We start from the raw sequence: 57,068 nt of genomic DNA on the forward strand, positions 1-57,068 counted from the left end.
CGGCTTTCGTCGGTGATGATACAAAAACGCGTCATCTCGCTGGCCGTGCCAGCGGTGGTATTGATGGCTACCAGCGGCAGTTGCGGCTTGCTCGATCGGTCCACGCCTTCATAGTCGCCGATACGCCCACCGTTGGTGGCGCACAGGGCAATGCCCTTGGCGCAGTCATGGGGCGAACCGCCGCCCAGGGACACGACGAAATCGCAGGCGCTCTGTTGCAGTAACGCCAGGCCTTTTTCGACGTTTTCCACGCTGGGGTTGGGCTTGGCGCCGTCGTAGATCACTGAGTCGATATCCTGCATCGCCAGCTTCTCGGCGATCATGCCGGCCACACCGGCTTTGGCCAGGCCGACGTCGGTGACGATCAACGCCTTGCCAAAGCCGTAGTTGCGGATGGCGGTCATCGCTTCGTCGAGGCAATCGATGCCCATGATGTTGACGGCGGGGATAAAGAACGTGCTGCTCATGATCAATCCTCAAAGGCTTTATGCCGACAGAATCAACCTGTACCGCGTGGCGCATCTTGATCAGGATCAATGCCGGCTCGTGATAAAGTCACCCCCCAGCCGATTTCGAGTAGACCCGCCGCAATGAAGGATTTCCAGGATATTGACGCCCACCTTGAAGACTGGAGCTCCCTGCGCGCTGCCGTCGACTTCAGCGGGATTCTGATCGGCAACGGCGCCAGCCGCACGATCTGGGAAGACTTTGCCTACGACTCGCTGTTCGAAAACGCCCGTACCGTCGAAGAAAAACCCCTGAGCGCCTCCGAGCTCAGCGTGTTCGACGCCTTGCAAACCCGCAGTTTCGAGCAAGCCTTGGGCGCCTTGAAAACCACCAGCCGGGTCAACAAGGCCCTGGCGGTCAGCTCGGCGGCGCCGCGTAACCGTTACTACGCGATCAAGGAAGCACTGATCAACACCATCCATGCCGTGCACATTCCCTGGCGCCTGGTGCAACCGTCGACGCTGGCGACGATCAACGCGGAGCTGGCCACCTACGCCACCGTCTTCACCAGTAACTACGATTTGCTCAACTACTGGGCGACCCTGCACGCACCGGGTATCGACGACCTGTTTCGCAGCGCCGACTCAAGCTTCGACCTGCGCAATACGCGCACCGACATCACCCGCATCCTGTACCTGCACGGAGGCCTGCACCTGGTGCGCAACCTCGACGGCACGGCGCGCAAATTGCCGTCCACCGACAGCACCCTGCTCAGCAGTTTTGCCATCAACAACACGATCAAGACCCTCGACGATGTGCCGCTGTTTGTCAGTGAAGGCAAGGTGCAGGAGAAACTCAAAAGTATCCGCAGTTCGGATTATCTGTCGTTCTGTTATGAACAGCTGTTGAGCCATGAAGGCGCGCTGTGCATCTTCGGCCATGACTTGGGGCCGCAGGATAAACACCTGGTGGATGCTATCGGCCAGGCCAGCATCAGCACCCTGGCGATCTCGGTGTCGGGGCGCAGTGATGGGTTTGTTCGTCAGCAGAAGCGGCGGTATATGGAGCTGTTCGAGGGCTCTAATGTGGAACTGAGGTTCTTTACCGCGCGTACGCACCCACTGGGCAATCCGGCATTGTCCGTCCCTGTAGAACGCTGAGCAAAATGTGGGAGCTGGCTTGCCTGCGATGGCGGTGGGTCAGCGACAGATTGGGCACCGATAAACCGCTATCGCAGGCAAGCCAGCTCCCACATTGAATGCATTTCAAGTCGGGATCAGTCTCACTCCTCAGCGCTGTGCACCACCACCAGCAACTGCGCCTGCACCTCTCCCACCGAGCGAATCCGGTGGGGTTTCTGCGCGTTGAAATGCAGCGCATCACCGCGCGCCAACAGCACGCGCTCGTTCATGAAATCCACCTCAACCTGGCCTTCATGCACGAATAAAAACTCCTCCCCCAGGTGCTCCTTGAAGGTCTTGTCGGTGAACTCCGCCGGCGGATAAATGATGAACGGCAGCAGGCTGCGCTCGCTGACTTGGTGGGCCAGCACCGCATAACCCGGCGATGTGTCGGGCCGCTCATGGCTACGCACCAGGCTGTAGCTGTCGAGGCTGACGTTGTCTTCGCTGAACAGTTCTTCGACCTTCACGTTCAACGCCTTGGCAAGTTTCAACGCCGCAGCGATGGATGGCGTATTAAGCCCGCGTTCGACTTTCGACAGGTAACTCTTGGTCATCCCGGATTTTTCGGCCAAGGCCTCCAGGGTCACGCCAAGTTTTTTTCTTAATATTTTCAAGCGGATAGACATGTGCTGCGGTTAATCCCTGCAGAAAGCGATGAGACAGGTTTGCCAATGACACAAAGTGTCATATAGCATCTTTAGTGTCATTTGCATTCACCCAACGACCTTGCGAGCAGCGGGCGACCAGCAAATCCGACGTCCATTGAACCACCCAAAGGACACCGATATGGCCAAGACATTAGCACTCCCAAAAGACCAACTGGTCAAGCAAGCACTGAGCCAGATGCAAAACAGCCTGGCAGATAATACGTGGACCGACCGGCAAAAGCTGGCGCTGACCTGCCGAATCCTGTTCGAGTACGGCCACGACTCCGGCTTGGCCGGGCAGATCACCGCACGTGGGCCGACGCCCGGCACCTACTACACCCAGCAACTGGGCCTGGGTTTTGACGAAATCACGGCCAGCAATCTGTTGCTGGTCAACGAAGACCTCGAAGTACTGGAAGGCCATGGCATTCCCAACCCCGCCAACCGTTTTCACACCTGGGTGTACCGCGGCCGCCCGGATGTAAACTGCATCATCCACACACACCCCACGCACATTGCCGCGCTGTCGATGCTGGAAGTGCCGTTGCAGGTGTCGCACATGGACCTTTGCCCGCTGTACGAAGATTGCGCGTTCCTGGAGGCCTGGCCCGGCGTGCCGGTGGGCAATGAAGAAGGGGAAATCATCACCGCGGCCCTGGGCGACAAGCGCGCCATTCTGCTCTCGCACCACGGCCAGTTGTCCACCGGGGCCAGCATCGAAGAAGCCTGCGTGATTGCGCAGTTGATCGAACGGGCTGCCAAGTTGCAGTTGCTGGCGATGTCTGCTGGTACCGTCAAACCGATCCTGCCGGAGCTGGGGCGCGAGGCCCACGACTGGATCTCCAAACCCAAACGCCACGGCGCCGCGTTCAACTATTACGCCCGGCAAAACCTGCGCAAGCACGCCGATTGCCTGAACTGATTGCCCCCCTTTTCGACCGGAGTTTCCCCCATGTCCAACCCAACCATTCACGGCATCATCGGCTACACCATCACGCCCTTCAGCGCCGACGGCCAGCGCGTTGACCTCGACGCCCTCGGGCGCTCCATCGACCGCTTGATCAACAGCGGCGTCCACGCCATTGCGCCCTTGGGCAGCACGGGCGAAGGCGCTTACCTGAGCGATGCCGAGTGGGATGAAGTCAGCGCCTACAGCATCAAGAAAGTCGCCAAGCGCGTGCCGACCATTGTCAGCGTGTCCGACCTGACCACCGCCAAGGCCGTGCGCCGCGCCCGCTACGCCGAAGAGCACGGCGCCGATGTGGTCATGGTGCTGCCGGCCTCGTACTGGAAACTCAGTGACGCGGAAATCCTCGCTCACTACGCCGCCATCGGCGACAGCATCGGCGTGCCGATCATGCTTTACAACAACCCGGCCACCAGCGGCACCGACATGTCGGTGGAGCTGATCCTGCGTATCTTCAAGCAGGTCGAGAACGTGACCATGGTCAAGGAGAGCACTGGCGACATCCAGCGCATGCACCAGTTGAAACTGCAGAGTGACGTGCCGTTCTACAACGGTTGCAACCCGCTGGCGCTGGAAGCCTTCGCGGCTGGCGCCAAAGGCTGGTGCACCGCGGCGCCGAACCTGATCCCGCAACTGAACCTGAGCTTGTATCAGGCCGTACTGGCCGATGATTTGAACAAGGCGCGGGAGCTGTTCTACCGACAGTTGCCCTTGCTGCAATTCATCCTCAAAGGCGGGCTGCCGGCGACGATCAAGGCCGGGTTGCGCTTGACCGGGTTGGAGGTGGGTAATCCGCGCTTGCCGGTGTTCCCGTTGGGTGAGGCAGGGATCGGACAGCTCAAAGCGTTGCTGTCATCGGTATAAAAACGCCCGGCTCTCGCGAGCCGGGTGCAGGTCTTCTTGCACAACTGTCAGGTCTTGTCCTTGATAGTGACACTGGGACCATTGGTCTTGACGCTGGCAATGCCATTGTCTCGTGCGGCTGTAGAGGTGTACTGCTCACTGCTGCCGATCACTTGATGATTGGCCGCCTTGAGGTTGAAGAACGGTTGGCCGTTGCTGGCCACTTTTTTCTCATAACGTTCATCATGTGGGCTGTTTGTCTGCACTGAAGCAATGCCGGCTTCAGTAGCACCGCGGGTGGTGTAAAGCTCGCTGGTCAATATGGTTTCTGCGTTCGCCGCCTTAAGCACGAAACGAAACTGCCCGTTACTGCTTTTACTCAACTCATACCATCCAGCCATGACTTTCTCCTTTGAGTGGGATATCGCTCCCAAACTTGTAGGATTAAAGGCCATGCCCCAATTTTTTCCAGCCAAACACGGGAGATCTATTTAGCTGGAGACAAATGACAATAATTCTCGATATCATTCGCGACTTTTCCACGTCGTACTTCGTCAAGAAGGGTATCCATGTCTCGTCCCCAGCCCGACCCGTCGGCGGCCGATGCCTGTCGCGGGTTTTATGCAGACATTCTGTATTTCCTGCGTAAACGCACGGACAACGCCAGCGACGCGGCGGACATGGCCCAGGATGTGTTTACCCAATGGCTGGTCTACCGCGACCGTGCCAAGGTCGAGCAGCCACGGGCGTTTCTGTTCCAGATGGCGCGCAACCTGCTGCGCGATCACTGGCGCAAACAGAAGGTACGGCAAACCGTCCACCCTGATCACGCCGAAATGGATGCCGAGCCGGTCACCGACGAGCACAACGACCCCATGGCCGCCGCCCTTCGCCTGCAACGCCTGGAACAGTTGAAAGAAGTCCTTGCCGAACTCTCGCCGCGCCGACGAGAAGCCCTTATGCTGCACCGCTTCGAAGGCTTGAGCCAGGCGCAGATAGCAACGCGCATGGGCATCTCCACCAGCATGGTGGAAAAGCACATCGCCTTTGCCCTGCTGCACTGCAAGCGCCGCCTTCAACCCGCCCCCGGCACGGAGCAGCCAGAATGAACCGCCCGAGCGACACAGACGCGCTGGACAGCCAAGCGAGCGATTGCATCGACGCCCAAGCCGCCAGTTGGTTTGCACGCAACCGCAACGAAGCAAGCCGCGCCGACCGTAAAGCCTTTGCCGACTGGCAGGCGGTGCCCGCGCATGCGCGCGCCTATGCCGAATTCGAACAGCTGTGGGCCGACCTCGCCCAGTTGCAACAATTGAACAAACCGTTGGCACTGCCCAAGCGCAAGCCCAGCCTTTGGCGCCCTGCCCTGGCGATGGCGGCTGCTCTGCTCTGCGCCGTGCTGGCGACCTCTATCGGCGCACCGCGCGAGCTGTATCACAACCAGGTTGCCACCCATGCCAAGGGCATGCGCACTTTGAATCTGCCAGATGGCAGTACCTTGTATGTGAATGCCAACACCCATATCCGCGTGGACTTCAGCGCCCATCAACGGGTGCTGCATCTGGACAAAGGCCAGCTGTACATCGAAGTGGCCGCCGACAAGGAACGCCCCCTCTACGTGCAGGCCGGCGAGTCGAGCGTACGGGTGGTGGGCACGGCTTTCGATGTGCGCCGTGGGCAGCAGCAATTGGTGGTCAGCGTTGCCCATGGCCAGGTCGCTTTCGCGCCAAATGGCGAAAGCCCCGTCACCCTGCTCGACGCCCAGCAACGGGCCTCATACAACTACGCCAAAGGCACCGTGCAATCGCAAAGCCTCAGCGCCGAAGAGATCGCCGATTGGCGCAGCGGGCATTTGTCGTTTCGCAATCGAGAGCTGGCCAGCCTGATCGACGAACTTAGCCTCTACCGTCCACAAACGCCGTTGCAGGTCAGCAAGGCCGTCGCGCAGCTCAAGGTGTCGGGCAACCTTGATGTGAGCGACCCGGACGCCCTGCTCAACGCCTTGCCCGCGCTGTTGCCAGTGAAAACCGTGCTCTCGGCGGATGGCATCATGAGAATCGAGCCGAGCAAATAAACGGCAGAAACCACACATGAGAATATTTTGCATTCGCATGTGTGGTTTTTTTTGCCTGCCCCGTCTTCCTCCTGTCTGTGTTTGATACGCACACCTTTTTGGCTATTTAGCCGCTCCGGGGGATTTCATGTTTCGCGCGCCTTGCCACGCTTCGCACCTGTTTCTTCGACCGACACTCATGGCTACGTGCCTGGCCTTGAGCCTCAGCGCCGAAGCCGAGTCGCTCAAGCTGCACCTGCCGGCCCAGTCGCTGGCCACGTCCCTGAGCCAGGTGGCCCAGCAAGCGAAAATCCAGCTGCTGTTCGATGAAACCCTGCTCAAGAACGTGCAGGCCCCAGCGCTTGACGGTAACTACACCCCGGAAGTGGCCATCCGTTCCCTGCTCAAAAACGGTGAGCTCAACCTGATCAAGGTCGGCAGTACCTATGTGGTGCGCCCCGACGAGGGCAAAACCACCACCGGTGGCGCGATCCAGTTGGACACCCTGAGCGTGATCGGTACTGGCAATGAGGTAAACGCCAGCACCGTCAACCGCTCCACCCTGACCCAGGCCGACATCGACCGTTACCAGTCCAATAACATTCCCAGCCTGTTGCAGACCTTGCCCGGTGTCAGCCAGGGCGGCTCGCTGAAGCCCGGCGGCCAGACCATCAACATCCGTGGTTTCGGCGATGCCGAAGACGTGCCGCTGACCGTTGACGGTGCCACCAAGACAGGCTTTGAGCGTTACCAGCAAGGCACGGTGTTTATCGAGCCCGAGCTGATCAAGCGCATTGAAGTGGAAAAAGGCCCCAACTCGCCGTTCACCGGTAATGGCGGCTTCGGCGGCACGGTCAACATGGTCACCAAGGACGCTCCGGACCTGCTCAAGGACGGCCGCAACAGCGGTGCGATGCTCAAATATGGCTACTCCAGCAACGACCATGAACAGGTCTACAGCAGTGCCGTCTATGGCCGTACCGACGACGGCCGTTTCGATGCGCTGGCCTACCTGACCCAACGCGACGGCGGCGATATGAAGGTGGCCGCCAAATTGCCCAACGACAACAATGAGTACCCGATCAACCCCCAGCGCCTGCCCAACAGCGCCCAGGATGTGGACGGCAAGCTGTTCAAGGTCAACGCGCACTTTACCGATGAGCACAGTGTCGGGCTGTCGTACTCGCGCTCCCACAGCAACCGCTGGACCCCGTTTTCCGCCGCCAGCTACCCCACGCCGCCAACCCAGTTCAACATCGACCGCTACGGCTACGAAGGCGCGTTGAAGCGCTTCCTCGCCCACCGTGACACGGTCGACACCACCTGGTCGGGCAAGTATGAATACCAGCCGCTGGACAACCCGCTGGTGGACTTGACCATCAAGTATTCCCAGTCCAACACCGAACAGACCGATGAGCGTGACGCCACGGCGTTTTTCCAGTTGGCCACCGGCGGGCGCAAGATGGACACCGCCTACACCGACAAGCTCCTGGATATCCGTAACGTCAGCCTGTTTGACACCGGCCCCTTGCAGCATGCCGTGACGGTCGGCGGGCAAATCCGCAAGCACACCCGCGAAACCGAGATGTGGATGCCCGGCGCCACCTACAACACGCCGCGCTACAACTACGGGCACTTCCAGCCGGGCTTCATGCCCCACGGCAAAGTCGATACCAACAGCTTCTTTATCCAGGACGCGGTGACGTTGGGCGACGTGACGATCACGCCGTCGCTGCGCTACGACCATGTGCGCAACCGCGGCGAAGGCAACGATGCGCCCTACTACAACAACCCGGCAGTGGGTCACGACTACAGCGACCGCACCTACACTGGCTGGTCGCCACGCCTGGCGCTATTCTGGACCGTGACGCCGAGTGTGGGGCTGTTCGCCAACTGGAGCCAGACCTGGCGCGCCCCGGTGATCGACGAACAATACGAAGTGCAGGGCGTGGGCAGTCGCACCGCCACCAGCGTCGACCTGGACCCGGAGCGCATCACCTCGATCACCCTGGGCAACATCACCAGCTTCGATAACCTGCTCGCCCAGGACGACAACTTGCAACTGCGCACCACCCTGTTTCACAACAAAGTCGAAGACGAGATCTTCAAGGCCACCGGCGTGGGTTGCCAGAACCAGGCTGTCAATGGCGGCAGCATCGCTTCAGCTTGCCCGCCTGGGCCGATGTCCAACTACCGCAATATCGGCAGCCTGACCATCAAGGGCGTTGAGCTCGAATCGATCTACAACTCCACCTACCTGTTTGGCTCGGTGTCGTTCGCCTATGCCAAGGGCCAGCACCAAGGCGCCTACACCAATCCCTGGGGCCCGGACGTGGCCGCGCGGGATATTCCGCCGACCAAATGGGTACTGGTACTGGGCACTCACATCCCGGCCTGGGATGCCCAGGTGGGCTGGATGAGCCAATTCATCGGCGCCACCGACCGCCTGCCCAGCGACAAATACTCTGGCGGCCCGGGCTCCAGCATCGGCGATGTGTTCTACGACCAGTACGGCAACAAGCGCTACAACACCCAGGGCCTGTTCGCCAAATGGACACCGCAGCAGGCATATCTCAAAGGCACCGAGGTGAACTTCACGGTGGACAACCTGTTCAACAAAAACTTCCGCCCGGCCTTGAGCGGCGACCGGGCGTACACCAAGGGGCGTGATGCGAAGATCAGCGTGACGCGGTTCTTCTAAGCACACACGCATTCCAAATGTGTGTGTGGCTTGCCTGCGATAGCCATAGGTATCTACACAACTGTGCAGTTCGCCGCAGCCACCGGTAACCACGATGCGAAGCGAGCCGCTCTTGATCTTGATCTGCTTGTGATCTTGATCTCAGGCGCCCCGTTAAACCACGCTGGCCGGAATTCGCCAGTGATTTGGGGGGTAAACCGGCAGGGATGCCGGTTTAGCCGCCCCGCGCCATGGATGGCGCGTGGCGGCGGCCCCCAAAATCACTGGCGGATTACGGGCACACCGAGCCTAGGCGAGGTGCCGAGTGGTGGGGCAAGAGCGTTTTGCTTACTTTGCCGCTTTTGCAAAGTGAGCCGCCGTCAGGGCGGAACCCTAAGTGGCCGTTACCTAAATAACGGATATGTACTCAGTCTGATCCCACATCCCGGTCGGCTGTCAGGCCGTCTTCGCAGGCAAGCCAGCTCCCACATTTGGATCGCGGGGCGTCAGGTAGATATGCGCTGGCCGCCGGGGCCGTCACGGGAGCAAGCTCCCACAGGGAACCGCGCCCATTTCAGGCCAGGTAGCCATCCCCGCGCAACAGGGTTTCCAGGCAGTGCTCGGTGATGTGATAAAACGCCTTGAGCTCCTGGATTTTTGCCAATAGCTGCGCGTTGTCCACAGGCTCGGCACGTTTGACCGCCAGGATCATCTTGTTCTTGTTGGTGTGTTCCAGCGAGATGAACTCGAACACCTTGGTCTCATAGCCACAGGCTTCAAGGAACAATGCGCGCAGGCTGTCGGTGACCATTTCCGCCTGCTGGCCCAGGTGCAGGCCGTATTGCAGCATCGGCTTGAGCAACGCCGGGCTCTGGATCTGCAGGCGGATCTGTTTGTGGCAGCACGGCGAGCACATGATGATCGACGCACCGGAACGGATGCCGGTGTGGATCGCGTAGTCGGTGGCGATGTCGCAGGCATGCAAGGCAATCATCACGTCCAGCTCACTGGGCGCCACGCTGCGTACATCGCCACATTTGAACACCAGCCCCGGGTGCTCCAGGCGTGCGGCGGCGCTGTTGCAGAGGGTGACCATGTCTTCACGCAACTCGACACCGGTGACCTCGCCCTCGGCCTTGAGGGTATTGCGCAGGTAATCGTGAATGGCGAAGGTCAGGTAACCCTTGCCCGAGCCGAAATCGGCGACACGCACCGGGCGATCGAGCTGCAACGGCGACGACGTCAGTGCATGGCTGAACACTTCGATGAACTTGTTGATCTGCTTCCACTTGCGCGACATCGAGGGGATCAGCGCCTGCTTGGCGTCGGTCACGCCCAGGTCGGCGAGGAACGGCCGGCTCAGGTCGAGGAAGCGATTTTTTTCGCGGTTATGCTCAGCCGAAGGCGCCTCGCGCAGTTGCTGCGGTTTGCTTTTGAACAGCGAGCTTTTGTTCTTCTTGCTGTATTCCAACTGGGCTTCGTCGGTCAGCGCCAGCAAGTGCGCGTTCTTGAACGAGCTGGGCAACAGCTCGGCGATCGCCGCCACGCCGTCGGCCAAGGGGAAGTTCTTGGTGATGTCGCGGGTCTTGTAGCGATAGACGAACGACAGGCAAGGCTGCTCCTTGACCACCACCGGCTTGATGATCAGCCGCTGCAACTCGGCTTCCTCACCGACGTACTTGGCCAGCACCAGCTTGATAAAAGCGTTCTGGGCCAAGCTTGCGCTCAACAGTTCGATGAACTGGGCATGATGATCCGGCGCAGGGCGGGCAGGTTGAGCGGTGACGGACATGAACAAAAACGCCTCGGGTAAAGAATGCCGGGCATTTTAGGCGGGATGGGGGTTCAGGGCACGGGGTTATTTGATCAACGGTCAATCAACCCGAATAAGGATGCTGCCTTGTGTAGGAGCGAGCTTGCTCGCGAAAAACGTCAACGATAACGCGGGTGTCCTGAATGAACGCGGCGTCGATGAGTTTTTCGCGAGCAAGCTCGCTCCTACAAAAAAGCAGTTATTCGAGTACGACCAGGCGATTGGGCAGTTCGTTGCGGGTTTGGGTAACGGGCACATGCACCTTGAGCAACTCGCCACAGGCTTCAACGCAGGCGATGAACCCGGCCAGCGTCTGCCCCTGTTTAACTTGCTGGGTAAACGCCTGGACAATAGCGTCCCAATTGCTGTCATCCAGGCGCTTGGAAATCCCGTCATCCACCAGGATCTCCACATAACGCTCGGCCTCGCTGACAAAAATCAGCACCCCGGTGCTGCCCACCGTGTGGTGCAGGTTCTGCTCCAGAAACTGCCGCCGCGCCAGGTTGGACGCACGCCAGTGGCGTACCGAACGCGGGATCAGCCGAGTAGTGACCTTGGGCAAGCGGAACACCAGGCACAGCACAATGAACGTCGCCCACTGCGCCACCAGCAAGGTGTACATGGTCAGGTAGCCCGACAGGTAATGCACCACACCCGGCACCACCAACGCGATCAAGCTCGCCCACAGCAACGGAATGTAGGCGTAGTCGTCGGCGCGCGCCGCCAGCACGGTGACCAACTCCGCGTCGGTGGTTTTCTCGACCCGGGCGATCGCTTCGGCGACTTGGCGCTGCTCGTGTTCAGTCAGTAATGCCATGGTTGTAGATGCTCTATTCTCGTTATTGTCATTACCAGCTGCCCGAAGCCCCGCCACCGCCAAAACCACCGCCGCCGCCGCGGAAACCACCGCCACCGCCGCCGCCGCGCCCGCTGCTGTTGAGAATCGCCAGCAGGATAGCGCCCACTGGCAAGCCCATGCGATTGCACAGCCACAGCACGCCGATCAGCAGAATAAACAGGCCGATGGAAAAACCGGGATTATCCATGGCGAAGTTCGCATCCGCCACATGGGCCGGCACCGCCAAGGGCTCACCGCCCACCACCTGGATCATCGCGGCCACACCGTCGCTGATGCCCTGGCTGAAATTGCCGGCCTTGAACTTGGGCAGGATCACCTGGTTGATGATCACCCAGGATTGCGCATCCGTCAGCACGCCTTCCAGGCCATACCCGACTTCGATGCGCAATTGGCGGTCATCACGGGAGACGATCAACAGCGCGCCGTTGTCCTTGCCCTTTTGGCCAATGCCCCACTGGCGGCCCAATTGATAACCGTAGTCCTCAATAGGCACGCCTTGCAGGTCGGGCACGGTGACCACCACCAACTGGTCGCCCGAGGTCTGCTCCAGCGCCTGCAGTTGCTGGGTCAGTTGCTCGCGCACCGCCGGGTCGATCATCTGCGCGCTGTCCACCACCCGCCCGGTCAGCGCCGGGAAGCTCAGTGCCGCCTGGGCCACGCCCACGCAGGCCAACAGCCACAGCGCCAGGCCTATCCGTAATAAACGCATCGACACCTCAGTGCAGCCTTATTTGAACTTCACTTGCGGCGCTTTATCGGCATCGGCGCTGGTGGCTTCAAACGTGGCGCGGATCGGCAAGTCGCTGTACATCACGCTGTGCCACAGGCGGCCCGGGAAGGTGCGGATCTCGGTGTTGTAAGCCTGTACGGCCTGGATAAAGTCACGGCGAGACACAGCGATACGGTTCTCGGTGCCTTCAAGTTGCGATTGCAAGGCCAGGAAGTTCTGGTTGGCCTTCAGGTCCGGGTAACGCTCGGACACCACCATCAAACGGCTGAGTGCGCCGCTCAGGCCATCCTGGGCTTGCTGGAACTGCTTGAGTTTTTCGGGGTTGTCCAGGGTGCTGGCATCCACCTGGATCGAGGTGGCCTTGGCCCGCGCTTCAATCACCGCGGTAAGGGTTTCCTGCTCGTGGGCGGCATACGCCTTCACCGTTTCTACCAGGTTGGGGATCAGGTCAGCACGGCGCTGGTACTGGTTCTGCACCTGGCCCCAGGCGGCCTTGGCCTGTTCGTCCAGCGTCGGGATGTTGTTGATGCCGCAACCGCTCAGCACGCTGCTGATCAGTAACAGCGCCGCAGCCTTGAAGCCCCAGCGATAAGTGTGTGCTGCTTGCATAGTGTTTCTCCTGCCCGATCTGATGGAATGTGACGACTAACCCTATAAACCACGCGCTTGGGGCATAATCCGCCACCACTGGAATGCTTTGAGCCAATCAGCTACAAAGATGCCCAGCGCGAAAAAGAGTTCAGAGTGTGCTGCATTTATCTGAACAACACCCGAACAACAATAGACGTTCCCCACATTTTGGCCGACAGCATCTCTCTGAATGCTGCGCAGTCGCCGAAAAAGGATATTCATGAAAAAGCTGTGTTTGCTCGGCCTTGTTGCCACTCTGGCCAGCCACCCCGTATGGGCAGAAACAAAGCCTGCTGCGCTTAACGACAAGGACGCCTTCGTCAGCGACCTGCTCAAGCAAATGACCCTGGATGAGAAGATCGGCCAATTGCGCCTGATCAGCATCGGCCCGGAAATGCCCCGTGAGCTGATCCGCAAGGAAATCGCCGCCGGCCGCATCGGTGGCACGTTCAACTCCATCACCCGCCCGGAAAACCGTCCGATGCAGGACGCGGCCATGCGCAGCCGCTTGAAGATCCCCATGTTCTTCGCCTACGACGTGATCCACGGCCACCGCACCATTTTCCCGATCAGCCTGGCCCTGGCCTCCAGCTGGGACATGGACGCCATTGGCCGCTCCGGGCGCATCGCCGCCCAGGAAGCCGCCGCCGACAGCCTCGATATCACGTTTGCACCAATGGTCGATATCTCCCGCGACCCGCGCTGGGGCCGCACTTCCGAAGGTTTCGGTGAAGACACCTACCTGGTGTCACGCATTGCCGAAGTGATGGTCAAGGCGTTCCAGGGCACCAGCCCCGCGAATGCCGACAGCCTCATGGCCAGCGTCAAGCACTTCGCCCTCTACGGCGCGGTGGAAGGCGGGCGCGACTACAACGTGGTCGACATGAGCCCGGTCAAGATGTACCAGGACTACCTGCCGCCCTACCACGCGGCGATCAAGGCCGGCTCCGGCGGCGTGATGGTCGCGCTCAACTCGATCAACGGCGTGCCTGCCACCGCCAACACCTGGCTGATGAACGACCTGCTGCGCAAAGACTGGGGCTTCAAGGGCCTGACCGTCAGCGACCACGGTGCGATCGTCGAGCTGATCAAGCACGGCGTGGCCAAGGACGGACGTGAAGCCGCCAAGCTGGCGATCAAGGCTGGCATCGACATGAGCATGAATGACTCGCTGTACGGCAAGGAATTGCCGGGGCTGCTCAAGTCCGGCGAGATCCAGCAGAGCGACATCGACAACGCCGTGCGCGAAGTGCTCGGTGCCAAGTACGACATGGGCCTGTTCAAGGACCCGTACCTGCGCATCGGCAAGGCCGAGGATGACCCGGCCGACACCTACGCCGACAGCCGCCTGCACCGTGCCGAGGCCCGCGACATTGCGCGCCGCAGCCTGGTGTTGCTGAAAAACCACAACGACACCCTGCCGCTGAAAAAATCCGCGACCATTGCCCTTGTCGGCCCGCTGGCCAAGGCACCCATCGACATGATGGGCAGTTGGGCTGCTGCTGGCCGGCCTGCGCAATCGGTGACCCTGCTCGACGGCATGAACGCCGTGATCGGTGAAAAAGGCAAAGTCATCTATGCCCGTGGCGCCAACATCACCGGCGACAAAGCGGTGCTCGACTACCTCAACTTCCTCAACTTCGATGCCCCGGAAGTGGTGGATGACCCGCGCCCTGCCCAGGTGCTGATTGATGAAGCGGTGAAGGCGGCGAACAACGCCGACGTTATCGTCGCGGCGGTGGGCGAGTCCCGTGGCATGTCCCACGAATCGTCGAGCCGTACCGATCTGAACATCCCGCAAAGCCAGCGCGACTTGATCAAGGCCCTCAAAGCCACCGGCAAACCGCTGGTGCTGGTGTTGATGAACGGCCGTCCGCTGTCGATTCTCGAAGAGAACCAACAGGCCGACGCGATCCTGGAAACCTGGTTCGCAGGTACCGAAGGCGGCAACGCCATCGCCGACGTGCTGTTCGGTGACTACAACCCATCGGGCAAGCTGCCGATCACCTTCCCTCGTTCGGTGGGGCAGATTCCGACCTACTACAACCACCTGACCATCGGCCGGCCATTCACCCCAGGCAAGCCGGGCAACTACACCTCGCAGTACTTCGATGACACCACCGGCCCCCTGTTTCCGTTTGGCTATGGCCTGAGCTACACCACGTTCAGCCTGTCGGACATGGCACTGTCGTCCACCACGCTGAACAAGACCGGCAAGCTCGATGCGAGCGTCACCGTGAAGAACACTGGCAAGGTCGATGGCGAAACGGTTGTGCAGTTGTATATCCAGGACGTGGCCGGTTCGATGATCCGCCCGATCAAGGAGCTGAAGAACTTCCAGAAGGTCATGCTCAAGGCTGGCGAAGCGCGCACGCTGCACTTCACCATCACCGAGGACGACTTGAAGTTCTACAACGCCCAACTCAAGTTCGCGGCGGAACCGGGTGAGTTCAATGTGCAGATCGGCTTGGATTCCCAGGATGTGCAGCAGCAAACCTTCGAACTGCTCTGATCTGAAGCTGTAAACACGGTCGCTGTGGGAGCTGGCTTTTGTGGGAGCTGGCTTGCCTGCGATACAGGCACCTCGGTTTGTCAGGTGTACCGAGGTGATGCTATCGCAGGCAAGCCAGCTCCCACAGTTGATTGAGGTGGCCCGACTAACCGCGCCGATCCAGCAGGTTCACCACCAACCGATCAATCCAGCCCCACACCCGCTGCTTCACCCGCCGCCACAATGGCCGCGCCTTCCATGCCTCCAGGCTCACCGCCTGGCTTTGGGCAAAGTCCGCTTCGAAACTGCCCACCACCGCTGCCGTCAACTGCGGGTCCAGCGCTTCCAGGTTGGCTTCCAGGTTGAAGCGCAAATTCCAGTGGTCGAAATTGCACGAGCCAATGCTCACCCAATCATCCACCAGTACCATCTTCAGGTGCAGGAAACACGGCTGGTATTCGAAGATCTGCACGCCTGAGCGCAGCAGGCGCGGGTAATAACGGTGCCCGGCGTAACGCACCGACGGGTGATCGGTGCGCGGGCCGGTGAGCAGCAAACGTACGTCCACACCGCGCCCTGCCGCCCGGCGCAAGGCTCGGCGCACGCTCCAGGTTGGCAGGAAGTACGGGGTCGCCAGCCAGATACGCCCCTTGCTGCTGTTCAAAGCACGAATCAACGATTGCAGGATGTCACGGTGCTGACGCGCATCGGCATACGCCACGCGGCCCAGCCCCGGCCCGGTGGCGGGCACCTTGGGCAAGCGAGGCAAACCAAAGTGGGTAGCCGGTTTCCACTCACGGCGCGCGGCGTTAGCGTGCCATTGCCGGTCGAACAGGGCCTGCCAGTCCAGCACCAACGGGCCGCTGATCTGCACCATCACTTCATGCCAGTCGGCGGTGTCTTGCCCCGGCGTCCAGAACTCGTCGGTGACACCGGTGCCGCCGACCACCGCAATGCGCTGGTCGATCAGCAGTAGCTTTCGATGGTCGCGGTACAGGTTGCGCATCCAGCGCCGCCAATTCAGGCGGTTGTAAAAGCGCAGCGCCACGCCGGCATCGGTCAAGCGCTTGCGCAGCCCCAGGGTAAACGCCAGGCTGCCGTAATCGTCAAACAGGCAACGCACCTGCACGCCGCGTTCGGCGGCCAGTACCAGCGCCTGCACCATGGCCTCGGCGCAGGCCCCGGCTTCGACCAGGTACAGCTCAAGGTCAACCTGCTGCTCGGCCCGGGCGATGCCCACCAGCATCTGCGGGAAGAAATTCGGCCCGTCGATCAGCAATTCGAACTGATTGGCGCTGCGCCACGGGAACACCGCGCCGCTCATGTCAGCGCGCCGTGAAAATCAGCACCGCACCCACCGGCACCGACAAACTGATCGACTTGAGCCCTGCCGCCTTACGCAAGGTAGCCACACCGGGCGCCAGGTCGAAATCTTCGGCATGCAGCACCACGGGCTCCAGAGTTACCACCTGGAAACGCCGCTCATCCAGGCGCGTGGCCAGCAGTTCGGCGCTGTAGGTCTGGGTCTTGCCGTGCAGCGTGACGCTCAAGGGCAGGCGCAATTCCAACTGCGCGCCGGACGCCAGGTCATTGATGGGCTGCAGATTGATCTGTGCGCTGATCTGCGCTTCGGGGAAGGTCTTGATCTCGAACAGCTCTTTACGCATGCGCTCGTCGCGCAACGGAATACCGCTGTTGATTGAGTCCAGCTCCACTTCCAGCCGAGCCGCGCCTTTGGCGTCGACTTTGCCGTGCAGCACCAGGAAGCGCTGGACTTCGGCAATCTCGGTGTTTTTGGTGGTGACGAAAGACAGGCGCGAGGATTCGTTATCCAGGTACCAATCGGCGTGGGCAGGCACAGCAGCAAAGGCCAGCAGCGCGAAGACCAGAGGTTTGACATTGAACATAAAGACTCATGGGGCAAAAAACCTGGGCGAACCTTAAGCGCAATCTCACAACCTGCGCAAATCCAATGTGGGAGCTGGCTTGCTGTGGCGAGGGAGCTTGCTCCCGTTCGACAGCGCAGCTGGAGCCGGCTTTTTGGGGGCGCTACGCACCCCAGCGGGAGCAAGCTCCCTCGCCACAAAAGCCAGCTGCCGCAGGGTTTTTGCTGTGTTTTCAAACCAGCGTTCGTTGCACTTCGCAGATCGTTTCTTCAAGGCTGCCCATGTGCAAATTCAACACCCGCTCCACCGGCGCCTGATGCATCGGCCAATGCAGCGCCATGCTCCCCACCAATCGGCCGTTGGCGCGCACCGGCAAGGCCACCGCCCGGATCAGGAACGGCAAACGCACCGGGTATTCCCAATAGCCCTCGGTACGCTGTCCGAAGCCCTGGTGCTGGGTTTGCTCGCATGCGCGATAGTGCTCGTCTGCCGCCACATGATTGCGGCCTGCCAGGCGCTGTACTTCGTCAGCCGGCAATTGCGTCAGGCAAGCCTTGCCCATCGCCGAGTGGAACAGGCTGGCGTACTGGCCGACGATCTGGCAGTTGTTCGGGTACAGCTTGCGCAACACGCTGGGGATCGCGCTTTCCATGACCTCCAGGCGCTCGCCATCGAAGCACGACAAGTCCACCACCAGCCCAGTGCGCTCGCTGAGCTCCAGCAACCAAGGGGCGGCGCTCTCCACCACCTGGCGCTTGAAGCGTTGCTGGGTATCGCCAAACAAGCGTCGGGCACGCAGGCGGTAACGCCGATCGCTCAGGCCGCGGTAGACCCACCCCTGTTCCTGCAAGGTCAGCAACATGCGCGACACCGTGGCCTTGGGCAGCTGCGTGAGGTAGTGCAGTTCTTCCAGCCCCAGGGCCTGGTGCTCGCCCAGCAACTCGACGATTGCCAGAGCGCGCTCAACCGAGCGTACGGTGCCTGTCTCCATATTCGATCTCCCTGTTGCTGGTGGATGATCTTTTTTCACAGCAAGATACAGGCCCGGTCAGCGCTCAACGGGTCGTTGCAAGGCACGCCGGTGGCCGGCGTTGTACCCATTGGGTCAGTTGTTCATGGGCATAGGCCAATTGCAGCACGGCCCTGTCGGCCTGGGCCGGGCCAATGATTTGCAGGCCCATGGGCAAGCCCTGAGGGTTGAAGCCCGCCGGGATGCTCATGCTCGGCAAACCGGCGAGGGTCGGGCCGATCACCACTTCCATCCAGCGGTGATAAGTGTCCATTTCACGCCCGCCCACGAGGCGCGGCCAAGGCTGTTGTGCATCGAAAGGGAACACCTGGGCGGTGGGCAACAGCAGGAAATCGTAACGTTCGAACAGCTTGCCCAAAGCGCGGTACCACTGACTGCGGTCCACCGACGCCTGGTAAACCTGCTGGGCACTCAAGCCCTGGCCGCCCTCCACTTCCCATTGCGCTTCGGGCTTGAGCAACGCGCGCTTTTGCGGGTTGGCGTAGGCCGCGCCGAGGTTGCCGTGCACCAGCCAATGGCGGTGTACCAACCAGCAGCGCCACAGGCGCGCCATGGAAAAGTCCGGTTGGCAGCTGTGCACTTCACAGCCCAACCTGGCGAAATCATCCAGCGCCGCTTCGCACAGGCTCATCACGCCATCATCCATCGGCAGATAACCGTTGTAGTCCCCCAGCCAACCGAGGCGTGCGCCGTTGAAGTCGCGTTGCAACGGCTGGCCCAGCACAGCGGGATCGTCCCTGGATGACAACGGCGCCCGGGGATCGTAACCGGACTGAATGCTCAGCAACCGCGCCACATCCGTTACGCTGCGCCCCATCGGGCCTTCGGTGCCCAATTGCTGCACGAACAGTTCCGGCATCGGCCCGTGAGGCACCCGCCCCTGGGAGGGGCGCAAGCCGAACACGTTGTTGAACGCCGCCGGGTTGCGCAGCGAGCCCATCATGTCGCTGCCGTCGGCCACCGGCAGCATGCGCAGCGCCAGGGCCACCGCCGCTCCGCCACTGCTGCCACCCGCCGCCAGGCGTGGGTCATAGGCATTGCCGGTGGTGCCAAACAGCGTGTTGTAGGTGTGGGAGCCCAGGCCGAACTCCGGCACGTTGGTCTTGCCGATGATGATCGCGCCACTGGCCCGCACCCGCGCCACGCTGATGGCGTCTTCGTTCGGTACATGCTCGGCGAACAGCGGTGAGCCCAGGGTGGTGCGCAAACCCTGGGTGGCCGCCAGGTCCTTGATGGCCTGGGGCATGCCATGCATCCAGCCACGGGAATGGCCCCGGTCCAACTCACGATCACAGGCTCTCGCCTCGGCCAGCACGGCCTCGCTTTCGCGCAACGACACCAGCGCATTCACGCCAGGGTTAAAGCGCTGGATCTGCGCCAGGTACGCCTGCATCACCTCTTCGCACGATACCTGCCGCCCATGGATGGCCCGCGACAGCTCAGTGGCATCCCAATCAACAATACTCAAGGCTTCACCTCTCTGGAAAACGGCAGCGGCTTGCTCGCCCGGGGTGCCTCGCGCATGCAGTAAGTGCCCAGCAGCGTCAGCACGCACGCAAACAATACATAAAACGACGGCGCCACTGCCGTGCCCAGCACCTTGCTCAGCCAGGTCACGATCAACGGCGCGAAACCACCGAACACCATCACCGCCACGTTATAGGCCACCGACACACCGGTCGAGCGCACCTCGATAGGGAACTGTTCGGCCAATGCCGTCGGCGCTGGCCCGAAGAACCCGCCAATCGCCGTGCACAACATCACCTGCATCACCAGCAGGCGCTCGATGGACGGCGCAGCGGCTACCCACACATACAAGGGGTAGACCATCACGAAGAACGCCAGGGTGAAGGCCATCAACACCGGTCGCCGTCCCAACCGATCCGAGAGCAGGCCGGACAAGGGGATCACCACGGTCATCAGCGCCACCGCAAACATCTGCACCATCAGCACCTGGTCCAGCGGCAGGCCGAGGTTTTTGTGGGCGAAGGTCGGCATGTTCACCAGCACCACGTAGAACGACACCGTCGCCCCGCAGGCCAGGCCCATGGACACCAGGATGCTGCGCCGATGGTCACGCAGCACTTGCATGAGGCTCGGCGCCGGGCCGGTGGCATTTTTACGCGCCTGGATGAACTCTTCCGGGTCTTCCATGTGCCGACGAATCCACAACCCCACCGGGCCGATCAACAAGCCCAGCACAAACGGCAGGCGCCAGCCCCACAGGTCGAGGGTTTCGGGCGAAAAGAAATGCGTGACCAACGCCACCATCGCCGCCCCGCCGAACACCGCCAGGCATTGCCCTACCAATTGCCAGGAGCCATACAAGCCCTTGCGATGGGCAGGTGCGCTCTCCACCAGAAATGCCGTGGCGCTGGCATATTCACCGCCGGTGGCAAACCCCTGAAGCATCCGCGCCACCACAATCAGCAACGGTGCACCCATGCCGATCGCGGCGTAGTTCGGCGCGAAGGCGATCAGCGCGATGGACACGGTCATCAGCCGGATAATCAACTGCATCGCGGCTTTGCGGCCTTTGCGGTCGGCATAAATACCCAACAGGATGCCGCCCACCGGACGCATGAAAAAGCCCACGCCAAAGGTGGCCAGGGCCATCAGCAGCGACGCGTATTCGTCTTCCGAGGGGAAGAACTGCCGGGCGATGATACTGGCGAGAAAGCCGTAGACGATAAAGTCATACCATTCCAGCGCGTTGCCGATCACGGCCGCCACCACTTGGCGGGTGCGGGAAACGCCAGGCTTTGAAGTCTGCATGAGGAACACTCCATTCAACCGATATAGGGAAAGGGTCCAGCGGCAGAAAAAGGCGTTGCAGTAGGAGCGAGCTTGCTCGCGAAGGTCGTTAACGCTGACGCAGCGCTTTCCGGGAGCCCGTGTCGCTTGTGGGTTTTTCGCGAGCAAGCTCGCTCCTACAAAGGATTGGGTTATCCGGCTGGCTTGAGCCAGCTCTCGGCTAGCGCACCCCAGTAGGCTGCGCCGGTCAGCAGGATGTCGTCGTTGAAGTCATAGGCGGGGTTGTGCACCATCGGTCGCGACACGCCGTTGCCGATAAACAGGTAACTGCCGGGGCAGCGTTGCAGCATCCAGGCGAAGTCTTCGCTGCCCATCAGCGTGCGGGTGTTGCCATCCACAGCGTCGGCACCGAGCAAGGCCACACCGACCTGGCGGGCGAATTCGGTTTCTTCGGCGTGGTTGACCAGCACCGGGTAGGCCGGCCGGTGTTCGATCTGCACGGTGCAGCCGAAGCTGGCGGCCTGGGTCTGGATGATCGCGTTGACCCGTTCCAGCATCTGTTCGCGTACCTTGGGGTTAAGTGCGCGCAAGCTCAGGCGCAACAGGGCTTGCTGGGGAATCACATTGGCGGCTTGCCCTGCTTGAAGGGCGCCGACCGTGACCACGGCAGCTTCCTGGGTGTCGATATTGCGTGCTACCACCGTTTGCAAGGCCATGACCATACTGGCGGCAGCCACCAGCGGATCGACGGTAAGGTGCGGCATGGAGCCATGGCCACCTACGCCTTCGAGCGTCACGGTGAGCAGGTCCTGGGAGGCCATCATCGGCCCCACTCTCAAGCCCAGATGCCCAGCCGGCAAGCCTGGCATATTGTGCATGCCGAACAACCCGTCGCAGGGGAAGCGCTCCAGCAACCCATCTGCAAGCATCGCCTCGGCGCCGCCCTGGCCTTCTTCGGCGGGTTGGAAAATCAGGTTCAAAGTACCGTCGAATTGCTGCGTCGCCGCCAAGTAACGCGCGGCACCGAGCAACATGGTGGTGTGGCCGTCATGGCCGCAGGCGTGCATGCAGCCGGCATGTTGGCTGGTGTAGGCCGCGCCGGTGTTTTCGATGATGGGCAAGGCGTCCATGTCGGCGCGAATCCCCAACGTGCGCGAGCTGTTGCCATTGCGCAACACACCGACCACACCGGTCCTGCCGATGCCGGTGTGCACCTCGTAACCCCACTCCTTGAGTGACTGTGCGACCAGCGCTGAGGTGCGGTTCTCTTCAAAGCCGAGTTCGGGGTGGGCGTGGATATCGTGACGCACAGCGTGCAAGTCGCTGGCAACGTCGCTGAGCCAATCCAGGATGTGCTGGTGCGGGCGCATGGTGATTCTCCTCACAGGCGGGTGGTCCCGTTCTTGTTGGCGACACATCGACAGCTAAGCGCGATGTACGCGTGAGGACAATCAAAGGTGGTTCCACCCTGTGGAACCTCAGGGCCGGTTCTTTTTCCGAGAACCCACGCAGATAATCTAAATGTGGGAGCTGGCTTGCCTGCGATGGCGGCGGCACAGGCACCAGTGATGTTGGCTGACCTGGCGCTATCGCAGGCAAGCCAGCTCCCACAGGGGAATTTGGGTGTGTCAGGGGTTGAGGCGGCAGCCTTGACGGTCGCCCAACCACCGCGCTGTATGGGTACGCCCCAACCCACTCGCCGTGACTTCACTGCGTTCCGGCGAGTCAGTGAACGCACTGATGGGCACGTACTGCTTCACATACCCCAGGCAATACTGCGCCGGGTTGTTGGCCACGTACCGGCACGAGCAGTACTCCTTGGCGGTGTACGCCGCGATGATGTCGGGGAAGGCTTGCAGGTTGACGCGCTCGTGCCAAACCCAGCCGAACAATGCGAAAAGCAACACCAGTAAAACGCTGATGAACGGATGACGACGGATCATGAGCGCACCGCCGCCAGCACGCGTTTGAGCAGTTCGTTATGCCGGTAACTGCCATCCCGATCATCGCCGTAACGCACGATCACCAGGTGTTCGTCGGGCAGCACAAACAGCGCCTGGCCCCAGTGCCCCAGCGCGGCGAAGGTAGTGGCCGGTGCGTCGGGCCAGGGTTGGGGGGCGCCGGTGTTGAGCCACCAATGGCCGCCCGGCACAGCTTCATCCTGGCCGACTTTGTAGCGGTCGAAGGGCCGGCGGTTGAAGGTGACCCAGTCCTTGGGCAGCAGTTGCCGCACGCCCCAGCGCCCATCCCGCGCCATCAGTAAACCTACTCGTGCCAGATCCCGGGCCGTGAGGTAGGCATAGGACGACGCGACAAACGTTTCATCGGCGTCGGTTTCCCAGGTTGCGTCGCGAATGCCCAGGGGCTGGAACAGCGCGTCCCACGGGTAGGTCATGTAGGCCTTGTGGCCGAGCATGCCCTTGAGCGCAGCGGACAGGATAGTGCTGTCGCCACTGGAATAACGGAAAGCCTGGCCAGGAACGGCGGCGGCCTCGGTATCCGCCGCGAATTGCGCCATGTCGGTGTGGCCACGGGTGTAGAGCATCGCCACCACCGAGGATTTCAACGGGGCGTACTCGTAGTCTTCCTGCCAGTCCAACCCGGAGGCCCAGTGCAGCAGGTCGGCCATGCTCACTTTGGGGTGCTGCTTCATCGGTGGGTAGAAACGTGCGACAGGGTCGCCGAGTTTGAAGCGGCCTTGCCCGTAGGCCACGCCCAGCACGGTAGCCATCAGGCTTTTGCTGACGGACCAGGTCAGGTGCGGTGTGCTGGCAGTGGTGGGCGCGGCGTAGCGTTCATAGATGATTTCGCCATCCCGAATGACCAGCAACGCATCGGTGCGAATACCGTTGCGGGTGGCATCGTCACGAGGTGGGAAAGCGTAGGCGTCCAGGGCATCGACAGCGGGACCGGTGAGGGTTGTGCCCACGGCCCACTCCTTTTCAGGCCAGATTTCAGCGCGAGCATTCACGGCGACAAACAGCAGGGCAACGCACAACAGGCCTCGGACCATGGACGCAAACTCAAGGGGGCATTCAAGCCCGCGAGCCTAGCTCACGCCAGTGACAGATTTGCGACAAGGGGGCTGTCATCCAACCGTCACCGTAACTTCATGGAGCTGACACCGAGGCTACATAGCCTGACTTTGGACAACAAAGTCGACTGGCCGCAACCTGGCCGGCACCCGGAGACTCGCTATGACTCAGATCGCCCGCATCAGCGACAAAGGCAATGAACGCCGTCTGCAAGCCGAACGCCTGGTAGGCACGCAGGCATTGCAGGAAGCCCAGGCCCTGCGGTTCAACGTGTTCAGCGGCGAGTTCAACGCCAAGCTGAAAGGCGCGGAACTGGGTCTGGACATGGATGACTATGATGTTCACTGCAGCCATATCGGCGTGCGGGATTTGAACAGCGGTCGACTCGTCGCGACTACCCGTCTGCTCGACCACCAGGCCGCCAGCACCCTGGGCCGGTTCTACAGTGAAGAAGAATTCAGCCTGCATGGCCTGCTGCACTTGCAGGGCCCGATCCTGGAGATTGGCCGCACCTGCGTCGACCCGGCCTATCGCAATGGCGGCACCATCGCGGTGTTATGGGGCGAGTTGGCCGAAGTGCTCAACCAGGGCGGCTACAGCTACCTGATGGGCTGCGCGAGCATCCCGATGCACGATGGCGGCATCCAGGCCCACGCGATCATGCAGCGCTTGCGCGAGCGCTACCTGTGCAACGAACACCTGCGCGCCGAACCGAAAAAACCACTGCCGGCCCTGGACCTGCCGTCCAACGTCATCGCCGAAATGCCGCCGCTGCTCAAGGCCTACATGCGCCTGGGCGCGAAGATCTGCGGCGAGCCGTGCTGGGATGAAGACTTCCAGGTAGCAGACGTGTTTATCCTGCTCAAGCGCGACGAGTTGTGCCCGCGCTACGCGCGCCACTTCAAGGCGGCCATGTGATGAACCGCCTGCGCATTTACGGGCGCATCGCCCGCGTGCTGTTGGTGGTGGGGCTGGGGTTGAGCATGGCCAGTGTGTTTGGCCTGTTCGAGCGCCTGGGCGTGGCTAACTCGATGGTGCGGCGCCAGCGTTGGTCGCGCTTCTTTATGGCGCGACTGACCAACGCCCTGCCCTTTCGCGTGACGGTGCATGGCGAGTTGCCGCAAACGCCGATGCTGTGGGTGAGCAATCATGTGTCGTGGACGGATATTCCGTTGCTGGGCATGGTGGCGCCGATGTCGTTTTTGTCCAAGGCCGAGGTGCGCACCTGGCCGGTGGCCGGCTGGCTGGCGGCCAAGGCTGGCAGCCTGTTTATTCGTCGCGGATCAGGTGACAGCCAACTGATCCGCAAGCAAATGACCCGTCATCTGGAGCAACAGCACCCCTTGCTGATGTTCCCCGAAGGCACCACCACCGATGGGCGCGGCCTGCGCACGTTCCACGGGCGCTTGCTGGCCAGCGCGATCGATGCGGATGTATCACTGCAGCCGGTAGCGATTCGGTATCTGCGCGACGGCCAAGTCGACCCGCTGGCACCCTTTATTGGCGATGATGATTTGCTCTCGCACCTGATGCGCTTGTTTTCCAATGACCGCGGCGATGTGGAGATTCATGTGCTCAAGCCGATTGCCTGCGCCGGGCAGGAACGTGCGGCGTTGGCGTATCAGGCGCAGCAGGCGGTGCAGAAGGCATTGTTCGGCCCGGTGCCGGAAACCGAGCAAGTGGCCGCTCGGCCTGCATTCGCAGCCTGAAGCAATGTGAACTCAATCCAAATGTGGGAGCTGGCTTGCCTGCGATGGCGGTGGGTCAGCCATAACATCAACCGGTAGGCCGCTATCGCCGACAGGCCAGCTCCCACATTCAGATCTCAATAGTCAGTTGAGATTGCGCAAATTTCTGCAACTCTGGGTAGAACAGTCGAAAGTCCTCACTCAACGGCTCATACAAAACCCGCAACTCCTGCATCGCGTACCCCAGTTCCTCAGGCTGTGTCAGCCGCCGCGAAATCCCGCGCAATACCTGCTCCATCACCGCAAACTCGCGGTACGAGCCCAACCAATCATCCGCTGCCATATACGGCGCAATCTGCGCCAGCCGCCCCGGCAACGCGGGTTCGGCCGCCAGTGCCCGATATACCCGGGAGGTGAATAGCTCCAGAGGCTGGTCGGCATACAGCGCCCAATCCCGCGCCAGACAATGGTCGAAAAACACATCGAGGACGATCCCGGCATAGCGCCTGCGGGTCAGACTGAAGCGCGACAACGCCTCGCCCACCAGCGGATGGCTATCGGTAAAGCGGTCGATGGAGCGATGCAACTGGATCGCCGCTTCGATTTGCGGGCTGAACTGGCCCTGAAGGCGGCCTTTGACGAAGTCGCCATAGAGACTGCCCAGCAATTGCGCAGGAAGTTGGCCGCCCAGGTGCAGATGTGCGAGATAATTCATGCTGCGCAGTCTACCACTGCCACCCGCATATCGTTATAACCCGATATACCGATTCGACCTGGCCTCAGATCAAAATCATATTGGTATATCGGGATATTACGATTTAAAGTTCGCCTCATCGCGATATAACGCTTTACGACACCGAGCACCCTGCCATGTCCATCGACCTCGACGAAATAATAAAAGCCCTGGCGCACCCAGTACGACGAGACATCCTCACCTGGCTCAAAGACCCGAAAGTGCAGTTCCCCGAGCAATTGCACAACCACGAATACGGCATCTGCGCCGGGCAGATCGACCAGCGCTGCGGCTTGTCCCAGTCGACCGTGTCGGCGCACCTGGCCACCTTGCAACGGGCGGGGTTGATCAGCAGCCAGAAGGCCGGGCAGTGGCACTTTTTCAAGCGCAACGAGGAAGTGATCCAAGCCTTTCTCGCTGCGCTCATTACCGAACTCAGCGCACCGTAATCATCAAGGACACGCCCATGCCCCTCTCGCTACTCATACTGGCCCTGAGCGCCTTCGCCATCGGCACCACCGAGTTCGTCATCATGGGCTTGCTGCCCGATGTGGCGACGGACCTGGGTGTGTCGATTCCCGGCGCCGGCTGGCTGGTCACCGGCTACGCCCTGGGCGTGGCCATCGGCGCGCCGTTCATGGCACTGGCCACCGCCAGGCTGCCACGCAAGGCGGCGCTGGTAGCGCTGATGGGTATTTTCATTATCGGCAATCTGCTCTGTGCCCTGGCAAGCGACTACAACGTGCTGATGTTTGCCCGTGTGGTCACAGCGTTGTGCCACGGTGCCTTCTTCGGCATTGGCTCGGTGGTGGCCGCCAACCTGGTGCCGGCCAACAAACGTGCGTCAGCCGTCGCGTTGATGTTCACCGGGTTGACCCTGGCCAACGTGCTGGGCGTGCCCCTGGGTACGGCGCTGGGCCAGGAAGCCGGCTGGCGCTCGACCTTCTGGGCCGTGACCGTGATTGGCGTGATCGCCTTGATCGGCCTGATTCGCTTCTTGCCCGCCAAGCGTGACGAAGAAAAACTCGACATGCGCGCCGAACTGGCCGCCCTCAAGGGTGCCGGTATCTGGCTGTCGCTGAGCATGACCGCGCTGTTTGCCGCGTCTATGTTCACCCTCTTTACCTACGTCGCGCCGCTGCTGGGCGATGTCACCGGCGTGTCGCCCAAGGGCGTGACCTGGACCCTGCTGCTGATCGGCCTGGGGCTCACCGTGGGCAACATCATCGGCGGCAAACTGGCGGACAAGCGCCTGGCGGCCACCTTGATCGGCGTGTTCATCAGCATGGCGATGGTTTCCACGGTGTTGAGCTGGACCAGCGTTGCGGTGATACCGACTGAAATCACCCTGTTCCTGTGGGCCACCGCCTCGTTCGCCGCCGTGCCGGCGCTGCAAATCAACGTGGTGACCTTCGGCAAGGCCGCGCCGAACCTGGTATCCACCCTGAACATCGGTGCCTTCAACATTGGCAACGCCCTCGGCGCCTGGGTCGGCGGCAGCGTGATTGCCCACGGCTTCGGCCTGACCAGCGTGCCCCTGGCCGCTGCAGCACTGGCGATTCTCGCGCTGCTGGTGACCCTTATCACTTTCCGTCAGGGCGGCAACGCCGACCTGGCCCCCGCGACCAACTGATCAACTTGAAAGAGAAGGTGTTTTTTCCATGACGACTATTTTCGATCCGATCACACTGGGCGACGTGCAACTGTCGAACCGCATCATCATGGCGCCGCTGACCCGCTGCCGCGCAGACGCCGGGCGCGTGCCCAACGCGCTGATGGCCGAGTACTACGTGCAACGCGCGTCCGCGGGGCTGATCCTCAGCGAAGCCACTTCCGTGACGCCCATGGGCGTGGGCTACCCGGACACCCCCGGCATCTGGTCCAACGATCAGGTGCGCGGCTGGGCCAACATCACCAAGGCAGTGCATGGCGCGGGCGGCAAGATCTTCCTGCAGTTGTGGCACGTTGGCCGCATCTCCCACGAGTCCTACCTGAACGGGGAAACCCCGGTGGCTCCGAGTGCGGTCCAGGCTAAAGGCCACGTCAGCCTGGTTCGCCCATTGGCCGACTACCCAACCCCGCGCGCCCTGGAAACCGCTGAAATCGCCGACATCGTCGACGCTTATCGCACCGGCGCCGAGAACGCCAAGGCCGCCGGTTTCGACGGCGTGGAAATCCACGGCGCCAACGGCTACCTGCTTGACCAGTTCCTGCAGAGCAGCACCAACCAGCGCACCGACCAGTACGGTGGTTCCCTGGAAAACCGTGCGCGCCTGTTGCTGGAAGTCACCGACGCCGCCATCGAAGTCTGGGGCGCCGGCCGCGTGGGCGTGCACCTGGCACCGCGTGCTGACGCGCATGACATGGGCGACGACAACCTCGCCGAGACCTTCACCTACGTCGCCAGCGAACTGGGCAAGCGCGGCATCGCCTTCATCTGCTCCCGCGAAAAAGAAGGTGCGGATAGCCTCGGCCCACAGCTGAAAAAAGCCTTCGGCGGCGTATACATCGCCAACGAACGTTTCACCAAAGACAGCGCCAACGCCTGGCTGGCGGCGGGCAAGGCGGATGCAGTGGCCTTTGGTATTCCTTTTATCGCCAACCCGGACCTGCCGGCGCGACTGAAGGCCGATGCGCCGTTGAACGAGCCGCACCCTGAAACTTTCTATGGCAAAGGCCCGGTGGGTTACATCGACTACCCGACGCTGCCGATCTAACCTAACCCGCAAACCCAATGCTGTAGGAGCGAGCTTGCTCGCGAGAAACTAACAGGCGCCGCGTTCACTCAGGAAGCACGCGTTATCGTTGAAGTTTTTCGCGAGCAAGCTCGCTCCTACAGTGTCAGGAGCAAGTCCCCTCCCACATTTGTGCCTGTCTGTAGCCCCCCTGGAAACATCGCTTCACAGAACGGCAACAATATCGCTACAAAATACTTAGCCGGCTACCTATCAACCGCCCGCCAGGCCGTATATAAAGTCACCCCACAAATCAGCCAGAAGGACGATTGACCGTCCTTAGGCTTTACTGTTGACACAACGGGTTGCAATTACGCATTTTGTTTCAATTGCGCAGGCTGGGGCTCAGGCGCAGCATGTCCAGCCCTATATCAGCCCAGCGCTCGGCGTCCTGGTGCAGTTCAAAGCTATCGGGGACCAGCAGCCACTGGCCGATCAAACCGTGGATGAAGGCATGTATGCAGACAGCCCCACGGGTGGTGTCGAGATTTTCAGGCAGTTGCCCGCGATGAACCGCGTTACGCAACGTCAGGCTGATACGCAGGTTGCATTCCAGGCTGTGGGTCTGGCGTTGGCGGCGCATGTCACACATTTCATCGGTGAACTCGCACTTATGAAACAGAATCTCGTTGATGCGCCGGGTTTTCGGGTCCAGGGCCACTTCATGGTAGAGATGAATCAGCAGCTTGCGCATACAGCCCAGCGGGTCGACTTCATCCTCGCTTTCACTCGCCCGGGCCAATTCGTCCAGGGGTTCGTGCAGCGTATCGAGCAAGGCCTGGAGCAAATCGGACTTATTGCTGAAATGCCAATAGATAGCCCCACGCGTCACGCCCGCCAACGCGGCGATGTCCGCCAGGGTGGTACGCGCTACGCCACGCTCATAAAAGGCTTGCTCGGCGGCTTGGAGAATCTGGCTGCGCGTTTCCTGAGCTTCCTCTTTGGTGCGACGAACCATGGCAGTAAAACCTCAATCGGGACACTGTGGACGGTACTTGACCGTCATCTGAATAATTGTGGGACGACGCCGTCATGGGCGCCGAACGTACTAGAATCGAGGCTTGCGGCGGTGCTTTGTCAACATTGCGCGAAGCCTGTCAAGAGTTTACAAACAACCATGAACGTAAGTATATTGCGTAGCAAGCTACTTATCCACTCACGGCTTGTTTTTTACCCTTCCACACTTCTTGTGCGCACTCTGCGCGCCTGACCCGAGGATCTTCATGCAACTTAAGCCAGCTGTTACCGCTCTGGTCACTGCCGTCGCCCTGGCATCGCTGCTCAGCGGATGTAAAAAGGAAGAAGCGGCACCGCCCGCTCAAACCCCTCAGGTCGGCGTGGTCACCATTCAACCGCAAGCCTATACCCTGACCACCGAGCTGCCAGGCCGCACCACGGCCTTTCGCATTGCGGAAGTCCGGCCGCAGGTCAACGGCATCATTCTCAAGCGCCTGTTCAAGGAAGGCGCCGACGTGAAGGAAGGGCAACAGCTCTACCAGATCGACCCGTCGGTGTATGAAGCCACGCTCAAAAGCGCACAAGCGAGCCTGACCCAGACCAAATCCATCACCGATCGCTACAAGCAATTGGTCGATGAACAAGCCGTCAGCCGTCAGGAATACGACACCGCCGTTGCCAACCGCATGACTGCCGAGGCAAACGTTCAAACCGCCCAGATCAACGTGCGCTATACCAAGGTGTACGCGCCGATCTCCGGGCGTATTGGCCGTTCTTCGGTCACCGAAGGCGCACTGGTCAGCAATGGCCAGGCCGACGCCATGGCGGTGATCCAGCAACTGGACCCGATCTACGTCGACGTCACGCAATCTTCGGCTGAAATGCTCAAGCTGCGTCGCGATCTGGCGAGTGGCCAACTGGAAAAAGCCGGCGAAAACGCTGCCAAGGTCAAGCTGACCCTGGAAGACGGCACGGCCTACGCCCAGGACGGCAAGCTGGAGTTCTCCGAAGTGTCGGTCGACCAGACCACCGGTTCCGTGACCCTGCGCGCCGTGTTCCCCAACCCTGACCACGTGCTGCTGCCGGGCATGTTCGTACACGCCCAGTTGCTGGCCGGTGTGAACAGCAAGGCCATCCTGGCTCCGCAACAAGGCGTGACCCGTGACCTGCGCGGCATTCCGACCGCGCTGATCGTGAACAAGGACAACAAGGTCGAGCAACGCGAACTGGTTGCCAACCGTACCGCCGGTGCCTACTGGCTGGTGGAAAAAGGCCTCAATGCCGGTGATCGCGTCATCACCGAAGGCTTGCAGTACGTCAAGCCAGGCGCCGAGGTGAAGGTCACGGAAGCCTCCAACGCTAAACCCGCCGGTACTGCCGCAGCGCCTGCTGCCGCTGCTGGTCAAGGGGAGTAATCCATGTCGAAATTTTTTATCGACCGTCCCATTTTCGCCTGGGTAATTGCCCTGGTGATCATGCTGGTCGGGGCACTCTCGATCCTGAAGTTGCCCATCAACCAATACCCGGCCATTGCGCCAACGGCCATTGATATCCAGGTGACCTACCCAGGCGCGTCCGCACAAACCGTGCAGGACACCGTGGTGCAGGTCATCGAGCAACAGCTCAACGGTATCGACAACCTGCGTTATGTCTCCTCGGACAGTAACTCCGACGGCAGCATGACCATCACCGTGACGTTCAACCAGGGTACCAACCCGGATATCGCTCAGGTCCAGGTACAGAACAAGCTCAACCTGGCCACCCCACTGCTGCCGCAAGAAGTGCAGCAACAGGGTATCCGCGTGACCAAGTCGGTGAAGAACTTCCTGATGGTGATCGGTCTGGTGTCGGAAGACGGCAGCATGACCAAGGACGACCTCTCCAACTACATCGTGTCCAACATCCAGGACCCGATCTCCCGTACCGCGGGGGTGGGTGACTTCCAGGTGTTCGGTTCGCAGTACGCCATGCGTATCTGGCTCGACCCGGCCAAACTGAACAATTATCAGCTCACGCCAGTGGACGTCAGCAATGCCATCAAGGCCCAGAACGTGCAGGTGGCCACCGGCCAACTGGGCGGCCTGCCAGCCCTGCCAGGCACCCAGCTGAACGCCACGATCATCGGCAAGACGCGCCTGCAAAGCACCGAGGAATTCGCCAAGATTCTGATGAAGGTGAACACCGACGGCTCCCAGGTTCGCCTGGGTGACGTCGCGCGCATCGAACTGGGCGGCCAGAACTACAGCATCAGTGCACAGTTCAACGGCAAGCCGGCTTCGGGTATGGCGATCAAGCTGGCGGCCGGTGCCAACGCACTGGACACCGGCAAGGCCATCCGCGAAACAGTGAAGTCCCTGGAGCCGTTCTTCCCGCCTGGCATGAAGGCGGTGGTGCCGTATGACACCACCCCGGTCGTGACCGAATCGATCTCCGGTGTGGTTCACACCCTGGTCGAAGCGATCGTGCTGGTGTTCCTGGTGATGTTCCTGTTCCTGCAGAACTTCCGTGCCACCATCATCACTACCATGACCGTACCGGTGGTATTGCTGGGTACCTTCGGGATCCTGGCGGCGTGCGGCTTCACCATCAACACCTTGACCATGTTCGGCATGATCCTGGCCATCGGCTTGCTGGTGGACGATGCCATCGTCGTGGTGGAAAACGTCGAACGGGTAATGGCCGAGGAGCACCTGTCGCCCAAGGAAGCAACGATCAAGTCCATGGGCCAGATCCAGGGTGCCCTGGTGGGTATTGCCCTGGTACTGTCGGCGGTACTGCTGCCGATGGCGTTCTTCGGTGGTTCCACCGGTGTGATCTACCGGCAGTTCTCCATCACCATCGTTTCGGCGATGGCGTTGTCGGTGCTGGTTGCCCTGATCTTCACCCCGGCTTTGTGCGCCACCATGCTCAAGCCGATTGATCCGGAAAAACACGGCCAGCCCAAGCGCGGCTTCTTCGGCTGGTTCAACCGCACCTTCGACCGTGGCGTACTCAAGTACGAGCGCGGCGTGGGCGGCATGATCAAGCACAAGATCCCGGCATTCCTGGTGTATGCGCTGATCCTGGCCGGCATGATCTGGATGTTCACCCGTATTCCAAGCGCGTTCCTGCCTGAGGAAGACCAGGGTGTGATCTTCGCCCAGGTGCAGACACCGGTCGGTGCTTCGGCTGAGCGCACGCAGAAAGTCGTCGACGACATGCGCGCCTTCCTGCTGAACGACAAGGAAGGCGAGCCAGGCGAAGGCAAGGCGGTGAAGTCGGTGTTTACCGTGAACGGCTTCAACTTCGCCGGTCGTGGCCAGAGCTCCGGGCTTGCGTTCGTGATGCTCAAGCCGTGGGATGAGCGTGATTCGAGCCAGTCGGTGTTCGAAGTGGCCAAGCGTGCCCAGGGTTACTTCTTCGGGGCCTTCAAGGACGCCATGGTTTTCGCCATCGTGCCGCCTTCGGTGCTGGAGTTGGGTAACGCCACGGGTTTCGACGTGTTCCTGCAAGACCAGGGTGGCGTCGGCCACGACAAGCTGATGGCTGCACGTAACCAGTTCCTGGGTGCGGCGGCACAAAGCAAGGTGCTGGCCGGCGTGCGTCCTAACGGCGTGAACGACGAGCCGCAGTACGAGCTGACCGTTGACGACGAGAAAGCCAGTGCCCAAGGCATCAGCCTGGCGGATATCCAGCAGACCCTGGCCATTGCCTTGGGTGGTAGCTACATCAACGACTTCATCGACCGTGGTCGCGTGAAGAAGGTGTATGTACAAGGCGACGCCGCCAGCCGGATGTCGCCCGAAGACCTGGACAAATGGTACGTGCGCAGCAACGACGGGAAAATGGTGCCGCTGTCGGCCATCTCGTCGGGCAAGTGGATCTACGGTTCGCCCAAGCTTTCGCGATACAACGGTGTAGCGGCGATGGAAATCCTCGGTACCCCGGCACCGGGCTACAGTACCGGTGATGCGATGGCCGAAGTCGAACGCATCGCCAAAGAACTGCCGGCCGGTGTCGGTTACGCCTGGACAGGCCTGTCGTACGAAGAACGCCTTTCCGGTTCCCAGGCGCCAGCACTGTACGCACTGTCGCTGCTGGTCGTGTTCTTGTGCCTGGCGGCACTGTACGAAAGCTGGTCGATCCCGATCGCGGTGATTCTGGTTGTACCTCTGGGTGTGATCGGTGCACTGATCGCCACCAGCATGCGCGGCTTGTCCAACGACGTGTTCTTCCAGGTGGGCCTGTTGGTGACGGTGGGCCTGGCGGCGAAAAACGCCATCCTCATCGTGGAATTCGCCAAGGAACTGCATGAGCAAGGCAAAGGCATCGTCGAGGCGGCTATCGAAGCATCCCGCATGCGTCTGCGCCCGATCATCATGACCTCGTTGGCGTTCATGCTCGGCGTATTGCCGCTGGCAATCTCCACCGGCGCCGGTTCAGGCAGCCAGCACGCAATCGGTACCGGCGTTATCGGCGGTATGATCACGGCCACTGTGCTGGCGATCTTCTGGGTGCCACTGTTCTACGCAACCGTGTCCGCCGCTGGCGAACGCAAAAAGAAAGACACTACTGAAACTCCTAAAGAGGCTGGCCAATGAGCAAGTCGCTACTTTCCCTAGCCGTCACCGCCTTCGTGCTCAGTGGCTGCTCGCTGATACCTGACTATCAGCGTCCCGAAGCGCCGGTGGCCGCGCAGTTCCCGCAGGGGCCGGCGTATTCGTCGGCCCAGGCGCCGAGCCAGGCCGCTGCCGAGCAAGGCTGGAAGCAGTTTTTCCATGACCCTGCCCTGCAGCAATTGATCCAGACCGCGTTGGTGAACAACCGTGACCTACGTGTCGCGGCGCTGAACATCGACGCCTATGCAGCGCAATACCAGATCCAGCGTGCCGACCTGTTCCCGGCGGTATCGGCCACCGGTAACGGCAGCCGTTCGCGCACCCCGGCCAAGCTGTCGCAGACCGGCGAATCGACCATCGCCAGCCAGTACTCGGCGGGCCTTGGCATCAGTTCGTATGAGCTGGACCTGTTCGGCCGCGTGCGCAGCCTCAGTGAAGAAGCGCTGCAAAAGTACTTCGCCACTGAAGAAGCGCGCCGCAGCACCCAAATCAGCCTGGTGGCCAGCGTGGCCAATGCCTACCTGACCTGGCAGGCCGACAAGGAGCTGCTCAAGCTGACCCAGGACACCCTGGCCGCGTTCGAGCAAAGCTACAAGCTCACCTCGCGCAGCAATGAAGTCGGCGTGGCCTCGGCCCTCGACCTCAGCCAGGCACGCACCTCGGTGGAAAACGCCCGTGTGCAACTGGCGCGTTACACCCGCCAGGTGGCCCAGGACGAAAACAGCCTGACCCTGCTGCTGGGCACCGGCCTGCCGGCGAATATCGCCAGCAAGCCGCTGTCCGATGACCTGCTCAGCGAAGTGCCTGCCGGGTTGCCCTCGGACCTGCTGCAACGTCGCCCAGACATCGTGCAAGCCGAGTACAACCTCAAGGCCGCCAACGCCAACATCGGCGCGGCCCGTGCGGCGTTCTTCCCGAGCATCAGCCTGACCGCCAGCGCCGGTACTGCCAGCCCTACCCTGGGTGGCCTGTTCAAAGGCGGTTCGGGGACCTGGGCGTTTGCCCCGCAGATCAACATCCCGATCTTCAACGCCGGTAGCCTGCGCGCAAGCCTGGACTACTCGAAGATCCAGAAAGAGATCAACGTGGCCAACTATGAGAAGGCCATCCAGACCGGCTTCCAGGAAGTCTCCGACGGCTTGGCCGCGCGTGCGACCTACAAGCAGCAACTGGATGCCCAACGCGGCTTCGTCGAGGCTAACCAGGATTACTACCGCCTGGCCGAGCGTCGCTACCGCATTGGTGTCGACAGCAACCTGACCTTCCTCGACGCCCAGCGCCAACTGTTCAGTGCCCAGCAATCGCTGATCACCGATCGCCTGGCGCAGCTCACCAGCGAGGTCAACCTGTACAAGGCCCTCGGCGGTGGCTGGAACGAGCAGACTGCGAAGAACGAGCCGTTGAAAGAACAAGCACCGCCGTTGAAGTTGTTCTGATAGCGCGGGTGTGAAAAACCGCTTCCCTCACCGGAAGCGGTTTTTTTATGCCTGCATTGTTGCCCGTACAACTTACGTTCGATCATCGCCCACAACCCGCCTTCCCCTACTTTCATCGCCCCCGCACCGCCGCGCACCATGGCCGCCACCTGCATAAACCCAATAACAACAGGTCCACACCATGAGCACTTTCCAACCGCGCCAGCTGTTGCTGGCGGCTGCTGTCGCCAGTTCTGCCCTGCCCGTTCTCGCCCAGGATCACGGCTTTCTCGAAGACGCCAGCGCCAACCTCAACCTGCGTAATTTCTTCTTCAACCGCAACTACACCAATCCTACGAAGGCTCAGGGTGGCGCGCAGGAGTGGACGCAAAGTTTCATTCTCGACGCCAAGTCCGGGTTCACCCAAGGCACAGTCGGTTTTGGTGTGGATGTGCTGGGCTTGTACTCGCTCAAGCTTGATGGCGGGCGTGGCACGGGCGGCACGCAGTTGCTGCCGCTGGACCATGACGGTCGGCCAGCCGATGAATTCGGCCGGCTCGGCGTGGCATTCAAGGCGCGCTTTTCCAAGACCGAGTTGAAGGTGGGCGAATGGATGCCGGTGCTGCCGATCCTGCGTTCCGACGATGGCCGCTCCCTGCCACAGACCCTGCGTGGTGGGCAGATCACCTCGAAGGAAATCGACGGCCTGACCCTCTATGGCGGCCAATTCCGCGCCAACAGCCCGCGGGACGACGGCAGCATGAGCGACATGTCGATGTTCGGCAAAACCGCCTTCACCTCCGACCGTTTCAATTTCCAGGGCGCCGAATACGCGTTCAACGACAAACGCACCCAAGTCGGCGTGTGGAATGCCCAGCTCAAGGACATCTACAGCCAGCAGTTCGTCAATCTGATCCACAGCCAGCCTGTGGGCGCCTGGACCCTGGGCGCCAACCTGGGCTTCTTCTACGGCAAGGACGACGGCAGCGCCCGCGCCGGCGACCTGGACAACAAAACCTGGTCCGGTTTGTTCTCGGCCAGGTACGGCGGCAACACCTTCTACGTCGGTTTGCAAAAACTCACCGGCGACAGTGCCTGGATGCGCGTCAACGGCACCAGCGGCGGTACCCTGGCCAACGACAGCTACAACTCCAGCTACGACAACGCGCAGGAGAAATCCTGGCAGGTTCGTCACGACTACAACTTCGCCGCCCTCGGCGTACCGGGCCTGACCCTGATGAACCGCTATATCAGCGGCAGCAACGTACACACCGGCACCATCACCGACGGCAAGGAGTGGGGCCGCGAGACCGAAGTAGGCTATACGGTGCAAAGCGGCACGCTGAAAAACCTCAACGTGCGCTGGCGCAATTCGAGCATGCGCAGGGACTACAGCAACAACGAGTTCGATGAGAACCGGTTGATCGTCAGCTATCCGATCAGTCTGCTGTAAACCGGCATAGCACTTACTGTATGGTGCGCGCCTGCCGCTGCTGATCCCCCCAGCAGCGGCCTTTACTCGGGCGCCGCACGGCATGAAATCCTTCGCTACAGCAATCGCACTGTTTGCCCTGGCCTTGAGCCTGGGGGGCTGCATCAGCGCCCCCATCGCCCTGACGCCACAGACCGAACAGCGCCTGCTGGCCCAGGCGCCGATCCGCTTTTTGCTGACCTTCGATGACGGCCCAAGCGCCTCGGGCTACAACAATCCGAGCCGTTCGGTAGTGGCGGACCTGGCCAACAACCCGGTGCTGCCGGGAATCAAGGCGGTGTTCTTCCTGCAGACCGAAGCCGCTCGCTCCGGCGGCAGTGCCCGGGGGCGCAAGACCATGGAACGTGAATTCGCCGCTGGCCATGTCCTGGCCTTTCACACCGCCACGGCGTTTCACACCAATCATCGCTGGCTGAACGACGCCACCCTGGAACACACCCTTACCGAAGGGGCCGCAGACATTGCCGCCATCACGGGCGCGCCCCCCGTGCTGGTACGCCCACCCTTCTGGAACTACGACAAGCGCACCTTCGCCGCCTACCAACGCCACGGCATGCACGTACTGCTGACGGACCTGAGTGCCAATGACGGCAAGATCTGGGGCTTCAACGCCAGCCCGCGTCGGCGGGCCAACCTGTATCGGCAACTGTCGGTGGTGCGCGAACGTATTGCCTTGGGGGAGCTGCCGACGGTGGAGGGCGTGATCCCGGTAGTGGTGACCTTCCATGACATCAACCGCTACACCGCGCGGCATATGCAGGAGTACTTGCAGATCCTGATGGACAGCGCGCGGGTCAACGGTTTGACGACCGCTGCCGAGCCGTTCTACACCGACACGGCCCAGGTTGAGCGCGCGGCGATTGCGCGAACCGTGAAAAATGTGGACGACCCAGTGCATTTGCCTGGGATTTGGAATCTGGTGTGGGACGCAGACTCTCATTAACCTCGTCGCAACAACGGATAACATCTGCTGCCGTCCCCGCCCACCTGCTGTCGGGAACCTCAATTCCAGCACCACCACTCAGGGTCAACACACAATGAGATGACCCACATGAATACGTCTTCGCTTTCTGGCGCATACGCCGTCAATCCACAACCCATGGCGCCCGTGGAGGCACCTTCCAGCACAACCTCACCGCGACCACCCATCCAGATCAACGCTAAATCTGCCGGGTATGTAGGACCGGACAGGACAGTGGATTTCCTGTACTTTTCCAGCCATTCCAGGCTCACACCTGATCAGGACCCACTAGACACAACCCAAAAAAAATACATCAACACTGATGTGTTGCGTCATGACGCGAACGTAAAGATCTATCAGGAGATAACCTACTTAAGCAAAAACGGCGAGCCGATAGGGGCTGCTGGTAATGAATGTGTAATCGAGACAACTGACCGTGCCGATAAGGTCATTATCAAAAAAGGCCCGGACGACAGTCTGGTCGCCACCATCAATAACATACCGTATCAACTGAGTCTTGCTCGCTCCTCTGACGGAACTGAAATCCAGCCCCTGCGCATAAAAACCAAAGGCGGCGATGACTGCGTTGTGATCCACCCAGACGTTAATAACGACATTCGCATTGAACTGGGCGAGGGCAATGATTATGCCCGTGCTGGCTCGGGTAATACGCGTCTATACGGAGGCGCAGGGAACGACTGGCTAAAACTGGGCAGCGGCGTCGGCATCGCATTTGGTGATGATGGCGACGATTTACTCATCGCAGGCTCCGGCAGTGGCATTCTCAAGGGAAACAACGGTAATGACCGCATGCAGTCAGGAGAGGGTTCTGCTGATCGCCATATCTACATGGACGGTGGTGACGGTCACGACTTTATGATTAGCACCAGCAATGACTCCCCAAACCCGATAGTCATGCATGGAGGCAAAGGTGAAAACCTGATAGTCACGCAGGGCCCTGCCACGATTTATACCGGGCGCGACAAAAATATTGTCAGGTCCAATAGCGATGACACCGTCATTTATGCCAAGCCTTCGGACGAGATTCACCGCACGCCAGGTTCCACGCTCATTCACACGCAATACCGCGAAGCAGGAAAAAGTGGCTATGTCGTTGAAGGCTCTCCCGAGTTCATACAATACGTAGAGGACGACATGGAACTGCTGAGAATGTCCCTGCCAGGCAAAAAAATGTTAAGCACTGCCGATAACTCGGCCCAGCGCAATGACTCTCCGGTGCGCATCACTGAAACGGCTGATGATAACGGCTTTTACATTTTTAATAACGCAGCGGTGCGCAACCACCTGGCTACAGGTAAATCCCTGGAGACCCTTGAACCAGCAGCCCAGGGCTACATTGCTCACAATCAACGTGGCGCCTTCGCGACGGGCGCACAATTACAATACAACCCCTCCTTCGTGCCTAATGACGAAACTGCTCCGGTCAACGTCCTATTCCATGAAATGGCCCACGCCTACAATGGGGCCACGGGTACCTTCCTCGAAGGTCAAACAGTCATAGACGAGAATCCTGAGGGCGAGCCCAACGACGAACGTCAAGCAGTAGGCTTGCCTACAGATGCATTATCGTTCGATTTTGACGATCATCGTGCAACCGAGCCCACGACAAGCAACCCCCCTGCATTTACTGAAAATGCACTGAAGGAAGAAATGCGCCGCCCACTACGTACGGAATACATCTAGACCGCGCCCCGCGACTCAACTCCCAACTCATCCCACACTGACTCAGCCAAGTGAAACGTCGCATTCGCCGCCGGGATCCCACAGTAAATCGCACTCTGCATCAGCACTTCCTTGATCTCGGCGCGGGTCACGCCGTTGCTGGCGGCGGCACGCAGGTGCAGTTTCAGTTCTTCACTGCGGTTCATGCCGATCAGCATCGCGATGGTGATCAGGCTGCGGGTATGCCGAGGCAGGCCGGGGCGGGTCCAGATGTCACCCCAGGCATGGCGGGTGATCATTTCCTGGAACTCGCTGTTGAACTCGGTCAGGGCATTGAGGCTGCGGTCGACATGGGCATCGCCCAGTACTTCGCGGCGCACCTGCAGGCCTTCGGCATAACGTTGTTTCTCGTCCACAAATAGCTCCTCAGCGGGCCAGCAGAAATTCGATCACCCGGTCGCTGAACGCAGCACCGGCCTGAACGTTGGACAGGTGCGCCGCATAGAACTCGGCATACTCGGCACCCTGCACATGGCTCTGGATAAAGTGGCCGCCGGCTGGCGGCGTCACCGCGTCTTCGGTGCCGGCAATCACCAGGGTCGGCACCTTGATCGAGGACAATTGCTCACGAAAATCCGCATCGCGCACAGCGCCGCAGTTGGCGGCATACCCCTCGGGTGACGTGGCCGCGAGCATGTCGGTGATCTGCTTGGCCTGGTGCGGGTTGGCGGCGGCGAAATCCGCGGTGAACCAGCGCGCAATCGACGCATCGCGCAGCGCCACCATCGCGGCTGCGCCATCACGCAGGACCATTTCGATACGCGGGTTCCACACCTCGGGCGTGCCGATCTTGGCCGCGGTATTACACACCACCAGGCGTTGCAGGCGCTCGCCGGCATGAATGCCCAGCCATTGGCCGATCAAGCCACCCATGGACAGTCCGCAAAAATGCGCCTTCTGGATATCCAGCGCATCCAGCAGCGCGATCACGTCTCGGCCCAGTTGCTCGATGCTGTAAGGCCCCTCGGTCACCAAGGATTGGCCGTGGCCACGGGTGTCGAATCGCAGCACACGAAAATGCTCGGTAAAAGCCGGTATCTGGATATCCCACATATGCAGGTCGGTACCCAGGGAATTGGACAGCACCAATACCGGTGCGTCGGCGGGCCCCTCGAGTTGGTAATGCAGTTCGCCCTCGGCGAGTTGTACAAAAGCCACAGCGTTCTCCTCAGGCAGTCAAAGCAAAATGTTCGGTCACCGCACGCGTGACCCAGGTAGACGCCTGGCCCAGGTAGTGGGCAGGGTCGAGCAGGCGATCCAGTTCAGCCGCCGACAGCTCGGCGGTGACGTGCGGCTCATCCGCCAGTACCGCGCGCAAATGGCGCTGCTCGGCGACCGCACGTTTGCAGCACTGCTCCAGCAGATGGTGTGCGGTGTCACGGCCCAAGCGTTGGGCGAGCACGATACTCACCGCTTCGGCCAGTACCAGGCCTTGGGTCAGGTCGAGGTTCTGTGCCATGCGTTCGGCATTCACCTCCAGCCCTTCACTGACCAGAATTGCCTGATGCAAGGCACCGGACACCAAGCGGCAAATCTCTGGCAAGGTTTCCCATTCGGCGTGCCACAAGCCCAGGCTGCGTTCGTGCTCCTGGGGCATGGCGCTGAACATTGTCGCCACCAGGCCGGGTACGCGGGTGGCTGCGCTGATCAGCACCGCGGCGCCCACCGGGTTACGCTTGTGCGGCATGGTGGACGAACCGCCCTTGCCCGGCGCCGAAGGCTCGAACACCTCCGCCGCTTCGGTCTGCATCAACAGGCTGATATCGCGGCCCAACTTGCCGAGGCTACCGGCGATCAGACCGAGCAGGCAGGCAAACTCCACCAGGCGGTCACGCTGGGTGTGCCAGGGTTGCTCCGGCAAGCCCAGTTGCAACTCGGCGGCCAAGGCCTCGGCCACAGGCATGGCGTGTTCGCCGAGCGCGGCCAAGGTGCCCGAGGCGCCGCCAAATTGCAGCACCAGCAGGCGCGGCTTCAACTCGGCCAGACGCTGGCGACTGCGCGTCACCGCGCCCAGCCAACCGGCGATTTTCATCCCCAGGGTGACCGGCGTCGCGTGCTGCAACCAGGTGCGCCCGGCCAACGGCACGGTGGCGTAACGCTGGGCCTGGGCGGCCAACACCTCCCCCAGACGAGCCAGGTCGGCCTCGATCAATTCCACCCCACGGCGCAGTTGCAGCACCAGGCCGGTGTCCATCACATCCTGACTGGTTGCGCCCAGGTGCACATAACGCTCGGCGTCAGCGTCCTCACTGGCGATCAACTTGCCCAACGCCTTCACCAAAGGAATCGCTGAGTTGCCCGCCGTGGCAATTGCGCTGCCAAGGGCATCCACGTCATACAGCGACGCCAGGCACGCCTGGGCAATCGGTGCGACGGCGGCCTGGGGAATCAACCCTACGCGGGCCTGCGCCCGGGCCAGTGCGGCTTCGAAATCCAGCATGCCCTGCAAGCGCCCCTGGTCACAGAACACCTCGGCCATGCTGTCAGCAGTGAAATAAGCGTCGAACAGTTGATTGCTCGTGCGCAACGTCATAACTCATCCCTTACAGATCGTGATGCAGGTACGCCGCCTGTTTCGGCAGGCGCAAGCTGAACAGGAAGGCCACCGCCATCATCGCGGTGACGTACCAATAAAAGGTGTTTTCCATGCCGATGGATTTGAGGCTCAGCGCGACCACTTCTGCCGAACCGCCAAACACCGCGTTAGCCACCGCATAGGCCAGGCCCACGCCCAAGGCACGCACCTGCGGCGGAAACATCTCCGCTTTGACCAGGCCGCTGATGGAGGTGTAGAAGCTGACAATCGCCAAGGCCAGGGTGATCAGCACAAATGCCAAAAACGGGCTGGTCACGGTTTTCAAAGTCAGCAGGATCGGCACTGTGAACAACGTGCCAAGGCCGGCAAACCAGAGCATCGAATTACGCCGGCCGATCTTGTCGGCCAACATGCCGAACAGCGGCTGCATGCACATGTACAGGAACAGCGCGCCGGTCATGATGTAGCTCGAGGTCTTGGCGTGCATGCCGACGGTGTTCACCAGGTACTTCTGCATGTAGGTGGTGAAGGTATAGAAAATCAGCGAGCCGCCGGCGGTGTAGCCCAGCACCGTAATGAAGGCTTTGCCGTGGTCGCGAAACAGCGCGACGATACTGCCGGCGTCCTTGTCTTCACGCATTTCCTTGCTGGTGGTTTCTTTCAGGGTGCGACGCAGCAGCAGGGAGATCACGGCGGCTATGGCGCCGATCACAAACGGGATGCGCCAGCCCCAGGCACGCAATTCTTCTTCGGTGAGGATCTGTTGCAGGATCACCACCACCAGCACCGCCAGCAACTGGCCGCCGATCAGGGTCACGTACTGGAACGAAGCAAAGAAGCCACGCTGGCCCTTGAGCGCGACTTCACTCATGTAGGTGGCCGTGGTGCCGTATTCGCCGCCCACCGACAAGCCCTGGAACAGTCGTGCCACTAACAGCAGCGCCGGGGCCCAGGCACCGATGTCGTTATAAGTGGGCAGGAAGGCGATGACCAGGGAGCCGCCACACATCATCAGCACCGAGATCATCATCGAGTTCTTGCGCCCGTGCTTGTCGGCCACCCGGCCAAACAACCAACCACCGATCGGTCGCATCAGGAACCCGGCGGCAAACACACCGGCGGTGTTGAGCAACTGCACCGTGGGGTCATCCGAGGGGAAAAACGCCGGGGCAAAATAAATCGCGCAGAAGGCATAGACGTAGAAGTCGAACCATTCGACCAGGTTGCCGGAGGACGCACCGACAATCGCAAAGATCCGTTTACTGCGTTCTTCTCCGGTGTAGTGGCTGGTTTTTGTTGTCATGTTTTTTTCTCAGTGGGAACGGTTATAGCCTAGACATACTTTGCAACAACCCTGTTCCGCAAGCAGACTTTTGGATAGGTGGAGCCGGAGCCTCACCCTGATCGTTCCCACGCTCTGCGTGGGAATGCCGCATGGGACGCTCCGCGTCCTGCCGTTCGCGGGTGACGCGCAGCGTCACGGGATGCATTACCACGCAGAGCGTGGGAACGATCGTCAACAGCCAACTCAATAGTCGAAGAACACCGTTTCCTTATCTGTGCCCTGCAAAATCACATTCCACTGATATACCCCTGCCGCATCCGCCTGGGCAATCAAGGTGCCACGACGTTCTGCCGGCACACAAGCCAGCAACGGGTCATCGCCGTTCAAGGCCTCACCGTCAAAATAAATCCGCGTCAGCAAGTGCTTCACCAACCCACGGGCAAACACCAGCACCACCAAATGCGGCGCCTGAGTGGTGCCCTTGAGCCCCGGCACACTGCCCGGCTTGATGGTGGTAAAACGAAAACGCCCTTCGGCATCCACCGGCACGCGGCCGAAGCCTTCGAAGTTCGGGTCGAGCGCTTTGTCCTGCTCGTCTTCGGGGTGAGCATATTTGCCGACGGCGTTGGCCTGCCAGACTTCCAGCATGGCGTCGTTGACGACATCACCGTTGCCGTCCACCACTTGACCGCTGATTGCCACGCGCTCACCGAGGGTGGCGGTGACGGTCAGGTCTTCACGGTTCAGCCAGGTCAGGCCAATGTGGTAATACGGCCCGACGGTGTGGGACGTGGTCGCGTTGAGTGTCATCTCATTTCTCCATCGGCGTGGCGTCGCGGCCGCGCAGGACGATGTCCCAGCGGTAGCCGAGGGCATAGGAAGGAATGGTTTTTTCCAGGTCGAAGCTAGCGATCAAGCGTTGCTTGGCGCTGGTATCCGGCACGCAGTTGTAGATCGGGTCGTACTCCAGCAACGGGTCACCCGGGAAATACATTTGCGTCACAAGGCGCGTCAGCACGCTGGGGCCGAACAGCGAAAAGTGGATATGCGCCGGGCGCCAGGCGTTGTGGTGGTTGCCCCACGGGTAGGCGCCGGGCTTGATGGTCTGGAACTGGTACCAGCCATCGACGTCGGTGACGGTGCGCCCGGTGCCGGTGAAGTTCGGGTCCAGGGGTGCATCGTGCAGGTCGCGCTTGTGGTTGTAGCGGCCGGCGGCATTGGCCTGCCAGATCTCCACGAGGATGCCCGGCACTGGCAGGCCGTTTTCGTCCAGCACACGGCCATGAATGATGATGCGCTCGCCTTGCGGCTCGCCCTCATGCTGGGCTGTCAGGTCGTTGTCCTTCTCATTGATACGTTCGGCGCCGATGGTCGGGCCGGTGATTTCCGACAAGGAATGGGGCAGGAACACCAAAGGCTGGGACGGCGAACGCAGGTTCGTCGACTGGTAGGCCGGGTGCAGGTAATCAGGTTGAGTGCCCGCTTGCGGGCGCCGGTAACCGGGCTTGTCACTCATGAAGCAATCCTCTTTTATTGATCAGACGCGTTCAATCGCCAGGGCCAAGCCTTGGCCGACGCCCACGCACATGGTCGCCAGGCCTTTGCTGCCGCCGGTTTTTTCCAATTGGTGCAGGGCCGTCAGTACCAACCGCGCACCACTCATCCCCAAGGGATGGCCGAGGGCAATGGCGCCGCCGTTGGGGTTGACCTGGGGCGCATCGTCCGCAATACCCAGCTCGCGCAGCACCGCCAGGCCTTGGCTGGCGAAGGCTTCGTTGAGTTCGATCACATCAAAGTCGGTGACCGCCAACCCAAGGCGCTCCACCAGTTTGCGCACCGCCGGCACCGGGCCGATGCCCATCACGCGCGGGGCTACACCAGCACTGGCCATGCCCAGCACACGGGCGCGGGCGGTGAGGCCGTGTTGCTTGACGGCCTCGGCGCTGGCGAGGATCAGCGCCGCGGCGCCATCGTTGACGCCCGAGGCATTGCCAGCAGTGACGGTCTTGTCCGCGCCGTTGACCGGCTTGAGCTTGGCCAGGGCTTCCAACGTGGTGTCCCGTGGGTGTTCATCGTGTTCCACCAGGGTTTCGCCTTTTTTATGGGCGACCCGCACCGGAACGATTTCCTCGGCAAAGAACCCGGCGGCCTGGGCAGCGGCGGTGCGTTGCTGGCTGCGCAGGGCGAAAGCGTCCTGGTCGGCGCGGGAAACCTGATAGTCATCGGCCACGTTATCGGCCGTCTGCGGCATGGCATCCACGCCGTACTGGGACTTCATCAGCGGGTTGATAAAGCGCCAGCCAATGGTGGTGTCTTCCAACTTCATGTTGCGCGAGAACGCCGCGTCGGCCTTGCCCATCACAAACGGAGCGCGGGACATCGATTCGACGCCACCGGCAATCGCCAGCTCCATTTCACCACTGGCAATCGCACGAAAAGCGGTGCCGATGGCATCCATGCCCGAGGCGCACAGGCGGTTGAGGGTCACTCCAGGAATACTTTCCGGCAGCCCCGCCAGCAGCAACGCCATGCGTGCCACGTTGCGGTTATCTTCACCTGCCTGGTTGGCGCAGCCGAGGAAGACTTCGTCTACGGCGCTCCAGTCCACCGACGGGTTGCGCTCGATCAGCGCCTTGATCGGCAGCGCCGCCAGGTCGTCGGCACGCACTGTGGACAGGCCACCGCCGAAACGGCCGATAGGCGTGCGAATGGCATCACAGATAAAAACCTCGCGCATCAGGCTTCTCCCGGTGCTTGGCCGTGGGCAGCCGCGGTGCGCGCTTCGAGGTCACGCAGGGCGGTCAGTTCGGTCTCGGTGGGTTCAGCGGTGGTGCTCACCTGGTCGGCAAAGCGAATCGCCCAGCCGGTGGCGGCGATCACTTGCTCGCGGGTTACGCCCGGATGCAGCGCAGTGACCACGAACTCATGACTGCCCTCCTCCGGCTCCATGATGCACAGGTCGGTAATGATGCCTACCGGGCCGGCGCCGGGCAGGCCCAGACGCTTGCGTGAGTCGCCACCTTCGCCCTGACCGACGGAGGTGATGAAGTCCAGTTTGTCCACGAACGAACGGGACGATTGCTTAAGGATGATCAACACGCTCTTGGCCGAACCGGCGATTTCCGGCGCGCCACCGGCACCCGGCAAACGCACTTTGGGCTGGTGATAATCACCGACCACGGTGGTGTTGATATTGCCGAAACGGTCGACCTGGGCCGCGCCGAGAAAACCGACATCAATGCGCCCGCCCTGCAGCCAGTAGCGAAAGATCTCACCGGTGGGCACCACGGTGTCGGCGGTCTCCGCCAGCTCGCCATCACCGATGGACAGCGGCAACACACTGGGCTTGGCCCCAATCGGGCCCGACTCGTAGATCAGCACCACATCCGGCGAGGACGTCAGGCGCGCCAGGTTGGCCGCCTTGGATGGCAGGCCGATGCCAACGAAGCACACCGAGCCGTTCTTGAGGCGGCGTGCGGCGGCGACGGTCATCATTTCATTGGTGGAATAAGCCATTACTTAGCCTCCTGCGCGGCGGCCAGCTTGGCCTGGAATTCACTGAAGTCGGCAGTGCCGTGGATGTATTCGTCGATCCAGGCGGTAAAGGTGCCGCGGTCGCGGGCAATCGGGTCCCACGCCTGGTAGAAACGGTTATCCCGCTCGTTGTAGCCGTGCGCGTAGGACGGATGGGCACCACCGGGTACGTGACACACCGCCGTCAGCGCCCAGGTCGGCAGCACGCAGCTGTTCATCGGCGCATTCAGGTCGTCGACGATTTCCTCGACGGTGACGATGCAGCGCTTGGCCGCCAGGGCCGCTTCCTTCTGCACCCCGAGAATGCCCCAGAGCAGCACGTTGCCTTTGCGGTCGGCTTTCTGCGCATGAATCACGGTAATGTCCGGACGCACCGACGGCACCGCCGCCAGCACTTCGCCGGTGAAGGGGCAGGTGACGGTCTTGATCAGCGGGTTGACCTTGGGCAAGTCGGAACCGGCGTAGGCACGCAACACCGCGAACGGCAGGCCGGAGGCACCGGCGACGTAGGCATTGGCCAGGTCGGCGTGGCTGTGCTCTTCGATCTCCAGCGCTTGCGGCCATTGTTTCTCTACCGCGTCGCGCAGCCGATGCAGGGAACCCACGCCCGGGTTGCCGCCCCAGGAGAAAATCAACTTGCGCGCACAGCCGGCACCGATCAACTGGTCGTAGATCAGGTCAGGCGTCATGCGCACCAGCGTCAGGTCTTTCTTGCCCTGACGAATGATTTCATGGCCTGCAGCCGTAGGGATCAGGTGGGTGAAGCCTTCGAGGGCGACGGTATCGCCGTCATTCACGAAGCGCTTGACCGCATCACGCAGGGTGAGGATTTCAGCCATGGGGTTGGGCTCCCGGTGTTGATCGAAAAAGGCGCTGAGGTGGCGCCGAAGTGCTTGAAGATTAAGCCGGGGAAATGGACCGAACAATCCGATAATCGACTGAGCGTTCGATTATCGAACCGATTGTTACTTAACTAACCATTGTAAGGAACAGGGTCAATGTGGGAGCTGGCTTGCCTGCGATGGCGCGAGTGGATTCAGCACCGCTATCGCAGGCAAGCCAGCTCCCACAGGGGTAGCGATTGGTTTCAGGTGGCATCGGCATGGCTGACCATGCCCTTGATCACCACCGCTGCCGTGGCCAATGCCGCCGGAATCACCAGTGCCGTAAGCACCTGCTCGAAGTTCCAGCCCAGGCCCAGCAAAGTAGCGCCCATCCACGCCCCCAGAATCGCGCCGAAGCGGCCGATGCCGAGCATCCATGACACCCCGGTGGCACGGCCTTGGGTGGGGTAGAAACGTGCTGCCAGGGATGGCATTGCCGATTGCGCACCGTTGACGCACATCCCGGCGACCAGCACCAGGGTGGCCAACAGCGTGATGTTGCCCAGGCTCTGCCCCACCGCGTAGGCAAACACCCCGGCCAGCAGATAAAAAGTGCCGATCACTTTGTGCGGGTTGAACCGGTCCATCGCCCAGCCCACGCCCACCGCGCTCAATACCCCACCAAACTGGAACAGCGCGCCGATAAACGCGGCCTGTTCCATGCTCGCGCCGCTGTCACGCATCAAAGTGGGGAGCCAACTGGTCAGCAGGTAAACAATCACCAGGCCCATGAAGTACGTGAGCCACAACAGCAACGTGCCAGCGCTGTAGGTGCCCGAGAAAATCACTGCGAACACATTGCGGGCCTTGACGGTTTTTTGCTCCGGTACGCTGAAGTGAGTGGCCTGGGCAACGATGTTTGGCTCGATGGGGGCAAGGGTCTTGCGTACCTTGTCGGTGCCGCGATTGCGTACCACCAGGTAGCGGGCAGACTCCGGCAGCCACACCAACAGCACCACCGCCAGGATCAACGGCAGGATGCCGCCTATCAGCAACAGGCTGTGCCAGCCGAACGCGGGAATCAGCTTGGCCGAAATAAACCCACCACCGGCCATGCCGAGGTTGAAACCACAGAACATGCTGGTCACCAACAAGGATTTATGCCGCTCGGGGGTGTATTCAGACAGCAAGGTGGTGGCATTCGGCATGCCGGCGCCCAGGCCCAGGCCGGTGAGAAAGCGCAGCACCAGCAACTGGTCGACATTGGTGCTGTAGGCCGACGCCAGGCTGAACGCACCAAACACCAACACCGCGCCGACCAGCACGACTTTGCGGCCAAAGCGGTCGGCCAGCGGGCCGGAACCGAGTGCGCCAAACACCATGCCGATCAACGCGGCGCTCATCACCGGGCCGAGGCTGGCGCGGTCGATGCCCCAGTCCTGGGACAGTGCCGGCGCGATAAAGCCCATGGCGGCTGTATCGAGGCCGTCGAGAAAGACAATCAGGAAACACAGGATCACCACGCGCCATTGATAGCGCGAAAGTGGCTGGGTGTTGATAAAGGACTGTACGTCCAGGGTGGTACCGACAGAAGGCTGATTCATTATTTTTATTCCACACCGATGGCGGGCTGACGACCTGGGGCCGTCATTCTTATTGGGCAGCTCCTCAGAGCGCTGCCGCACATTAATAAGCCAAGGGAAACACCGTCAATCGAGCCAGCCGGGATCTGTGCGGTCACCGAACAGCTTAGGCAAACAGCTGCGCACTCAGCTCACGGCTGGCGCTGAGCATGCTCGGCAAAAAGCGCTGCTCCAACTCGCTGCGGCTGACCCGACCGGCGTGGGTGCTGACATTCAGCGCGGCCAATACCTGGCCGGACGCGTCATACACCGGCACCGCGATGGAGCGCAGGCCCTGCTCCAGTTCCTGGTCGACAATGCACCAGCCCTGCTGACGCACCTGTTGCAGGCATTCGAATAACGCTTGCGGTGTTGTCAGGGTGCGGCTGGTCTTGGTTTGCAGGTCGGCATGGTCGAGATAATCCTGCAGCGAGGCATCGTCGAGGGCGGCCAGCAGAATGCGACCCATGGACGTGCAATACGCAGGCAGGCGCCCGCCCACCGACAGGTCAACCGAGATCAGGCGCTGGGTGGTGGCGGAACGGGCGATATAGAGGATGTCATCGCCTTCCAGGGTAGCCATGTTGCAGGCTTCATGGAGCTGCTCGCTCATGCGGTCCAGATAAGGCTGTGCCGAAACGGCCAGCGGTGTGGACGACAGATAGGCGTGACCGAGGGTCAGCACCTTGGGCAACAGCGAGTAGGTGCGCCCATCCGTGGTGGCGTAGCCGAGCTTGATCAAGGTGTGCAGGCAACGGCGCACGGCGGCGCGGGGAATTTCGGTGCGGTGGCTGATCTGGGCGATGGTCAGGTGACGCTTGCGCTCCTGGAACGCCTGCACCACGGCCAGGCCACGGGCCAGGGACGTCATGAAATCCGGATCACCGGTGAATGCCTGGATGCGCTTGGCCGGTGAAGCCACGATCGGCGGCGCCACTGATGCAAAGGAGTTGCGCAATTGATCGTTCATTTCAACGGGCCTTCTCTTGTTATCACCACGGGAGGGTTGGCGGCTATTACAAGCCGTGCCGGCCGCCCTGCACAAGTCAACGCCGGTAACATTGGGCGATTATCGGACAACCATGCGATTATCGCAATTTGGCCGGCATGGGTGCAGATCCCGCAGATAACGTTCGAGATTTAGCTGATGGCGCCGAAAAGTGTAGGCATTTACCCTTCTATCAGTATGAATACAGATATGAAGATGACGCTGTTCACAAATACGTCGGCGATATGTAACAAAACCCAAGCACGCCGTTGACGCTTTTTAACTTCATGATGATAGTGTTCTTCAAATGCGCCGCTATAATGCAACCTGTGCAGAGGTCAGCCCGGTATCACTATCGGGAGGGGAGCTCACCAGGCATTGCAGGCTGCAGGCAACGCCGGTCACAAGTACTCGCTTAAAAGAACGGCCCTCAGGCTCGTATACCAACTTGAACGGTTCTACTGTTCTATTTGGAATCGCCCCGAGCACGACTTTCAGGCATGACACTGCGCAATCAATAACTCAACTCAATTAGGTAATACTGTGACGAAAGATGAACTGCGCGCGGAACTTGAGCGCCAGGAGCAACGTTACAAGGACGTCTACGGCGGGGAAGTCACCACCTACGCCGCGCAACCTGAGCCGGAACGCAAACCATGGCGCAAACGAGCCAGCCTGCTGGATCAGGCATTTGCCCAGGAAATCCAAAAAATCGAGCAGGAACTCAAGACCGAGGAGCCCTGAGCACTTCGGTCGAGTTCAGCGCCTTGCAGTCGCTGCCGGTCAACCACTGGTTCAGCGGCCGCTGGTCAGTAACCTACAGCTACCCACGAAATTTCATACAAATGTTTCAGGCATGGCGTTTTCATGACAAAAGTCCGCCTTCCGCGGCCTGCGCTTTATAAATCAAAGACTTGCCAAAGCCCCGAAAACCCTGGGATACGTGTGTCTTGCCGGTTTTTTTTCCAGGAAGATTGTTACCGATGAGCAGCTAATGCATCGATTACTGATGTTTTCTGGCATAATCGCGCCCCCTTACGACCGGGTCAGAAAACCTTCATGATCGATTTATTCAGCGGACTGGATGCTTGGGTTCTCGTGAGCCTGTTGCTCGCCCTGGCCTTTGTCCTCGCCTTCGAGTTCATCAATGGCTTTCATGACACCGCTAACGCGGTGGCCACAGTCATCTATACCAAAGCCATGCCGCCACACCTGGCCGTGTTCTTCTCCGGGGTGTTCAATTTCCTCGGCGTATTGCTCGGCGGTGTCGGTGTCGCCTACGCCATCGTGCACTTGCTGCCGGTGGAGTTGCTGATCAATGTGAACACCGGCCACGGCTTGGCAATGGTCTTCTCGTTGTTGGCGGCGGCGATCACCTGGAACCTGGGCACCTGGTACTTCGGTATCCCCGCCTCCAGCTCCCACACCCTGATCGGCTCGATCCTCGGTGTCGGCCTGGCCAATGCATTGATCAACGACATCCCCCTGGCTGACGGTGTGAACTGGCAGAAGGCCGTGGATATCGGCGCCTCCCTGGTGTTCTCGCCGATGGCGGGCTTCCTGGTTGCCGCCCTGGTGCTGATCGGCCTGAAGTGGTGGCGCCCGCTGTCTAAGATGCACAAGACCCCGGACCAGCGCCGCAAGCTCGACGACAAGAAGCACCCGCCGTTCTGGAACCGCCTGGTCCTGGTGATTTCGGCCATGGCTGTAAGCTTCGTGCACGGCTCCAACGATGGCCAGAAAGGCATCGGCCTGATCATGCTGGTACTGATCGGTATCGTGCCGGCGCAGTTCGTATTGGACCTGGGCAGCACCACTTACCAGATCGAACGTACCCGCGACGCCACCCTGCACCTGAACCAGTTCTACCAGCGCAACCACGAGACCCTCGGTGAGTTCCTGGCCCTGGGCAAAAGCGTGAAGGATGACCTGCCGGGCAAGTTCCGCTGCAACCCGCAGCAGACCGAACCGACGATCAACGCGCTGCTGGGCACCCTCAAGGGCGTTTCGGACTACCACTCGCTGACGGCCGACCACCGCATCGAAGTGCGTCGCTACCTGCTTTGCCTGGATGACACCGCGAAAAAGGTCGGCAAGCTGCCAGGCCTGGACTCCCGTGAGAAGTCAGACCTGGACAAGCTGCGCAAAGACCTGACCGCCACCACCGAGTATGCTCCGTTCTGGGTGATTCTCGCGGTCGCACTGGCCCTGGGCCTGGGCACCATGGTGGGCTGGAAGCGCGTGGTACTGACCATCGGTGAGAAGATCGGCAAGCAAGGCATGACCTATGCCCAGGGCATGTCGGCGCAAATCACCACGGCCACCATGATCGGCTTTGCCAATATCTTCGCCCTGCCAGTGTCCACCACCCACGTCCTGTCTTCTGGCGTGGCGGGCACCATGGTTGCCAACAAAAGCGGCCTGCAAGGTGGCACCGTCAAGACCATCCTGATGGCCTGGGTATTGACCTTGCCAGCGACCGTAGGCCTTTCGGCCGGGTTGTTCTGGTTGGCGTCCAAGGCTTTGGGCAACTGATAGCCAGCCGGCAATAAAAAAGGTGCGATCCGCGAGGGTCGCACCTTTTTTTATGCTCGTTCCCACGCTCTGCGTGGGAATGCCGCCACGGACGCTCCGCGTCCCACTCGCGCACGGGTGACGCGTAGCGTCACAGGATGCATTCCCACGCGGAGCGTGGGAACGAGCCAAAAAAAAGGGCGACCGAAGTCGCCCAAAATGCCTTGCGTGCTCATGTAACCCGGAAAGACTTAAGGTTTTTTACGCTTGTTCGCGTCTTTCCAGATAAAAAATCCAAACCCTACAAAAAACAGCACCATGAGGCTAACAGTCAGCACTCCGGCGAAAACCACATTATCGAAAAACATGACCGGCCTCCTGCACTTGCCCTGTTGCGATAGGGCTAAGTTAATGGAGAAGGCGCAGTGGGAAATTGACCAGGATCAATGTCGCCCACGACGGGGCGTAAAGAAGGGGAATAACTGACCTGCATCAATGGATGCAGGGCGTTTCAACGCTTTTTCGGCTTGTTCTTGGACTTTTTCTTGGGCTTGCCCAAGGGCATGGCTTGTTCAAAGGCTTGGCGCACTTCATTCAAGCGTTTGTCATTGAGGTCGTGCACGCGCTTGGCACGTTCGGCGTTCAGGTCGATCAGCTTGTCGTCATCACTCATGGCTTGGCTTACGTCGTGGCGGGAATGCCTCAATAATGCGGCCTGCCCCGCCCGACGGCAATTAAGCGGGCGACAAAATGCAGGCCATCGACCAAAATCGGCACTTTCTACCCTGCCCAGGAGGCGCATCCAGGTGGCCTTGCACAACGACCTTCCACCGCTGCTGGCCCTGCGCGCCTTCGAGGCCGTGGCGCGGCACTTGAGTTTTATCAAGGCGGCCAACGAGTTGTCGGTGACCCAAAGCGCGCTGAGCCACCAGGTACATAAGCTCGAACACCACCTGGGCAAACCGTTGTTTATCCGGCGAACCCGTGCGATTGACCTGACGTTGGCCGGGCAAGATTACTACGCGCAAATCCGCCCTGCCCTGGACGCCATCGCCGCTGCGACGCGCAACCAACGGGGTGCGCCCAGCGCCAGTGTGTTGCGTATCGGCTTGCTGGCATCCTTTGCCACGTTATGGCTGGCGCCGCGCCTGGCCGAGTTTCTACGGTGCTACCCGCATATCCAGGTGGAGTTGCTGCCCGCCATTCAACTGGCCAACGTCGCCACGGCCGAGGTTGACCTGGCCATCCGCTACGGCAAGGGCGACTGGCCCGACGTGCGCGCCACACGCCTGATGGCCGAAACCCTGTCACCGGTATGCAGCCCTGGGTTCAAAGCCAGGCAGATCGCCAGGGGCGCGCTGTTGATGGCGACCTCCCACCGCCCTTTCGAGTGGACCGATTGGTCGGCCCATTACCAGGTCAACCTAGATCACCACCCCCGCGTGATGCTGCATGACTACAACATCGTGGTCGAAGCGACCGTGGCCGGCCAGGGGATCGCCATGGGCCGCCATCGCCTGATCGAACGCAGGCTCCAGGACGGCAGCCTGGTAGAGGCCTTTGACTGGCCGCCCTATCACAGCGATATCGGCTATTGGCTGATCGCACCTCAGCGCCCGCTCAGTGAGGCGGCTGAATGCTTCAGCCAGTGGTTGAAGCAGGCGTGTGCCGACGCGTGAGGTTTTTCGATACGTCGGATGAGATCTATCCGTTTGTCGCCCCTCGCCACCGCCAACATGCTGGAACCTTCTGACACCAGAGGATTTCACCATGACCAATTCCATCCGCCAGCGCGTACACGCCCTCGGCCTGACACTGCCCACGCCCAGCCAACCCGCTGCCAACTACGTCAATCATGTGATCAGCCAACACCAGCTGTTCATCTCGGGACAAATTCCCATGGCCGATGGCAAACCTGCCTACCTTGGCCGGCTGGGCGATTCTCTCAGCGATGAAGATGGCGCCCAAGCGGCGGAATTGGCGGCGCTGGGCCTGCTGGGGCAATTGAGCGACGCGTTGGGCGATGACCTGTCGCGGGTGGTGCGCATCCTGCGCCTGGGCGTGTTCATTGCCAGCAGCGCCGACTTCCAGCGCCAAAGCCTGGTCGCCAATGGCGCTTCGAACCTGCTGGTCAATGCCCTCGGCGACAAGGGCCGGCACGTGCGCACCGCCGTAGGGGTCTGCAGTCTGCCGGCTGGTGTCGCCGTGGAAGTGGACGCCATTTTCGAGCTGCAGCCATGACCCCGCTGCAAGTCCAGCACTTGCGAGAAGCCACGCCCGGTTGCCAGTCCGGCATCGTGCACTTCAACCACGCCGGGGCGTCCTTGCCCAGCCAGGCGACGCTCGACGCCATCATCGAACAGCTGCAACGCGAAGCCCGCGACGGCCCGATGGAGGCCGGAGAACAGGGTGCCGTCTTAGTGGAAAAGGCCCGCCGAGCCGCCGGCCAACTGCTCAATGCGCCCGCCTCATCGATTGCCTTCGCCAGCAGTGGCTCGACGGCCTGGAGCATGGCCTTCCAGGCGCTGGGGCCATGGCAGCCGGGCGATCGTATTCTAGTGGGGCGCCACGAATGGGGCGGTAACCTGGCGAGCATGGAACTGGCCGTTCAAGCCGGGGCGCGGGTGGAGGTCATCCCGTGCGATGCCAGCGGCGCGGCCTGCCCGGTGGCGTTGGAGGCGATGCTGGATGCCAAGGTGAAGCTGATCGACCTCACCTGGCTGCCGGCCAACGGTGGCTTGATCAACCCGGCCCAGGCCATCGGCGATGTGGCCAGGCGGCATACCATTCCCTACTTCATCGACGCGGGCCAAGCCGTCGGCCAGGTGCCGGTGGATGTGCAAGCGTTGCAGTGCGATGTGCTCAAGTCCGCCGGCCGCAAACACCTGCGCGGGCCTCGCGGTACCGCGCTGCTGTATATCAGGCCGGATTTTCTGCCGCCTCTGAACCCGGCCCAACGCGACGTGTTTTCAGCGCCCTGGACCGCCGAAGGCTTCGACCTGCGCAACGACGCCCGGCGCTTTGAAACCAGCGAAGTCTCTTTCGCCCTGCTGGCCGGCCTGGGCAATGCGTTGCAAGAAATCAATCACTTGGGGATTGAGCAAGTATGGCAAAGGGTCTCGAAGACCAGCGCGCGAATCCGCGAGGCACTGCGTCAGATACCGGGAATTACCTTGCATGACTTAGGCAGAACGCATTCAGGCTTGATCGCGTTCAACCTGGCCGGCTGGGACAGCTTTGAACTCAAGCAACGCCTGGCCTGCAAGCGCATCAACATCGGCGCCAATGGCGTGGCCTACACCCCGCTGGATATGCAAGCACGTGGGTTGAACAGCATTGCGCGCATCTCCGTCAGCCCGCTCAACACCGATGACGAGATTGAGTTACTGGTGAA

Annotated in this window: 53 protein-coding genes (2 of these 53 running past the window's edge); 23 read left to right on the top strand and 30 right to left on the bottom strand. The window is 61.0% G+C overall.

What is annotated here, in order from left to right; translation table 11 throughout:
- On the bottom strand, positions 1-467 hold the 5' portion of the coding sequence (gene yiaY, locus BT204_RS11300) for an L-threonine dehydrogenase (protein WP_072446836.1). The gene continues 682 nt to the left of window position 1, outside the view; only the first 467 of its 1,149 coding nucleotides appear in the window; its start codon is at positions 465-467; its stop codon lies off the left edge, out of view.
- Between the two features lie 123 nt (positions 468-590).
- On the opposite strand from yiaY, the gene BT204_RS11305 reads away from it, so the two are divergent.
- Positions 591-1,607, top strand: a complete 1,017-nt coding sequence (locus BT204_RS11305) for a DUF4917 family protein (protein ID WP_072446837.1) — start codon at positions 591-593, stop codon at positions 1,605-1,607.
- A gap of 122 nt (positions 1,608-1,729) precedes the next feature.
- Here the strand turns inward: BT204_RS11305 and BT204_RS11310 are convergent, their stop codons facing one another.
- The gene (locus tag BT204_RS11310; protein WP_054898731.1) at positions 1,730-2,257 is read right to left on the bottom strand and encodes a helix-turn-helix domain-containing protein; all 528 of its coding nucleotides are present in this window, start codon (positions 2,255-2,257) and stop codon (positions 1,730-1,732) included.
- Positions 2,258-2,417: 160 nt separating this feature from the next.
- Between BT204_RS11310 and BT204_RS11315 the strand changes: the two genes are divergently transcribed.
- A complete protein-coding gene (locus tag BT204_RS11315) occupies positions 2,418-3,200 on the top strand; it encodes an aldolase (RefSeq protein WP_034126544.1) in 783 nt (260 codons plus the stop codon).
- Positions 3,201-3,230: 30 nt separating this feature from the next.
- A complete protein-coding gene (locus BT204_RS11320; protein ID WP_072446839.1) occupies positions 3,231-4,109 on the top strand; it encodes a dihydrodipicolinate synthase family protein in 879 nt (292 codons plus the stop codon).
- A gap of 47 nt (positions 4,110-4,156) precedes the next feature.
- On the opposite strand, the gene BT204_RS11325 is transcribed toward BT204_RS11320, so the two are convergent.
- On the bottom strand, positions 4,157-4,489 hold the full coding sequence (locus tag BT204_RS11325) for a YegP family protein (RefSeq protein WP_034126542.1): 333 nt from the start codon (positions 4,487-4,489) through the stop codon (positions 4,157-4,159).
- A 168-nt stretch (positions 4,490-4,657) separates the two neighbouring features.
- Here BT204_RS11325 and BT204_RS11330 point away from each other — a divergent pair, with 168 nt between their 5' ends.
- From BT204_RS11330 to BT204_RS11340, 3 genes are all read left to right on the top strand, one after another.
- The gene (locus tag BT204_RS11330; protein ID WP_072446841.1) at positions 4,658-5,197 is read left to right on the top strand and encodes an RNA polymerase sigma factor; all 540 of its coding nucleotides are present in this window, start codon (positions 4,658-4,660) and stop codon (positions 5,195-5,197) included.
- Positions 5,194-6,162, top strand: a complete 969-nt coding sequence (locus BT204_RS11335; RefSeq protein ID WP_072446843.1) for a FecR family protein — start codon at positions 5,194-5,196, stop codon at positions 6,160-6,162. Before BT204_RS11330 ends, BT204_RS11335 begins: the two co-directional genes overlap by 4 nt.
- A gap of 127 nt (positions 6,163-6,289) precedes the next feature.
- A complete protein-coding gene (locus tag BT204_RS11340) occupies positions 6,290-8,842 on the top strand; it encodes a TonB-dependent receptor (protein ID WP_072446845.1) in 2,553 nt (850 codons plus the stop codon).
- Between the two features lie 553 nt (positions 8,843-9,395).
- Here the strand turns inward: BT204_RS11340 and BT204_RS11345 are convergent.
- The 4 genes from BT204_RS11345 to BT204_RS11360 all read right to left on the bottom strand — a co-directional run bounded on the left by BT204_RS11345 (position 9,396) and on the right by BT204_RS11360 (position 12,832).
- A complete protein-coding gene (locus BT204_RS11345) occupies positions 9,396-10,613 on the bottom strand; it encodes a class I SAM-dependent methyltransferase (protein ID WP_072446847.1) in 1,218 nt (405 codons plus the stop codon).
- A 220-nt stretch (positions 10,614-10,833) separates the two neighbouring features.
- Positions 10,834-11,451, bottom strand: a complete 618-nt coding sequence (locus BT204_RS11350; RefSeq protein WP_034126537.1) for a TPM domain-containing protein — start codon at positions 11,449-11,451, stop codon at positions 10,834-10,836.
- 31 nt (positions 11,452-11,482) lie between these two features.
- Positions 11,483-12,202 carry a TPM domain-containing protein gene (locus tag BT204_RS28280; protein ID WP_072446849.1) on the bottom strand — a complete coding sequence of 240 codons (720 nt, stop codon included), beginning with the start codon at positions 12,200-12,202 and terminating at the stop codon, positions 11,483-11,485.
- A gap of 18 nt (positions 12,203-12,220) precedes the next feature.
- Positions 12,221-12,832 carry a LemA family protein gene (locus tag BT204_RS11360; RefSeq protein ID WP_014717327.1) on the bottom strand — a complete coding sequence of 204 codons (612 nt, stop codon included), beginning with the start codon at positions 12,830-12,832 and terminating at the stop codon, positions 12,221-12,223.
- Between the two features lie 241 nt (positions 12,833-13,073).
- On the opposite strand from BT204_RS11360, the gene bglX reads away from it, so the two are divergent.
- Positions 13,074-15,365: a beta-glucosidase BglX gene (bglX, locus tag BT204_RS11365; protein ID WP_054898726.1), complete on the top strand. Its 2,292-nt coding sequence runs from the start codon at positions 13,074-13,076 to the stop codon at positions 15,363-15,365.
- A 145-nt stretch (positions 15,366-15,510) separates the two neighbouring features.
- Here the strand turns inward: bglX and BT204_RS11370 are convergent, their stop codons facing one another.
- The 8 genes from BT204_RS11370 to BT204_RS11410 all read right to left on the bottom strand — a co-directional run bounded on the left by BT204_RS11370 (position 15,511) and on the right by BT204_RS11410 (position 24,027).
- The gene (locus BT204_RS11370; protein WP_034126534.1) at positions 15,511-16,668 is read right to left on the bottom strand and encodes a phospholipase D-like domain-containing protein; all 1,158 of its coding nucleotides are present in this window, start codon (positions 16,666-16,668) and stop codon (positions 15,511-15,513) included.
- Position 16,669: 1 nt separating this feature from the next.
- Positions 16,670-17,251, bottom strand: a complete 582-nt coding sequence (locus tag BT204_RS11375) for a YceI family protein (RefSeq protein WP_054898725.1) — start codon at positions 17,249-17,251, stop codon at positions 16,670-16,672.
- 211 nt (positions 17,252-17,462) lie between these two features.
- A complete protein-coding gene (locus BT204_RS11380; RefSeq protein WP_054899019.1) occupies positions 17,463-18,221 on the bottom strand; it encodes a helix-turn-helix domain-containing protein in 759 nt (252 codons plus the stop codon).
- Between the two features lie 64 nt (positions 18,222-18,285).
- Positions 18,286-19,728 carry an amidase gene (locus BT204_RS11385; RefSeq protein WP_054899018.1) on the bottom strand — a complete coding sequence of 481 codons (1,443 nt, stop codon included), beginning with the start codon at positions 19,726-19,728 and terminating at the stop codon, positions 18,286-18,288.
- Complete coding sequence (locus tag BT204_RS11390) at positions 19,725-21,035, bottom strand: citrate-proton symporter (RefSeq protein WP_072446850.1); 1,311 nt, start codon at positions 21,033-21,035, stop codon at positions 19,725-19,727. Before BT204_RS11390 ends, BT204_RS11385 begins: the two co-directional genes overlap by 4 nt.
- Before the next feature lie 170 nt (positions 21,036-21,205).
- Positions 21,206-22,384, bottom strand: coding sequence for a M20 aminoacylase family protein (locus BT204_RS11395; RefSeq protein WP_057975646.1), 1,179 nt, complete (start codon positions 22,382-22,384; stop codon positions 21,206-21,208).
- 258 nt (positions 22,385-22,642) lie between these two features.
- Positions 22,643-22,957, bottom strand: a complete 315-nt coding sequence (locus tag BT204_RS11405) for an amidase (protein WP_072446854.1) — start codon at positions 22,955-22,957, stop codon at positions 22,643-22,645.
- Complete coding sequence (locus BT204_RS11410; protein ID WP_054921977.1) at positions 22,954-24,027, bottom strand: serine hydrolase domain-containing protein; 1,074 nt, start codon at positions 24,025-24,027, stop codon at positions 22,954-22,956. Before BT204_RS11410 ends, BT204_RS11405 begins: the two co-directional genes overlap by 4 nt.
- A gap of 184 nt (positions 24,028-24,211) precedes the next feature.
- On the opposite strand from BT204_RS11410, the gene olsB reads away from it, so the two are divergent.
- Together olsB and BT204_RS11420 are read left to right on the top strand one after the other, a co-directional pair.
- Positions 24,212-24,967, top strand: coding sequence for an L-ornithine N(alpha)-acyltransferase (gene olsB, locus BT204_RS11415; protein WP_054921975.1), 756 nt, complete (start codon positions 24,212-24,214; stop codon positions 24,965-24,967).
- Positions 24,967-25,758, top strand: coding sequence for a lysophospholipid acyltransferase family protein (locus BT204_RS11420; protein WP_032893104.1), 792 nt, complete (start codon positions 24,967-24,969; stop codon positions 25,756-25,758). The genes olsB and BT204_RS11420 overlap by 1 nt, the downstream gene beginning before the upstream one ends.
- 109 nt (positions 25,759-25,867) lie before the next feature.
- On the opposite strand, the gene BT204_RS11425 is transcribed toward BT204_RS11420, so the two are convergent.
- The gene (locus BT204_RS11425; RefSeq protein ID WP_072446856.1) at positions 25,868-26,452 is read right to left on the bottom strand and encodes an acyl carrier protein phosphodiesterase; all 585 of its coding nucleotides are present in this window, start codon (positions 26,450-26,452) and stop codon (positions 25,868-25,870) included.
- A 155-nt stretch (positions 26,453-26,607) separates the two neighbouring features.
- Here BT204_RS11425 and BT204_RS11430 point away from each other — a divergent pair, with 155 nt between their 5' ends.
- The 3 genes from BT204_RS11430 to BT204_RS11440 are packed head-to-tail and all read left to right on the top strand — an operon-like array spanning position 26,608 to position 29,187.
- Positions 26,608-26,919, top strand: a complete 312-nt coding sequence (locus BT204_RS11430; RefSeq protein ID WP_054899009.1) for an ArsR/SmtB family transcription factor — start codon at positions 26,608-26,610, stop codon at positions 26,917-26,919.
- Positions 26,920-26,936: 17 nt separating this feature from the next.
- Positions 26,937-28,103, top strand: coding sequence for an MFS transporter (locus BT204_RS11435; RefSeq protein ID WP_072446858.1), 1,167 nt, complete (start codon positions 26,937-26,939; stop codon positions 28,101-28,103).
- Between the two features lie 28 nt (positions 28,104-28,131).
- Positions 28,132-29,187: an alkene reductase gene (locus BT204_RS11440; RefSeq protein ID WP_054921969.1), complete on the top strand. Its 1,056-nt coding sequence runs from the start codon at positions 28,132-28,134 to the stop codon at positions 29,185-29,187.
- 343 nt (positions 29,188-29,530) lie between these two features.
- Here the strand turns inward: BT204_RS11440 and BT204_RS11445 are convergent, their stop codons facing one another.
- Positions 29,531-30,163, bottom strand: a complete 633-nt coding sequence (locus tag BT204_RS11445; protein ID WP_034125975.1) for a TetR family transcriptional regulator — start codon at positions 30,161-30,163, stop codon at positions 29,531-29,533.
- Between the two features lie 265 nt (positions 30,164-30,428).
- On the opposite strand from BT204_RS11445, the gene BT204_RS11450 reads away from it, so the two are divergent.
- From BT204_RS11450 to BT204_RS11475, 6 genes are all read left to right on the top strand, one after another.
- Positions 30,429-31,577 (top strand): efflux RND transporter periplasmic adaptor subunit, encoded by a 1,149-nt coding sequence (locus BT204_RS11450; RefSeq protein ID WP_054898422.1) that lies wholly within the window; start codon positions 30,429-30,431, stop codon positions 31,575-31,577.
- A 3-nt stretch (positions 31,578-31,580) separates the two neighbouring features.
- Positions 31,581-34,742: an efflux RND transporter permease subunit gene (locus BT204_RS11455; protein WP_034125973.1), complete on the top strand. Its 3,162-nt coding sequence runs from the start codon at positions 31,581-31,583 to the stop codon at positions 34,740-34,742.
- The gene (gene adeC / locus BT204_RS11460; protein ID WP_003189337.1) at positions 34,739-36,196 is read left to right on the top strand and encodes an AdeC/AdeK/OprM family multidrug efflux complex outer membrane factor; all 1,458 of its coding nucleotides are present in this window, start codon (positions 34,739-34,741) and stop codon (positions 36,194-36,196) included. Before BT204_RS11455 ends, adeC begins: the two co-directional genes overlap by 4 nt.
- Positions 36,197-36,377: 181 nt before the next feature.
- The gene (locus BT204_RS11465; RefSeq protein WP_054898421.1) at positions 36,378-37,628 is read left to right on the top strand and encodes an OprD family porin; all 1,251 of its coding nucleotides are present in this window, start codon (positions 36,378-36,380) and stop codon (positions 37,626-37,628) included.
- An 82-nt stretch (positions 37,629-37,710) separates the two neighbouring features.
- Complete coding sequence (locus BT204_RS11470; protein WP_072446860.1) at positions 37,711-38,610, top strand: polysaccharide deacetylase family protein; 900 nt, start codon at positions 37,711-37,713, stop codon at positions 38,608-38,610.
- Between the two features lie 108 nt (positions 38,611-38,718).
- Complete coding sequence (locus BT204_RS11475; protein WP_054898419.1) at positions 38,719-40,332, top strand: M91 family zinc metallopeptidase; 1,614 nt, start codon at positions 38,719-38,721, stop codon at positions 40,330-40,332.
- On the opposite strand, the gene pcaC is transcribed toward BT204_RS11475, so the two are convergent.
- The 11 genes from pcaC to pcaR form a co-directional block, all read right to left on the bottom strand.
- Positions 40,329-40,727: a 4-carboxymuconolactone decarboxylase gene (pcaC, locus tag BT204_RS11480; protein ID WP_054898418.1), complete on the bottom strand. Its 399-nt coding sequence runs from the start codon at positions 40,725-40,727 to the stop codon at positions 40,329-40,331. The genes BT204_RS11475 and pcaC overlap by 4 nt on opposite strands.
- Positions 40,728-40,737: 10 nt before the next feature.
- Positions 40,738-41,529: a 3-oxoadipate enol-lactonase gene (gene pcaD / locus BT204_RS11485; RefSeq protein ID WP_072446861.1), complete on the bottom strand. Its 792-nt coding sequence runs from the start codon at positions 41,527-41,529 to the stop codon at positions 40,738-40,740.
- A gap of 10 nt (positions 41,530-41,539) precedes the next feature.
- Positions 41,540-42,904: a 3-carboxy-cis,cis-muconate cycloisomerase gene (locus BT204_RS11490; protein WP_072446863.1), complete on the bottom strand. Its 1,365-nt coding sequence runs from the start codon at positions 42,902-42,904 to the stop codon at positions 41,540-41,542.
- 10 nt (positions 42,905-42,914) lie between these two features.
- Entirely contained in the window at positions 42,915-44,210 is a 1,296-nt protein-coding gene (locus tag BT204_RS11495; protein WP_032893116.1) for an MFS family transporter, read from the bottom strand.
- A 225-nt stretch (positions 44,211-44,435) separates the two neighbouring features.
- Positions 44,436-45,002 carry a protocatechuate 3,4-dioxygenase subunit alpha gene (gene pcaG / locus BT204_RS11500; RefSeq protein ID WP_057975635.1) on the bottom strand — a complete coding sequence of 189 codons (567 nt, stop codon included), beginning with the start codon at positions 45,000-45,002 and terminating at the stop codon, positions 44,436-44,438.
- A 1-nt stretch (position 45,003) separates the two neighbouring features.
- Positions 45,004-45,708, bottom strand: a complete 705-nt coding sequence (pcaH, locus tag BT204_RS11505; RefSeq protein ID WP_072446865.1) for a protocatechuate 3,4-dioxygenase subunit beta — start codon at positions 45,706-45,708, stop codon at positions 45,004-45,006.
- Positions 45,709-45,729: 21 nt separating this feature from the next.
- Positions 45,730-46,932, bottom strand: coding sequence for a 3-oxoadipyl-CoA thiolase (pcaF, locus tag BT204_RS11510; RefSeq protein WP_175550967.1), 1,203 nt, complete (start codon positions 46,930-46,932; stop codon positions 45,730-45,732).
- Positions 46,929-47,708 (bottom strand): CoA-transferase subunit beta, encoded by a 780-nt coding sequence (locus BT204_RS11515; RefSeq protein WP_072446868.1) that lies wholly within the window; start codon positions 47,706-47,708, stop codon positions 46,929-46,931. Before BT204_RS11515 ends, pcaF begins: the two co-directional genes overlap by 4 nt.
- Positions 47,708-48,565 carry a CoA transferase subunit A gene (locus BT204_RS11520; protein ID WP_014717292.1) on the bottom strand — a complete coding sequence of 286 codons (858 nt, stop codon included), beginning with the start codon at positions 48,563-48,565 and terminating at the stop codon, positions 47,708-47,710. The genes BT204_RS11515 and BT204_RS11520 overlap by 1 nt, the downstream gene beginning before the upstream one ends.
- A 248-nt stretch (positions 48,566-48,813) precedes the next feature.
- Positions 48,814-50,154 (bottom strand): 4-hydroxybenzoate transporter PcaK, encoded by a 1,341-nt coding sequence (locus BT204_RS11525; protein WP_034125964.1) that lies wholly within the window; start codon positions 50,152-50,154, stop codon positions 48,814-48,816.
- 145 nt (positions 50,155-50,299) lie between these two features.
- Entirely contained in the window at positions 50,300-51,142 is an 843-nt protein-coding gene (gene pcaR / locus BT204_RS11530) for a pca regulon transcriptional regulator PcaR (RefSeq protein ID WP_003189296.1), read from the bottom strand.
- Positions 51,143-51,703: 561 nt separating this feature from the next.
- Here pcaR and BT204_RS11535 point away from each other — a divergent pair.
- The gene (locus BT204_RS11535) at positions 51,704-51,904 is read left to right on the top strand and encodes a hypothetical protein (protein WP_003189295.1); all 201 of its coding nucleotides are present in this window, start codon (positions 51,704-51,706) and stop codon (positions 51,902-51,904) included.
- 315 nt (positions 51,905-52,219) lie between these two features.
- Complete coding sequence (locus BT204_RS11540; protein ID WP_003189291.1) at positions 52,220-53,695, top strand: inorganic phosphate transporter; 1,476 nt, start codon at positions 52,220-52,222, stop codon at positions 53,693-53,695.
- Positions 53,696-53,925: 230 nt separating this feature from the next.
- Here the strand turns inward: BT204_RS11540 and ccoM are convergent, their stop codons facing one another.
- Both ccoM and BT204_RS27880 read right to left on the bottom strand, forming a co-directional pair.
- A complete protein-coding gene (gene ccoM, locus BT204_RS28305; protein ID WP_019817835.1) occupies positions 53,926-54,042 on the bottom strand; it encodes a cytochrome c oxidase subunit CcoM in 117 nt (38 codons plus the stop codon).
- A 143-nt stretch (positions 54,043-54,185) separates the two neighbouring features.
- Positions 54,186-54,347, bottom strand: coding sequence for a hypothetical protein (locus BT204_RS27880; RefSeq protein WP_005785860.1), 162 nt, complete (start codon positions 54,345-54,347; stop codon positions 54,186-54,188).
- A 133-nt stretch (positions 54,348-54,480) separates the two neighbouring features.
- Between BT204_RS27880 and BT204_RS11545 the strand changes: the two genes are divergently transcribed.
- From BT204_RS11545 to BT204_RS11555, 3 genes are all read left to right on the top strand, one after another.
- On the top strand, positions 54,481-55,353 hold the full coding sequence (locus BT204_RS11545; RefSeq protein WP_057975633.1) for a LysR substrate-binding domain-containing protein: 873 nt from the start codon (positions 54,481-54,483) through the stop codon (positions 55,351-55,353).
- Between the two features lie 91 nt (positions 55,354-55,444).
- Positions 55,445-55,915 (top strand): RidA family protein, encoded by a 471-nt coding sequence (locus BT204_RS11550; protein WP_057975632.1) that lies wholly within the window; start codon positions 55,445-55,447, stop codon positions 55,913-55,915.
- Positions 55,912-57,068, top strand: the 5' portion of a protein-coding gene (locus tag BT204_RS11555) for an aminotransferase class V-fold PLP-dependent enzyme (RefSeq protein ID WP_072446870.1). It continues 25 nt past the right edge of the window; only the first 1,157 of its 1,182 coding nucleotides appear in the window; it begins with the start codon at positions 55,912-55,914; its stop codon lies beyond the right edge, outside the window. The genes BT204_RS11550 and BT204_RS11555 overlap by 4 nt, the downstream gene beginning before the upstream one ends.

It is taken from the genome of Pseudomonas sp. NFPP02 (assembly GCF_900119355.1).
GTDB classification, from domain to species: domain Bacteria; phylum Pseudomonadota; class Gammaproteobacteria; order Pseudomonadales; family Pseudomonadaceae; genus Aquipseudomonas; species Aquipseudomonas paracarnis.

Coding starts and splice junctions, on each gene's coding strand:
- BT204_RS11335 (WP_072446843.1), top strand. CDS start 5,194: ATGAACCGCCCGAGCGACACAGACGCGCTGGACAGCCAAGCGAGCGAT.
- BT204_RS11515 (WP_072446868.1), bottom strand. CDS start 47,708: ATGGCTTATTCCACCAATGAAATGATGACCGTCGCCGCCGCACGCCGC.
- BT204_RS11330 (WP_072446841.1), top strand. CDS start 4,658: ATGTCTCGTCCCCAGCCCGACCCGTCGGCGGCCGATGCCTGTCGCGGG.
- BT204_RS11360 (WP_014717327.1), bottom strand. CDS start 12,832: ATGCAAGCAGCACACACTTATCGCTGGGGCTTCAAGGCTGCGGCGCTG.
- BT204_RS11390 (WP_072446850.1), bottom strand. CDS start 21,035: ATGCAGACTTCAAAGCCTGGCGTTTCCCGCACCCGCCAAGTGGTGGCG.
- BT204_RS11395 (WP_057975646.1), bottom strand. CDS start 22,384: ATGCGCCCGCACCAGCACATCCTGGATTGGCTCAGCGACGTTGCCAGC.
- olsB (WP_054921975.1), top strand. CDS start 24,212: ATGACTCAGATCGCCCGCATCAGCGACAAAGGCAATGAACGCCGTCTG.
- BT204_RS11470 (WP_072446860.1), top strand. CDS start 37,711: ATGAAATCCTTCGCTACAGCAATCGCACTGTTTGCCCTGGCCTTGAGC.
- bglX (WP_054898726.1), top strand. CDS start 13,074: ATGAAAAAGCTGTGTTTGCTCGGCCTTGTTGCCACTCTGGCCAGCCAC.
- pcaG (WP_057975635.1), bottom strand. CDS start 45,002: ATGACACTCAACGCGACCACGTCCCACACCGTCGGGCCGTATTACCAC.
- BT204_RS11445 (WP_034125975.1), bottom strand. CDS start 30,163: ATGGTTCGTCGCACCAAAGAGGAAGCTCAGGAAACGCGCAGCCAGATT.
- BT204_RS11440 (WP_054921969.1), top strand. CDS start 28,132: ATGACGACTATTTTCGATCCGATCACACTGGGCGACGTGCAACTGTCG.
- BT204_RS11550 (WP_057975632.1), top strand. CDS start 55,445: ATGACCAATTCCATCCGCCAGCGCGTACACGCCCTCGGCCTGACACTG.
- BT204_RS11370 (WP_034126534.1), bottom strand. CDS start 16,668: ATGAGCGGCGCGGTGTTCCCGTGGCGCAGCGCCAATCAGTTCGAATTG.
- BT204_RS11435 (WP_072446858.1), top strand. CDS start 26,937: ATGCCCCTCTCGCTACTCATACTGGCCCTGAGCGCCTTCGCCATCGGC.
- BT204_RS11455 (WP_034125973.1), top strand. CDS start 31,581: ATGTCGAAATTTTTTATCGACCGTCCCATTTTCGCCTGGGTAATTGCC.
- BT204_RS11375 (WP_054898725.1), bottom strand. CDS start 17,251: ATGTTCAATGTCAAACCTCTGGTCTTCGCGCTGCTGGCCTTTGCTGCT.
- BT204_RS11525 (WP_034125964.1), bottom strand. CDS start 50,154: ATGAATCAGCCTTCTGTCGGTACCACCCTGGACGTACAGTCCTTTATC.
- BT204_RS11490 (WP_072446863.1), bottom strand. CDS start 42,904: ATGACGTTGCGCACGAGCAATCAACTGTTCGACGCTTATTTCACTGCT.
- BT204_RS11450 (WP_054898422.1), top strand. CDS start 30,429: ATGCAACTTAAGCCAGCTGTTACCGCTCTGGTCACTGCCGTCGCCCTG.
- BT204_RS11420 (WP_032893104.1), top strand. CDS start 24,967: ATGAACCGCCTGCGCATTTACGGGCGCATCGCCCGCGTGCTGTTGGTG.
- BT204_RS28280 (WP_072446849.1), bottom strand. CDS start 12,202: ATGCGTTTATTACGGATAGGCCTGGCGCTGTGGCTGTTGGCCTGCGTG.
- BT204_RS11405 (WP_072446854.1), bottom strand. CDS start 22,957: ATGATCCGTCGTCATCCGTTCATCAGCGTTTTACTGGTGTTGCTTTTC.
- BT204_RS11345 (WP_072446847.1), bottom strand. CDS start 10,613: ATGTCCGTCACCGCTCAACCTGCCCGCCCTGCGCCGGATCATCATGCC.
- BT204_RS11465 (WP_054898421.1), top strand. CDS start 36,378: ATGAGCACTTTCCAACCGCGCCAGCTGTTGCTGGCGGCTGCTGTCGCC.
- BT204_RS11305 (WP_072446837.1), top strand. CDS start 591: ATGAAGGATTTCCAGGATATTGACGCCCACCTTGAAGACTGGAGCTCC.
- BT204_RS11340 (WP_072446845.1), top strand. CDS start 6,290: ATGTTTCGCGCGCCTTGCCACGCTTCGCACCTGTTTCTTCGACCGACA.
- pcaH (WP_072446865.1), bottom strand. CDS start 45,708: ATGAGTGACAAGCCCGGTTACCGGCGCCCGCAAGCGGGCACTCAACCT.
- BT204_RS11540 (WP_003189291.1), top strand. CDS start 52,220: ATGATCGATTTATTCAGCGGACTGGATGCTTGGGTTCTCGTGAGCCTG.
- BT204_RS11425 (WP_072446856.1), bottom strand. CDS start 26,452: ATGAATTATCTCGCACATCTGCACCTGGGCGGCCAACTTCCTGCGCAA.
- BT204_RS11430 (WP_054899009.1), top strand. CDS start 26,608: ATGTCCATCGACCTCGACGAAATAATAAAAGCCCTGGCGCACCCAGTA.
- BT204_RS11410 (WP_054921977.1), bottom strand. CDS start 24,027: ATGGTCCGAGGCCTGTTGTGCGTTGCCCTGCTGTTTGTCGCCGTGAAT.
- BT204_RS27880 (WP_005785860.1), bottom strand. CDS start 54,347: ATGAGTGATGACGACAAGCTGATCGACCTGAACGCCGAACGTGCCAAG.
- ccoM (WP_019817835.1), bottom strand. CDS start 54,042: ATGTTTTTCGATAATGTGGTTTTCGCCGGAGTGCTGACTGTTAGCCTC.
- adeC (WP_003189337.1), top strand. CDS start 34,739: ATGAGCAAGTCGCTACTTTCCCTAGCCGTCACCGCCTTCGTGCTCAGT.
- BT204_RS11325 (WP_034126542.1), bottom strand. CDS start 4,489: ATGGCTGGATGGTATGAGTTGAGTAAAAGCAGTAACGGGCAGTTTCGT.
- BT204_RS11380 (WP_054899019.1), bottom strand. CDS start 18,221: ATGGAGACAGGCACCGTACGCTCGGTTGAGCGCGCTCTGGCAATCGTC.
- BT204_RS11315 (WP_034126544.1), top strand. CDS start 2,418: ATGGCCAAGACATTAGCACTCCCAAAAGACCAACTGGTCAAGCAAGCA.
- BT204_RS11475 (WP_054898419.1), top strand. CDS start 38,719: ATGAATACGTCTTCGCTTTCTGGCGCATACGCCGTCAATCCACAACCC.
- BT204_RS11520 (WP_014717292.1), bottom strand. CDS start 48,565: ATGGCTGAAATCCTCACCCTGCGTGATGCGGTCAAGCGCTTCGTGAAT.
- pcaR (WP_003189296.1), bottom strand. CDS start 51,142: ATGAACGATCAATTGCGCAACTCCTTTGCATCAGTGGCGCCGCCGATC.
- BT204_RS11320 (WP_072446839.1), top strand. CDS start 3,231: ATGTCCAACCCAACCATTCACGGCATCATCGGCTACACCATCACGCCC.
- BT204_RS11495 (WP_032893116.1), bottom strand. CDS start 44,210: ATGACAACAAAAACCAGCCACTACACCGGAGAAGAACGCAGTAAACGG.
- BT204_RS11310 (WP_054898731.1), bottom strand. CDS start 2,257: ATGTCTATCCGCTTGAAAATATTAAGAAAAAAACTTGGCGTGACCCTG.
- BT204_RS11350 (WP_034126537.1), bottom strand. CDS start 11,451: ATGGCATTACTGACTGAACACGAGCAGCGCCAAGTCGCCGAAGCGATC.